Genomic DNA, 55513 nt, shown 5'->3' on the forward strand with positions numbered 1-55513 from the left:
CGACATCCGTGGCGTCGTGGGCACGACGCTGGACGAGACGCTGGCCGAGCACCTCGGCAAGGCCTTCGGCACGGAAGCCGTCCAGGCCGGCGAGAAGGCCGTGGCCGTGGGCCGTGACGGCCGCGTGTCCGGCCCCTCGCTGGTGGATGCGCTGATCCGCGGTCTGAAGTCGACCGGTCTGGACGTGGTCGACATCGGCGCCGTCACGACGCCCATGCTGTATTACGTCGCCGCCACGCGCGGCAAGCATGGCTGCAACTCCGGCATCCAGGTCACGGGCAGCCACAACCCCAAGGACTACAACGGCTTCAAGATGGTGCTGAAGGGCGCCGCCGTCTACGGCGAGCAGATCCAGGGCCTGAAGCGCCGCATCGAGGCCGAGGACTACGCCATCGGCGAGGGCCGCGTCGCCAAGATGGACATCGTGGCCGAGTACGCGCACCGCATCGTCTCCGACGCCAAGCTGGCGCGCCCGATGAAGGTCGTGGTCGACAGCGGCAACGGCATCCCGGGCGCGACCGCCCCGGCCATCCTGCGCGCGCTGGGCTGCGAGGTGGTGGACATCTTCTCCAAGGTCGACGGTGACTTCCCCAACCACCATCCGGATCCCTCGCGTCCCGAGAACCTGGAAGACCTCAAGCGCATCGTCCACGCGACCGACGCCGAGCTGGGTCTGGCCTTCGACGGCGACGGCGACCGCCTGGGCATCGTGACCAAGGACGGCACGATGATCATGCCGGACCGCCAGATCATGCTGATCGCCGCGGACATCCTCAAGCGCCTGCCGGGCTCGGAGATCATCTTCGACGTCAAGTGCACGCAACGACTGGCCCCGTGGATCGAGGAGCACGGCGGCAAGCCGCTGATGTGGATGACGGGCCACTCGCTGGCCAAGGCCAAGCTCAAGGAAACCGGCGCGCCGCTGGCGGGCGAGCTCTCGGGCCACATCTTCTTCGCCGAGCGCTGGTACGGCTTCGACGACGCGATGTACACCGCCGCCCGCATGCTGGAGATCCTGTCGCGCAGCGAGGACCCCAGCAAGGTGCTGAACGACCTGCCCAACAGCGTGAACACGCCCGAGCTGAACGTCCCCTGCAAGGAAGGCGAGCATCACGAAGTCGTGGCCAAGCTCAAGGAAATCGCCGAGTTCCCGAACGCCAAGGACATCATCACCATCGACGGCCTCCGCGTGGAGTACGACGACGGCTTCGGCCTGGTGCGCGCGTCCAACACGACGCCGGTGCTGGTGCTGCGCTTCGAGGGCCACACGCAAGAGGCGCTGGAGCGCATCCAGAAGGAAGTGCTGGCGCAGCTCAAGCGCGTCAAGCCGGACGTCACCTTCACCTCGGGCCATTGATGGCGGGCGCCTGGCCGCCGCCGGCCGATTCGATGAAGGAGCGTCTGGCGCGCTCTTTCTTCAGCACGGTGCTGCGGCTGGGATCACCGGCCTATCTGCTGCGGCTGTTCCTGCGCGGCCGCGTGGAGCCGCTTTACAAGGCTCGCATCGGCGAGCGCTTCGGCTTCGGGCCGGCGATCGCGCCGGGCTCGGTCTGGGTGCATGCGGTCTCGCTGGGCGAGACCCGGGCGGCCGTCGCGCTGATCGATCAGCTGCGACGTGACCGGCCCGGCATGCGGCTGCTGCTCACGCACACGACGGCGACCGGTCGCGAGGCCGGCCGCGCCTTGCTGCGCGAGGGCGACGAGCAGCGCTGGCTGCCCTTCGACACGCCCGGCGCGGTGCGCCGTTTCCTGCGTCGCACGAAGCCCGCCGTCGGCGTGCTGATGGAAACCGAGATCTGGCCCAACCTGCAGCACGAGGCCTTGAGGGCCGGCGTGCCCATGGTGCTGGCCAACGCGCGCCTGTCCGCGCGCAGCCTGCGCCGCGGGGAGAAGTTCAAGGCCTTGCTCGCCCCGGCGGTGCGGACCTTGCGGCTGGCGCTGGCGCAGTCCGCCGAGGACGCGGACCGCTTGCGCCAGGCCGGCGTGGCGGACGTGCGCGTCTGCGGCAACCTCAAGTTCGACTTGCAGCCCGATGAGGCGCTGATCGCGCGCGGCCGCGCGTGGCGCGCCGAGCTGAATCGACCGGTGCTGATGCTGGCGGTGTCTCGCGAGGGCGAGGAGGCCGCGATGCTCGCCGCTTGGAAGCGCGCGGCGGCGGAGCGCGCCGCGGCGGGCTCGCCGCTGCTGCTGATCGTGCCGCGTCACCCGCAGCGCTTCGACGAGATCGCCGCGATGGTGAGCGACGCCGGGCTGGTGCTCGCTCGCCGCAGCGCCTTCGGCAGCCAGGAACAGGCCACGCCGCCGCTGAGCGCGCGCGTCGTGGACGTGTGGCTGGGCGACTCGATGCGCGAGATGGCGCTGTACTACGGGCTGGCCGACGTCGCGCTGCTCGGGGGCTCGTTCGAGAAGCTGGGCGGACAGAACCTCATCGAGACGGCCGCATGCGGGGTGCCGCTCTTCATGGGACCGCACACCTTCAACTTCGCGGAAGCGGCCGAGCTGTCGCTCGCCGCGGGCGCGTCCAGGCGCGTGGACACGCTGCCGACGGCGTTGCGCGAGGCGCTCGCGCTGATCATGCGCCCGCAAGAACGCGATGCGATGGCGCGTGCCGCGACCGAGTTCGCCTCGGCGCATCGCGGCGCGGCGGCGCGGATGGCGGCTCCGATCCTGCACCTTGCCAACGCCTGATTCCTACTGGAGCCCTCTGAATCGATCGATGCGGGCGAAGTCGGCTGACAAAGGGAGTCGCCCGCCGGGGCGAAAACCCGGCGGGGTGTAGCGGAAGGCGACTACTGGTTGCTGGTGGACCTGACCTCGCCGAGGGTGGTGACGCCCTGCAGGACCTTGGCGATGCCGTCCTGACGCAGCGTCCGCATGCCCTCGGACATCGCCTGGTGCATCAGTTCCTCGGCTCGCGACCCGGTCTGGATGAGCCGCCGGATGGTCCGGCTCACGACCAGCAACTCATGCAAGCCGGCGCGTCCCTTGAAGCCGGTGTTGTCGCACTTCTCGCAGCCCGGGCTGTGATAGTGGAGCAGGTTGGGCTGGCCGAACTGGCCCTTCCATTCCGCGAGTACCGCGTCCCGCGAGGGCCGGTGCTCCGCCTGGAACACGTGCAGGTAGTCGTCGAGCAGTTCGTTGAGCATGGCCTCGGGCATGGGCTCGGACTTTCGGCAAGCCGGGCAGATCCGCCGCACCAGCCGCTGCGCGAGCACCGCCAGCAGCGAGTCCGCGAAGTTGAACGGGTCCATGCCCATGTCGAGCAGACGCGTCACGGTTTCCGGCGCGCTGTTGGTGTGCAGCGTCGACAGCACCAGGTGACCCGTCAGCGAGGCCTCAACCGCGATCTCGGCCGTCTCCTCGTCGCGGATCTCGCCGACCATGATCACGTCCGGGTCCGCACGCAAGAAAGCGCGCAGCGCCTTGGCGAAGGTCCAGTCGATCTTCGGATTGACCTGCACCTGCCGCAGCCCGGCTTGCGTGATTTCGACCGGATCCTCGGCCGTCCAGATCTTGCGTTCCGGCGTGTTGATGTGCGACAGCACCGAGTGCAGCGTGGTCGTCTTGCCCGAGCCCGTCGGCCCGACGCACAGCACCATCCCATAGGGCCGAGACGCCGCTTCCTTGAGCTGCTTCAGGTTGGACGGCGAGAAGCCCAGCTTCTCCATCGGGATGGGCCGCGCGGACGCCAGCAATCGCATCACCACGTCTTCCAGCCCGTTGTTGGTCGGGATGGTCGCGACCCGTAGCTCCAGCTGATGCTGGGGCGAGAAGCGCGCGAAGTTGATCTTGCCGTCCTGCGGCTTGCGGCGCTCGGAGATGTCCAGGTCGCACATGATCTTGATGCGGGCGATCATGGCGCTGCGATACGTGTGCGGCAGCTCCAGATGAGGCTGCATGACCCCGTCCTTGCGGAAACGGATCTTGAGCTTCTCCTTGCCCGGATGGGTCTCGATGTGGATGTCCGACGCGTTCTGGTTGTGGGCGTCGATGATCATGCTGTTGATCAGCCGCACCAGCGAGTTGTCGCTCTGCTCGATGGGCCGTTCTTCCTCGCGGGCGATCTCGCGGGCCTGCTGCTCCTGACCTTCGCGCTCGAGTGTCTCGATCAGCTTGTCGGAGCTGTCGAGCTCGAAGTCCATGGACAGCGCCGGCAGGCCGGTGTCGCGGCTGGCGATGGGCTGGCCGCCGAAGCGCTCGTACGCGGTCGGGATGGCGAACTGCAGGGAGCCCAGCCGCGCCAGCGCGGGCACGACCTTGAGCTGGGTGATGAACTCGACCTCGTCGATGCAATCGCGCCGCGTGGGATCCTCCATCGCGACGATGAGCTTGCCCTCGCGCAGCACCAGCGGCAGCACCTCCAGGCGTCGCGCCACGGAGAAGGGCAGCTTGCGCACCGCGTCCGGCTCGATCGCGAAGTTGTCCGCGTCGACCAGCGGATAGCCCATCTTGCGGGCCAACGCCGATTGCAGCTGCGCGCGCGTGACGATGCCCTTGCGCACCAACAGCTCGCCCAGCGGCACCGAGCGGTCCTGCTTCTGCTGCTCCAGCGCCTCGTCCAGCTGCGTCTGCGTGATCAGCTCCAGCGCCAGCAGCGCCTCGCCGATGCGCACCATGGGCATCTTGGCTTGCTGCTCGATGGCCAGCATCAGCTGCTCGGCGCTGACGATCTGCTGCGCCACCAGGATGTCGCCGACGCGGCGATCGCGCAGCTGACGCTGCTCGTCGACCGCGTCCTGAACCTGCGCGGCGGTGGCGACGTGCTGACGCACCAGCAGGTCGCCGATGCGCTCGCCGATCTCGAAGCTGGCCAGCACCTCGCGGGGCACGAACATGCAGCGCACCCAGTCGCTGGTCTCGCTCACCGGAGGGAAGAGGAAGAGACCGAGATCGCTCTCGTGATGACCGATGGTCGTGCCCTTCTGTTCCTCGCCGCCCTGATAGACCAGCCGGAACTCGCTGCGCGGGCGCTGGTCCAGCGTGAGCGGATCCTTGACCTGTTCGGGGCTTTGCGGGGGGACCTCGATCGCGTGCAGCAGCTTGAGCGTCTTGAACTGCGAGAACTTCAGCGGCATCGCGTTGCGCGCCGGCGGAACCACCACCTGCGCCAGGCGTTCGCTGGGCACCATGAGGATCACCTTGCCGACGGCGCGGCTGCCGTTCAGGCCGAGGATCTCGCAGGCCAGCGGCTCGCGCTGGGGCTTGGACTGGGGGTAGGCGGCGAAGGGCGGGGTCGGCCACTCGAACAAGGGCGGTTGCTCGGCCGGCGTGAGGCCGGGCTGGGCATACGGCCATTGGAGCGGCGCGGACGGGTCGGACATGTAGGCGGTCTCCGAAGGGGGCGCCGGGAACCGGGGCTGTCCCGGCGCGTCTGGACCGCGCGCCGTCTGCCCGCCTCCCGGGTTCTCATGGGGCGGGAGAGTAACACCTGCCCCGCTAGACTGCGGCGCATGAAGAAGATTCTGCTGACCGGCTTCGAACCCTTCGGCGGGGAGTCGATCAACCCGTCGTGGGAACTGGCACGCGCCCTGAGCGGCGAGATCATCGACGACGCCAAGGTCGTGGCGCTGCAACTGCCCTGCGTGTTCGGCGAGTCGCTGCGTCAGCTCGACGAGGCCTTGCAGCGGATCCGGCCGATCGCGGTGCTGGCCATCGGACAGGCCGGCGGGCGCTGCGATCTGTCGCTGGAGCGCGTGGCCATCAACGTCGACGACGCGCGCATCCCCGACAACGCGGGCGCGCAGCCGATCGACGAGCCGGTGATGCCGGGCGGTCCGGCGGCCTATTTCTCGACGCTGCCGATCAAGGCGATCGTGCAGGGCTTGAGAGCGGCGGGGTATCCCGCCTCGGTGTCGCAGACGGCGGGGACCTTCGTCTGCAATCACGTCTTCTACGGGCTGCAGCACCGGCTGAGCCAGTTGCGGCAGCTCCAGGGCTGTGCGATCCGCGGCGGCTTCATGCACATCCCTTATCTGCCGGAACAGGCCGCGCGCCATCCCGGCGCGCCCAGCCTGCCTCTGCCCACGTTGGTGGCGGCGACGCGGCTCGCGCTGGCGCTCGCCGTCGGCGCCGAGGAGATCCGCGCCGGAGGCGGGCAACTGGATTGAGCCGCCGCCCGCACCGATGCCTGGCATCGAGACGCAGCGGTTCTGCTCGTCCCGAAGAAGGCCGGGAACCACCTCGACTTGTCAATCGGATAGCAAGGACGAGTCATTTCGTTGGGAAACGAAAGCGGTAGCGGCGATTCGGAAGCCCTGAACAGCGCTTTTCGCGGGCTGCCAAAGCGGCTTGAGCTTTGTCAAGGATCCGGGCGGTGCGAAAGCACTCGACGCCCTGGCGGCGCAACTGAGGCGACTTGTGCTCGACGGAAGCCGGCCCCGCGCTGGCGGCGTCAAGCGCAAATCTCTCAACCCGCGGGTGCACCCCCCGCACATCGGAGCCCCCTTCTCATGAACTCTCGTCACGTCATCCTGGCCGCCCTGACCGCTGCGCTGTCCGCCGGTGCCGCCACTTCGGCCCTCGCCGCCGACAGCAAGGGCAAGGAGAAGTGCTACGGCATCGCCAAGGCCGGTCAGAACGACTGCGCCAACACCGCCGGTACCCATTCCTGCGCCGGCCAGTCCAAGGTCGACCACGCGCCCGACGAATGGAAGTACGTCGCCAAGGGCAGCTGCAAGGCGGCCGGCGGCAAGACCGCCGACGAAGTGAAGGCGGAAGCGAAGACCGCCAAGCCCGCCAAGGCCGGCCAGTGAGCCGCGGCGCCACGCTGTGGCCGGTCGCGGTCGGCATCGGCTGGCGCCAGCCCCATTACCGCCAGGTGATGGAGCAGGGAGCCGACGGGATCGACTTCCTGGAAGTCCACACCGAAAACTTCATCGCGCCCGGCGGCGCCGCCCGGCAAATGCTGCTGGACGCCGCCCGGCGCCATCCCATCAGCCTGCACGGCGTCGGCCTGGGTTTGGGCTCCGCCGCCGGCATTGACTGGCTGCATCTCAAGCGGGTGCGCGCGCTGACCGAGGCGGTCCGTCCGGCGGTGATCTCCGAGCACGCCAGCTTCAGTCGCGTGCAGCGTCATGACGAGGCCGTGCACGCGCACGAGCTGCTCCCGATTCCGTTCAGCGCGCGCAGCCTCGCACTGCTGGCGAGCCACGTCGACACTGCCCAGCAGGCGCTGGGCCGCAAGCTGCTGATCGAGAACCTCAGCGCCTACGTCGGCTGGGAAGAGAGCCATCTTGCCGAGCCGGAGTTCTTCAATGCGCTGGCGGTGAAGACGGGTTGCGGTCTGCTGGTGGACCTGAACAACCTGCTGGTCAACGCGCTCAACCGAGGCCTGGATGAATCGGCCGCCGTCGACGCCTGCCGGTCCTGGCTGGACGAGATCGACGCCGCTGCGGTGGGCCAGTTCCATCTGGCGGGTCATGCGCGGCTCGACGGGATCGTCATCGACGACCACGGCAGCCCGATCTGCGAGCCGGTCTGGACGATCTACCGCCATGCACTGTCCCGGATCGGCGCTCGTCCGACGCTGGTCGAATGGGACAACGAGGTGCCCCCCATGGCGGCGCTGGTCGCCGAGGTCGATCGCGCGCGTCAGGAACAGGAAGCGCTGGGCCGCGCCCTGATCGCGCCGCCGCCACAGCGTCCCAACGCTCGCAAGGCCCGCGCCGCGATGGCGCGTCGCTCGCCTTTGGAGAACCGTCATGCCGCTGAATGACTTCGAGGGACTGCGAGAGCGCTACGAACTCCTGACCGCGCAATCCCGGCTGGTGGACGCGGTGCTCGCGCCGCCCGGGAGCGAACTCGCGGCCATGGCGCCGGCAGGGGTGACGCCTCTGGCCGGCATCAAGGGGGGTCTGGACCGGGCACTGCAGGCGTATCGCACGCATGCCAGCGTGCTCGCCGACCGCGCGCTGACCGCCATCTATCCGAGACTGCGGGAGCGCATGGAAGCGCACGCCGAAGGCAGCTTCGCGGCCTTGGCCTGGTCGTGCTGGCGCGGCAACGCGCCGACGCAGAGCGATCTGGGCGATTGGGGCGAAGTGCTGATCGGGCGGCTCGAACGGTCTCGCCAAGAGGACGGCCTTCCGGCCGCATGGGTCGCCATCGCCCGCATGGAATGGGCGCTTCATCGCATCGAGCGGCAGCCCGACGCCGGGCCTGACCTGAGCAGCCTGGCCCTGTTGGGGCGGCTGCCTCCGGCCGCGCTGCGTCTCACGCTCTCCGATCTGGCGGTGCTGCAGCGCTGCGATGTGCCGGAGCTCGCCGAGGTGGCGGCGCTCCCGGAGGAGGCCTGTGGCGATGGGCCTCGCGTCGCGCTGATGGTCTGGCGTGAGGGTTGGAAGGGCGCCGTGATCGCGTTGGACCTTCCGACGCTGCGCTGGTGCGAGGCGCTCTGCGACGGCGTGGACCTGGAGCGGGCCTTGATGGCGGCGGGCCCGCATTTCGATTTCAGCGCCTGGCTACCGGCGGCGGTCCGTCGGGGCTGGCTGGCACGGGTGGAGAGCGTCGATCTGGCGCCCGTGCATCCCTTCAAGTCCGCACGATAAGCATGCGAGAGGAACGATGGTGTTGAGCAATGAACCGGGGCGCGCGGGTGTCGCCCCCACTCTGATGACGGCGGGTCGATCCGCCTGGGCGCGTTGGCGCGGCCGCGGCGGATTGCTGGTCTCCGCCCTCTGCGACCCGGGCGCGCGCGGCGTGACGCGCCCGCGCGGCCTGCCGGGCGCGCTGATCGAGGTGCTTCAGGATCTCGCCGCGCTCGGCGCGCGCGTGTTCGTCGCGATGGTCTTCCTGCGATCCGGGCTCACGAAGATCCAGGACTGGGAGACCACGCTCGCGCTGTTCCAGGACGAGTACCACGTCCCTGTGTTGCCGCCCGAACTGGCGGCGTATCTGGGCACCGGCGGCGAGCTGGTGCTTCCGGTTCTGCTGATGCTCGGGCTGGGCGGACGCTTCGCGGCGCTGGGCCTGAGCGTCGTCAACCTGGTCGCGGTGCTGAGCCTGGAAGAAATCGCGCCCGCCGCGCTGCTGGGACATCAGCTCTGGGGCGCGCTGCTGCTGGCGGTGGCACTGTTCGGACCCGGCCGCGTCGCCGTGGACGCCGCGGTCCGGGACTGGCTCACTCGCGCGGACGGAACGTGATGATCATCACCTGCGGGACGCGGCCATCCGTGTCCGGCGGGAACTTCTCGGTCTTGTCCAGCGCCCGCAGCACGGCGCTGTCGAAGTCCGGCAGGCCGCTGGACTTCACGACCTTGCGCGCGATGATGGTGCCGTCCGGCGCCGCGCGCACCTCGACTTCCGCTTCCGGATTCGACGGCCCGCCCGGGTCGCTGTAGATGATGTTGGGCCGCACGCGGGCCTTGATGCGCCCCGCGTAGTTGGCCGACGGCCCCGAGCTCTTGAGCGCCGTCCCCGTCGAGGTCGGCCCGCCGCTCGCGCCGGCCATCCCCTGAATGCGCCGCAGATTCTCCTGACGCTGCGCCTCCGCGCGAGCCTCGGCATCCTTGCGCGCCTTCTCCTGTTTGGCCTTCTCGGCCTTGTCCTTGGCCGCGTCGTCCTTCTTCGCCTGCTCTTCCTTGAGCTTGCGATCACGCTCCTTCTTGTCGGCCTCGTCCTTCTCGCGCTTCTGCTGCTCGAGCTTGCGCTGCTTCTCGTCCGCCTCGCGCTGCGCCTGCTCTTCCTTCTGCTTGCGCTCCTTGGCCTTGGCGATGGCGATCTCCGCGTCGCGCTGGGCCTGGACCTGCTCGGGCGGCGGCTGCTGCGGCTTGGGCGGCTCGGGCTTGGGTTCTTCCTTGGGAGGCTGGGGCTGCGTTTCGGTCGGGAGCTGCTCCTTGGGCGCGGCGGCCTTGGGCACGGCGGACCAGAGTTCCGCCTCCATGGCCGGCACCGGCGTAGATCGCCAGCTGACGCCGAAGCTCAGCGCCACCACCAGCAGCACGTGCGCGGCGACGGCGAGGCTGAAACCGCGCCCCATGCCCGGGGCGGGCGGCGGACGCAAGGGATCCCGTTCGGGATGGATTCGGGAGGACGTGCTCATCGCGTGCTGTCGGTCCTCGGGATCAGTTGTCGGCGGGCGCGCCGTTCTTGACCGACAGGCCCACGCGCTGGATGCCGGCGCGCTGCAGCACGTCCATGGCCTTGACCACCGCTTCGTACTTCACGTTGCGGTCGGCCGAGATGACGACCGGCGTCGCCGCGTCGCCGTTCTGCGCTTCCTTGACGCGGGTCGCCAGCGCCTTCAGCGGAACGGGCGAGGGATCCTGGTCGCCGTCCAGCTTGATCTTGAGCTGCTCATCCGTGCCCACGATCACCTGGATCACGTGCTGCGGCTGGGACTTGGCGCTGCCCACGCTGGGCAGGTCCACCACGCCGGTGGTGATGAGCGGCGCGCTGACCATGAAGATGATCAGCAGCACCAGCATGACGTCGATGAAGGGAACCATGTTGATCTCGTTCATCGTGCGGCGGCGCGAACCGCCGCGGGAGGACATCGCGGGCATGTCGTTCTCCGGTGGGCGCGTTCAGCGCTGCGCGGCCGTCGCGGGCTGGCTGGCGTTGCGCTGCAGGATGTTGGAGAACTCCTCGATGAAGGTCTCCAGCGTGATCGCGTTGCGGTCGATCTGGCGCGCGAAGCGGTTGTAGGCCAGCACCGCCGGGATGGCGGCGAACAGGCCGATGGCGGTCGCGACCAGCGCCTCGGCGATGCCGGGCGCCACGGTGGCCAGGGTCACCTGCGTCAGGTTGGACAGGCCCACGAAGGCATGCATGATCCCCCAGATGGTGCCGAACAGGCCCACGTACGGGGAGACCGAGCCCACCGACGCCAGGAAGGAGAGATGCGATTCCATCGCGTCCAGCTCGCGCTGGAAGCTGGCGCGCATCGCGCGGCGGGCGCCGTCCAGCAGCTGACCGGCGTCGACCACGCGCTTCTCGCGCAGCTTGAGGAACTCGCGCATGCCGGAAGCGAAGATGCGTTCCAGCGGGGCGGCCTCCTGGCGGTTGGAGACGCTGCCGTACAGGTCGTTGAGGTTCTTGCCCGACCAGAACTCTTGCTCGAAGCCCTCGTTGCGGGCCTTGATGCGGCCCAGCGCGATCAGCTTGCTGAAGATCACGCTCCAGCTGGCCAGCGACACCAGCAACAGCGCGGCGATCACCAGTTGCACCGTGAGGCTGGCATGGGCGATCAGGGAGACGATGGAGAGGTCTTGATTCATGGGGTCGACGGAAAGAGTCGCTGGGGTGCCGGTCCGGTCGCGCCAGGGCGGCGGGCAGGCGGTTTTGCGGTCAAGGGGTGAATTGTGACAAGGCTGGCGGCCACCTCGGCAAACGGCGGGCCGGCATCTGCAAAGAAGCGTGTCGGCGCGCTCAGCCGCGTGCGGATGGCGGCACGTCCGGCTGCTGCAGCGATCGCAGGATGCGTGCCGGGATGCGCGCCGGCTTCAGGCTGAGCGCATCCACGCAGCCGATGCGGATGCGGCCCTGCGTCAGCAGCTGATCGCCGCGCCACACCTGCTGGTCGATGATCATGCTGGCGCGGCCGATCTCGCTGGGCTGCACGCTGACGCGCAGCCAGTCGTCCAGCCGGGCCGGCGCCAGATAGCGCAGCGCCGTGTCGCTGACGACGAACATCAGGCCGTCCTCGCGCCGCATGGTTTCCTGCTCGAAGCCCAGCGCGCGCAGCCATTCGGTGCGGGCGCGCTCCATGAACTTCAGGTAATTCGCGTAGAAGACGACACCACCGGCATCGGTGTCTTCCCAATAGATGCGCAGCTCATGCTGGAACGCGGGAAGTCCTGCTGCGAGGCCCGTCAAGGCGATCGCACCGCCGAGGAGCGCGGGGACGGAGGACGTGGGGTCGGCGGCGTTGTTCGTGTCGGACGCGGTCATGCGGCGTGGGTGGTGCTGCTGGTCTTGAGTTGATCGAGGCGGACGCGGATGCGCGCCAGCGCCTCGCGGAGATCGTCCATGCCGCTGGCGAAAGACAGCCGCAGGAAGCGTTCGCCGAAGGCGGGGCCGAAGTCGCGACCGGGCGTCAGCGCGACCTGCGCCTGCTGCATCAGGTCCATGCACAGGTCCCAGCTGGACAGGCCGGTGCCCGACGCATCGGCCCAGGCGTAGAAGGCGCCGTCGGGCATCACGGGGACGGGCAGCCCCATCGCCTCGAGCGCGGGCACGACGAGGTCGCGGCGGCGCTGCAGCTCCTGGCGGCGGCGTTCGTACTCGTCGAGCGAGGGCCGCTCGAAGCAGGCCAGCGCGGCCTGCTGCGCGATCGTCGACGGGCAGATGTAGAGGTTCTGCGCGAGCTTCTCGACCGGCGTGATCATGGCCTCGGGCAGCACCAGCCAGCCCAGGCGCCAGCCCGTCATGCCGAAGTATTTGGAGAAGCTGTTGATCGAGACCACGTCGTCGCCCAGCGCCAGCGCGCTCCGGGCGAAGCGCCGGTCGTAGCCCAGGGACTGGTAGATCTCGTCGACGACGGTGACCCCGCCGCGCTCGCGCACGAAGGCGTGGATGCGGGCGAGCTCGTCGGGCTCGATGGAAGTACCGGTCGGGTTGCTGGGCGAGGCCAGCAGCACGCCGCGGCTGCGCGCGTTCCAGTGCTCGCGCAGGTGGCCGATGTCGAGCTGGAAGCGCTGCTCGGGCGTGGAGGGGATCAGCACCGGCGTCGCGTCGACGGCGGCGACGAAGTGCCGGTTGCAGGGATAGCTGGGGTCCGGCATCAGGACCTCGTCGCCGGCCTGGAACAGCGCCAGGCAGGCCAGCTGCAGCGCGGCGGAGGCGCCGGCGGTGATGACGATGCGCTCGGGCGCGATCGTGAGGTTCTGGGTGTTGCGGTACCAGTCGGACAGGCGCTGGCGCAGCGAGACCAGGCCGTTGGCCTGCGTATAGGGGATCCGGCCGGAGGAGGCGAAGCGGGCGGCGGCCTCGCGCACGGCGGGACTGGCGCCGAAATCGGGCTCGCCGATGTTCAGGTAGATCATGTGCCGGCCGCCTTGCGCCGGGTCGCACACGGCGGAGCGGGCGATCTCGTCGGCGCGCTTGGCGCATTCCATGACGTAGAAGGGATCGATGGCATCGACGCGGTTGGCGAGTCTCATGGCACGGGCAGAGCGGGGAGGGCGGCTGCCATTCTAGGTTTAGCGCGCCGCGCCGCGATCGGGCTGTCAGGCATCGCCCGACAGGCGCTGTCGTGATCGCTCGACTTGCCGTCGAACCGCCCAAGCGGGAACATCCGGGGACGACATTCCGCATCCGGAAGCCTAGGGGGAACTGGCCCATGAACACGCCCTTCGTCCTGCACGGCCATTGCGCCTGCGGTCGCGCGGAGTACGCCGCACACGCCGTCGATCTCACCGCGACCGTCTGCTACTGCGAGATCTGCCGGCGCATGTCCGGCGGCGCGGGCATGGCCTGGCTGCCCATCGACGCCGCCACCTTTCGATCCAGCGGCTCACTGACCGCTTGGCGCGGCGCGGACGGACTGGAGCGCCGCTTCTGCCCGCAATGCGGCGCGGCGATCATGAGCATCGAGTCGCCCCAGGCGGCGGTCGCGCACGTCGCGGTCGGGACGCTGGACAACCAGAGCCTGGTCAAGGGCACGCGCAGCGTGTCGGTGAACGGTCGACCGCGATGGGACGCGGCGCACACGCTCACCCGGCCGTGCGCCCAGACGCAGGAGCCGCTGGCCGCGGCGGCCTCGGCCCCGCATCGCAGCGCGAGCGAGGAAGCGCTGCACGAGGCCTTGGCCAACGCGCCCGACGGCTTCGTCAGCATCGACTCGCGCGGCTTGATCACGGAATGGAATCACCAGGCGGAGGCGACGCTGGGCTGGACCTATGCCGAGGCGATCCGCCGCCCGCTGCACGAGGTCATCATCCCGCCCGAGATGCGCAGCGCGCATCTGCGCGGCATGTCCCGGCTCCAGCACACCGGCGACGGGCCGATGATGCGCAAGCACTTCGAGGTCGACGCCTTGCACAAGGACGGCCATCGGGTGCCGGTGCACCTCTTCGTAAAGCCGGTGAAGATGGACGGCGGCGTCGGCGCCACGGCGTTCATCCGCGCGGCGGAAGTGCTCGCCGCGCCGACCGCGCCGGCCGTCGCTCCCGCGACGACCTGAGCGCGGGTCAGCGCGGGGCGCTCAATGCGCCGCGGCGGACTTCTCCGCGTCGGCGGGCTCCTGCGCCAGCGCCTTCCCGCGGATCTTGGCGACCTGGCGCTCCGTCACCGGCGAGGCCTGGTTCTCCCAGCCTTGACGCAGGAAAGTGGCCAGCGTCGCGACCTCGCTGTCGGACAGGCCATGCGCGCACCGGGTGTTGAGATCGACGAGGTCTACGGTGGCGTGGTTCAGCGCGTCGTGGCGGGGCAGGCCGTCGACGGCGACGCGGGAGATCCATGACGCTGGACGATCTGCTCGGCCATGCGGCGCTGACGTACCGCAGGCCCAACGCCATCATCAAGTGGCACGGGCGGGACGAGGATGGCTGGCGGGAGTTGCGGATGTCGCCGGCCTTCGTGACCAACGACGGCGCCAGCCTGACCGCGCTGGCGGCGGCGCTGCGGGATCGCCGGATGGTGCGCGTGGAGATGGCGGATCCGGCGCACACGGTCTCGGTGAGCCGGGAGGGCGAGTCGGGGATCTATCTGCTCTTCCTGCAACCGCGCTTCCGGATCCCGAAGATCAAGGTCGCGCTGGACTTTCTCGTGGAGCGGCTCGCCGACGCCGACCGCTAGCGCTGCGCGCGCGCCGCGCGATCCAGCGCTTGCAGCAGCGCCCACCACAGCGCCCCGGTCACCAGCGCCACGGCCGCCGAGCCGATCACCGCGGTCCGCAGGTTATGCAGCCACCACAGCCCGACGAAACCGAAGGGCAGGGTGGCGAGCCCGAGCAGCCCGGCGACCAGGAAGACCAGGCCGTTCGCGCCGTCAATGCGGCGGCGGATGGCGCCGAGCTCCATCGCCGCCGCGCCGCCGAACAGCAGCGCCACGGCGACGCCCCACAGGAGCGTGAAGATCATGAACGCGCTCACTTGGCGGAGGCCGGGCCGACGTCGCGCAACAGGCGGGACGGGATCGCGATCCGGGTCTGCGGCGGGAAGCGGCCCACGCAGTTGCCCGTCACCACCGGCACCTGAGCGGCCTCGCGGACCACGCCGTTGCGCTTGTCGTGGTCATGCCGGTTGGTCACGCGCGTGCCGGCGGGCAACACGCAGCTCTGGTTGCCCGGCATCGTGACCGTGTAGTTGGCGGTCAGCACGCCCTGGCGGCCCGGGTCCTGCGCGGCTTGCTTCTCGGCCTGCGCCTGCTGGAAGCGCGCGTTGTCCTGGATGCTGAAGTCCCGCAGCAGCCACAGCACCGGCGCGCTCAGCAGCCCGCCCAGCAGCACGATGAGGATCGTGCGGCCGCGCGCCGCGGAGGCGGTCTTGGCCGCGCCCGGCGTCGCACCGGTAGCGCCGGCGTTTTCATACGCGACCCACGGAGCGGCCAGACGCGTGTGCCGGCGCTGACGCACGATCAGCCAGATCGCCAGCACGAAAGCGGCCATCGCCGCGATCCAGCCCAGGCCCATCAGCTGCATGCCGTAGGCGTACGGGGTCTGAAGGAAGAAGCCCGCGCTCAGCGCGACGCCCGCCAAGCCCAGCAAGGCCGGCCAGGCGACCAGCAGCTTGATCCAGCCGCCAAAGCTGCGCAGCAGCGCCTTGAGCCCCTGTCCGGCGGGCGCCGCCGGGTGGGACAGCCCGAGCCGCATCGCCAACACCAGCGCCACCATCAGGCCCCAGGTCCCGAGCCCGAACGGCATGTTCGAATGGCCGCGAATCATCAGCAGCGCGGGCCACATCGTCCCCGTCGCGGCCAGCAGCACCATCATGACCAGCACCGCCTTCAGCGCACCGGTGACCAGTCGCCAGCGGCGGACCTTGCCCGCCCAGTGCGGGCCGGGCTGGAGCAGCGGCTCCAACGCCTGCGCGCGCTTCAGGCGCGCATAGGTGCCGGGCAGCATGTGGTCGTCGGCCACCTGATCGGTGGACGCGCCCAGCGCCAGCAACGCGCGGGCCAGCGGCTCGCTGCCCCAGGCCGCGGCCCAGTGCAGGCCGGCCTTGCCGCCGTAGACGGCGTCGACGCGCGCGCCCGCCTTGACGAGCGCCTCCAGCACCGGCAAGTAGTCGGCGTGATGGCCGTGGACGTATTGGCTCGCGAAGAGCGCGGCGGCCCAGGCGTCCATCGGCGGCATGTTGGCGACGAAGCCGTTGGGGCTGGTCAGCGCGGGATCCGCGCCGGCCTGCAGCAGCTTGCCCACCAGCGCGGGCACCTGCGCGGCCTCTGCGTTCTGAAGGGCCAGGTGCAGCGGCAGCTGGCCGGTCGAGCCTGGCCGGTTGGGATCCGCGCCGGCGGCGAGCAGTTGCTCGACGACCTGGGGCACCACCGGCTGCTTGGCGCCGTCCGCGTTGACCTTCAGAAGGGCGAGCTCCAGCAGCGTGCGCTGTTGCTCATCGGTCGCGTGCAGGTCCGCGCCGCGCGACAGCAGCAGCGCGATCGCCTCCGGACGCCGGAAGCTGACCGCGCCGCCCAGCGGCAGCAGGCCGAAGCCGTCGATCACGTCCAGGCGCGCCCCGCGATCCAGCATGAAGCGGATCGCGTCCAGCATGCCGTTGCAGGCGGCCATGACCAGCGGGCGCAGCTTGCCGGCGGAGGCGTTGAAATCCAGGCCGAGGCGCGCGAAGGTCGGCAGCAGGTCCTCGCGCTTGCGACGCAGCAGCGCGGTCGCGATGCCGCCTTGGCGATCGGCCCAGTCCGGCACGAGCTCCTTGAAGCTCAGCCAGGGCAGGGCGTGCATCAGGCCCATCTGGTCGACGGGCTCGGCGCCGCGCAGGCCTTCGATCTTTTCGACATGGCCCAGCCGCTGCAGCCAGATCAGCAGCAGCGAGGCCGACTGCGTCACTTGCTGCGCCGCCTCGTCCCGCACGGCCTGCGGCGCCTGCGCGAGCTCCTCGGGCGTGAAGAAGTCCTGCCCGCCCAGCCGCAGCCGGTTGCGGCCGCCGCTGTGCAGGTTGAAGACCACGGTGTTGAAGCTGAGCTCCGCCGGGTCCTTGGACATGAAGCGGCCCAGGGTCTCGGTCGCGAACTCCTGCTCGCCTCGCGCCTGGAGGTAGAGGTAGAAGGGCTCGTTGGGCTTGGCCAGCGCGCTCAGGTAATGGGCCTTCTCGGCCAGCAGCAGCTCGGCGAAGCCTTCCTCGGTCGTGGCCTGCCGCCCCGCGTGGGAAACGAAGGGGCGGTCGATGTCCAGCGTGTAGATCGCGCGCAGCAGACCGGCTTTGCGCGACGCGGGATCGCGGTCGAACTGGCGCACGATCTTCTGCATCTCGGTGGACAGGTCCATGTCCTCGCAGGCGTCCAGCCACTTCTGGATGCTGCCCATGAACAGGTGGTCCTCGCCCTTGTCGGGGTACTTCTCCAGCAGCGCCGCCAGTTGCGCGGGGGTCTCGAAGTACTCGTCGCCCAGGAAGGCGCGGCGCTGATAGCTGCGGCGGCTGGAGGCGTAGTCGACCTGCAGCGATTGCTGGTCGATCCAGCGCCGCACTTCCCCGCGGCCGAAACGGTCCTTCACGCCCGGGTGCACCAGGCCCTTGATGAGCGTCTCCAGCGACTTGTCGATACCCAGCGGGAAGGGCACTTCCTTGTCCTGGATCTGCTGGATGCGGCGGCCGTCGGGCACGCCCTCGAAGGGCGTGGTGCCTTGCCAGCAGCCCAGCAGCGTGATGCCCAGGGCGAAGTAGTCGACCTTCTCGGTGACGAAGGCCACCGTCTGGTTGCCGAAGCGGGAGAGCTCGGGCGCGGCGTACTCGCGGGTGCCGTTGGCGGTGACCTGCACGTCGGGGCTGCCCGCCGCGCGCAGCGTGGAGATGCCGAAATCGGCCAGCACCACCCGCTCGAAGTCGGGGCCGGAGAGCAGCACGTTGGCCGGCTTGAGGTCCTGATAGATCAGGCCCACGGTGCCGTGCAGATGATCCAGGCCGTCGGCGATGCCGGCGGCCAGGCGGCGCAGCAGCGCCAGGTCGCGGATCGGGCCGTGGTGGCGCAGATGCTGCTCGAGGGTGCCGCCGGCCACGTACTCCATCACCTCGACATCGCGGCCGTCGACCGTGCCCAGATCCAGGATGGTGACGACGTTGCGATGCGGCAGCTCGCGCAGCTTGCGCAGCACCGGCTGCTTGGCGCGGATGCCCGGCCGGTAATGCTTGAGCACGACCTGGCGGCCGTCCGGCGTCTGGGCGACGCAGGTCCGGGCCTCGGTCGTGTGCTGGGTCAGCTCGGTGACCACGAGATAGGTCTGGCCGTTGAGCGACAGCGATTGGCCGGCATGCAGCCAGGTCACCGCTTCGCCGCCACCGGTGCCCGCGCCGGTGGCCGGCGAGGTGGCCGGTGTCGTGCTCGCGGCGTCCACGCGCGCGGTGCCGGTGGGGCCGGCGGTCGGCGTGTCGATGCGCGCCGTGCCGGCGGGTCCGACCGCAGCGGCGTCAATGCGGGCCGTGCCTGCCGGGCCGATGTCCGATCCGGCCGATGCCGCTTGCGCCGCGGCCTGTGGCGCGTCAATGCGGGCGGTGCCCGCGGGGCCGACGGGCGGCGCATCGATGCGCGCCGTGCCTTCGGGGCCGATGAGGGTGGGGTCGGAAGCTTGGCTCATGCGTGGATTCAGGTGAAGGCCTGGAATGCTCGAAAGGGTCAGTTCGGGGCCGGGGCGAAGCCGGCGGCGGCCTGCTCGGCGCGGGCGATGTCGACGATGAGCACGGAGATGTTGTCCGTGCCGCCGGCCCCATGGGCCAGCCGCACCAGCGTGCGCACCGCCGTCTCGCGGTCCGCTTGCAGCGCGAGTTGCAGGGTGGGCGCATCGATCAGGTCATGCAGGCCGTCGCTGCTCAGCAGGAAGCGGTCGCCGACGCGCAGCTCCCCGTCCAGCCGCTCGACCTCCAGCCAGCTGCGATCGCCGCCGCCCAGGGAGTTGGCCAGCAGCTGCTTGGGCGTCGCCGCGCCGCTGTGCAGCGCGGGCGCGACGTGGTCCTGGGTCAGCTGTTCGAGTTGACCGTCGCGCAGCCGGTACAGGCGGCTGTCGCCGGCATGAAAGCGCCAGGCGCGTCCGTGCCGCAGCAGCAGACCGACGGCGGTGGTGCCCATGCCGCGGCAGGCCGGATCGGCGATCCCTTGATCGAGCAGCTCGACATGCGTGCGCGTCGCCCAGATTTCCAGCAGCTCGGTCAATTCGTCGTCGTCCAGATCGGCCGGCGCTTGGCGCAGCAGCGCGGCGAGCCGCGTCATCGCGTGCTCGCTGGCGCGCTCACCCGCTGCGGCGCCGCCCATGCCGTCGGCCACCGCGACGACCAGCCGGCCCTGCGCGGGTTCCACCGTCAGGCGGGCGCCGAAGGCGCGATCGCGCAGCAGCGTGTCGCCGACGAGGATCATGTCCTCGTTGTTCGTGCGCACCCGGCCCAGATCGCAGCAGGCATCGAGGTCGACGATCATTCCAGCACCACCTGCAGCGCGACGTCGCCCAGCGACAGCACGCTGCCGGCCGACAGCGGGTGCTCGACGCCAGGCGCGATGCGCCGTCCGTCGATGAAGCTGTGGTTGTAGGAGTCCAGGTCCTTCACGAACCAGGCGCCGGCGGCGTCCTGGCGCAGCTCGACATGCTGGCTGGAGATCTGCGCGAAGCGCGACAGCACGTCCGCATGCGGGCCCAGGCGACGGCCCAGCACCGCGCCCGAGGCGGGCGTCAGGTCGATGCCTTGCGAGGCGGCGCGCAGGCGCAGCCGGGTCGGGAGGGCGCCGGAGGACGAAGTGGCCGTGAAAGTCGCAGCGGGCGAAGCAGTGCCGGGGACGGCCGGCGACACCCAAGCCGTTGGCGGCGCCGACGGCGTCGCTGCCGAAACAGCTGCTGCGTTGGCGGAGTCGACCGCGCCGGCCTTGCGCGACACGAGCGCCGTGCCGTCGGCCGGGCAGCGCTTGCCCTTGCCGAGGTGGCCGCAGCGCGGGCATTGCATCAGCTCGGCGCCGCATTGGTCGCAGTGCAGGCTGTCATCGTCGATCGACTGTTTGCAGGAGGGGCAGTGCATGGCGCTCTAGATCGGAACGAGGTGGGGTCAGGTCGCGGACAGCGTCGAGGTGTCGGTCCTTGCGTCGGCGCTGGCGGCAGCGTCAGCGGAGGGGGCCGCCGCGCCCGTCCGGTCGATGCCGAGCGCCTCGATGTCGGCGGGCAGGATGGTGCGCAGGGCCTGCGCGTAGGCCGCCGGATCGCCGACGAGCGCCTCGGCGCGGCGTCCGGTGATCTTGCCCACGCGCTCATACAGCTGGCGCACCGTGCGGCCGTTGGCGAAGCCGCGATCGCGCCGCGCGAAGACCGCTTCCAGGTGACGCAGCAGCAGCGGCTGCGCGTCCTCGTCGAGCGCCACGCCGTCGGCGGCCGCCAGCGACTGGAAGATGCGCCGCATCTCGTCCGGCGTGTAGTCCGGGAAGAAGACCGTGTCGGTGAAGCGCGAGCGCAGGCCCGAGTTGCTGTCCAGGAAGACCTGCATCTCGCGGTCGTAGCCGGCGGCGATCACGATGAACTTGCCGCGGTCGTCCTCCATGCGCTTGAGCAGCGTGTCCACCGCCTCCTGGCCGAAGCTGTCGTGACCGCCCGCGCTGTTGCACAGCGCGTAGGCTTCGTCGATGAAGAGGATGCCGCCCAGCGCCTGATCGCAGGCGTCATGCACCCGCGGCGCGGTCTGGCCTTGGTACTGGCCGATCAGCTTGCCGCGATCGACCTCGATCACGCGGTCCGTGGGCAGCAGGCCCAGCGCGTGGAAGATGCGCGCCATGATGCGGGCCACCGTCGTCTTGCCGGTGCCCGGCGCGCCGGTGAACAGGAAGTGCTGGGCCAGCGGCCGCGTCTGATTCAGCGCGCGGGCCCGCGACAGCGCCGCTTGCAGATCACGCACCGTCTCCTTGACCGCGGAGAGCCCGATCATCCCGTCCAGCTCGGCCAGGATCTCGTCAATGGACTGGCCGCTGCCGGCGCTGGCCGGACCGGGGATGTCCTCGGCGCGCAGCTCGGCCAGCTGCGCGGCGTCAGGGATCTCGGGCAGGCGTCGTAGCCGCTCGGACTGGGCCCGCTTGATCGTGGTCAACAGGTTGCGGGCTTCGCGGCCGTTGGCGAAGTCCTTGGACTTGCGCGCGCAGCGATCCGCGAAGAAGGCGCGCACCTTGGCGCGCGAGGCCGCGTCGAGCACCAGCTTCTCCTTGCCCGCGAGGCGCGCCAGGATCTCGGTGAGCTCGTCCGGCGTGTAGTCGTCGAGGTGGAAGCTGCGCTGGAAGCGCGACTGCAGGCCGGGATTGGTGCCTAGGAAATCGGCGATCTGGTCGCGGTAGCCGGCGGCGATGACGATGTACTTGCCGCGGTCGTCCTCCATGCGCTTGAGCAGCGTGTCCACGGCCTCTTGGCCGAAGCTGTCGTTGCCCGAGGCGCCGCACAACGCGTAGGCCTCGTCGATGAAGAGGATGCCGCCGATGGCCTGATCGCAGGCCGCGTTCACGCGTGTGGCGGTGTGGCCCTGCCACTGGCCGACCAGCTTGCCGCGATCGACCTCGACCACATGGCCGGAGGGCAGCACGCCCAGGGCCTCGAAGACGTCGCCCAGCACCCTCGCCACCGTGGTCTTGCCGGTGCCAGGGTTGCCGGTCAAGGTGAAGTGGAAGGCGTGCTGGCTGTCGTCGCCCGAGCCCATGCCCAGCGCCTGGCGGCGCCGCGCGGTCTCGATGTCCTTGTGCAGCAGCGCGACTTCCTCCTTCAGCGCCGTCATGCCGACGAAGCCGTTGAGCTCGACCAGGATCTCGTCGATGGACTTGCGCTGCTCGACCTCGCCCTGGATGTCCTCGGGCAGCAGCTGGCGGTCCGGCCCCTTGCGGCGGTAGTAGCTGCGCTCGATGGCGGCCGCCTCGTCCAACGCCAGCCGACCATTGACCGAGCGGATCGAGGTGTCGCCGCTCTTGAGCCGGCGCTGCAGCCAGCGCATGCGCATGGCCAGCCGATCGCGGGTGGCGTCAGACAGCGCGAAGCCCTTGTCGCTCAAATCACGCTCGGCGATGGCGGTCAGCTGCGGCGGGTCGTAATCGGCGATGCGGAAGATGTTGCGCAGGCGGCCGACCAAGTTGCGGTGCTCGGTCTTGTCCAGCAGCTCCTTCAGGCCGTAGGGCAGGCCGGCCATGATCAGTACCGGATCCAGCGGGGACTGCTCGGCGCGCTGCATCAGCAGGTGCAGCGCGGGCTGCGGGTCGCCCTCGTCGCTGACCAGCTTGTGGGCGTTGTCGACGAAGAGCACGCCGCCCTTGGCCGCGTCGAACTGCGCGGCCAGTGACTTGGGCTCCAGCTCCTCGGGCTGCAGCGCGTCGACCAGCACGGGCGTGGGCTTGTCGGTCAGCTTGAGGCCGACCAGGGTCTCGGCGATCAGATAGCCCAGGCGGGTCTTGGCGGTGCCCGAGTCACCGACGATCAGCGTCGCGAACGGGGAGCGCGGATCGCGTCCGGCCAGGCGCATGCCTTCCACGGTTTCGGTCAGCTCGGTGAGCGCCTGCCGGATGGGCGCCAGCCCGATCAGCCGGCCCAGCAGCGCATCGCCGCCCTGGGGGGGCAGGGCCTCGCCGCAGCGCTTGCAGAACCGGGCGATGGCGCGGTTGTCCGCGGCGCAAGCCTGGCATCGAATCATGGAATCCCTCCTGAATATCGTTGTTCCGCATCCTTGCCGGCGCTCTTCAGGGCGCGCGTGCAAGGCTCAAGGCCGCCGTCAAAAGATCCACACGCCGCCGTCCTCCGGTTTGGCGCAGTCGTTGGGCGTGGGGTGCTCGGCGTGGAACGCGTTGCAGCGCCAGAGCTTGGGGACCAGCCCCTCCGCGGCCAGTTGCTGACGCACGGCCATCATGTGGCAGCGCGCCTGTTGCCCATCCGAGAAACGCAGCGCCTCCGAGGCGGCGGCGATCGCCTGCGCCCGCTCGCGCGCGGCGCGCAGGCGGGCGGACAAGGTGAGCCGGCGGCCCTGAAGGCTTTGGACTTCGCCGGCGCGAAGTGTCTGCTGCCGGGCGTCCTCGCGGGCTTGCTCGGCCCGGACGCGGGCGGCGGCCTCGGTGGCCGCGCGGGCCGCCTCGGCTTGTTGGCCGGCCTCGCGCGATTGGTCCTCGCCGCGCTGCAGGCTGGCGACCGTGTCGCGCAGGCCGTCCAGCGTCTGGCGGGAGATCAGCCGGCTCGCCGGCCCCGGCGGGGCCGCCTCGTGATCGGATGTTTCATCCGCCAGCGCTTCCAGCTCTGCCTGCAATGCGTGGATCTCGACGAGTTCGGCGCTCAAGGCGGCGGTCGGAGGCGCCTGCACGGCGGCCTGGGCGCGCTCGGTGACCGCGTCGCCGCAGCCGGTGCAGAAGTCGAAGAAGCTGGTGCGGCCGCAGCCGGCGCAGGCCATGCCGGACTGGTTGCAGCCGCATTCCTCGCAGAACTGGGCGCCCTTGTCCAAGGCCGTATAGCAGAAGCGGCACTGGCCTTCGCGCAGCCAATGGCCGCAGGCTTCGCAGAAGTCGCCATGGACGGCGCTGGCGCAGGCGGGGCACTGGGTCAGCGAAAACCCGCAGTCCACGCAATAGCGCGCGTCGGGCGCGTTGATCGTTCCGCAGACCGCGCAGCCGTGGGGGGAGGGGGCGATCCGCGACTCGATTCGACTCGCGGAAGCGACAGCGCCAGGGGCCTGAGCGCCCGGCGCGGACAGCGTCGCGGCGGCGGCGGCCGGACGATCCGGGGTTCGGGAATCAGTCATGAGCGGGCTCCCGCGAGAGAGCGGCAGGCGCGCGGGCGACCGGGGCGGCACGGCAAGGAGCAGGCATTGACAGGTGTTTGACGCTGACCGCGCCTCCAGCGCGGGTCCTCTTCGTGACGCCGCAGATCACGGATCGTCGATGAGCAATTGCCGGCTTGGGACGCTTGGAGTTCTTTTACTTCTCTGACGAAATGGATGATAGCGGCGCGCTGTTGACACCTGACCCCTGGACCGGTGACTCGGCCGGGTGTTCGTGACGGGCGTCACTGCCGCTCAGCGATCCAGGTGGACGTCTTCGGGTGTCAAGCGATAGCCGCTGGTCGCCAGCACGGAGCTGGTCGCCTGCGCCTGGATGCGGCCGGTCACGGTGACCACCGACATCGAGCGGACGCCGACGATCTTCGCGGGCGCCTTCACATGGACGATCTGGTTGGGCGGCGGCGGCGGGCTGTGGATGCAGGCGCCGTAATAGGGGACGAGCAGGAACTCGTCGGTGCCGCCCCAGCCCACGCCCAGCGGCACCACGTAGCCGCGCAGGCGCACGCGCTGGCCATCGAGCTCCGGGCGGACGGGCGCGTTGGCGAATGCGTCCTGGAGCTCAGCCATCATCTGGCGCGCGGCGGGGTCGTCATCGGCGAGCGAGGCCAGCGCCTGCGGGTCCGGGCGCGTCGCGGTGGCGGACGCCGAGGGGTGCCGCGGATCCCAGCCGGGCGGCATCAGCGCCGACCAGGCGAGCTCCCGCACGCCGTCTGGCAAGGGGGACGAGGCGGCGCCGGCGCGCGGCTGGCCGGCACCGGATGCACGGGTCGTGTCGGTCGTGTCGGCCGCGCTGGTCGCATCCATCGCGCCGAGCGACCTCAGCGTCATCGCGACGGGCACGCCGGTGGCGATGGCCGCGACCAGTCCCAGCTTCAGCCACCAGGGCGCTTTGGCGATGCGGATCAACGTGGCGGACTCCGGTAGGCCTCGACGCGCGCCGCATCGAGCCGGTAGCCGCTGACGCCCATGTCGCTGGGCTGGCGGTCCAGCCGCAGCACGCCGCTGGCCCAGACGGTGTCCATCGCGCGCAGCTGCTTGGCCGGCTGCGCCAGCTTGACCAGCACGATCTGGTTGGCCGGCGGCGGAGGCATGTGGATGCAGGCGCCGAAGTAGGGCACGAGCAGGAACTCGCGCACGCCGTCCTTGTCGGTCTGCAGCGGCACGACGTAGCCGGGCAGGCGCACGGCGTCGTCCTGCAGCGCCTCGACGAGCGGCGCGTTGTCCAGCTCGTCGCGCAGGTCGGCCATCAGCGCGGCCATGCGCGGGCTGTTGTCGCTCATGCGGCCCAGGTTGAGATCGCGGAAACGCTTCATCGGATCCCAGCCCGGCGGCACCAGCTGACTCCAAGTGAGCTCGCGATAGCTCAAGGCCGGTGTGCCGGCAGTGACGCCGGCAGTGGCGCCGGATGACGCGCTGGCGGCGGCGCCGGTCGCGGTGGCCGATGCGGGCTTGGCCGCGAAGGCGCTGGAGGGCGCGAGCGATCCCAAGACCAGCCCGGCACAGGCGACCAAGCGCGACGCCATGGCGGCGAGGGCGCTGAGACCTCGCTGAGGATGACGCATGCTCAGACTTTCGGAGAGAGGCCGTCGCCGAGCGACAGCGCATAGGCGCGCAGTCCGGGCAGCAGGCTCGCCGCCCAGCCCATCGCGGTGATGACGGCCAGCAGTTGCCACTCGGCCAGGGACGGCAAGCCTGCGCTCAGGCCGATGCCGAAGCGCAGCTGCACCCAGGGGCCGAGGCCCGCGATGAGCAGCAGGCACAGCGCGGCGCCGAGCACCACGCCGCAGACGGTGACCAGCATCCCTTCCGCCGCCAGCAGGCCGAAGATGCGCGCGGGATTGGCGCCGACGGCGCGCAGGATGGCGAGCTCCCGACGTCGCTCGTTGAGGCCGGCCAGGATCACCGCCACCAGACCGCACAGGCTCACCGCGGCGACCAGCGCGCTCATCAGCGTCAGGCTGCGCTCGCCCAGCGCGACCACGTCCCAGAGCTCATCCAACGCCACGCCCGGCAGCACCGCCATCAGCGGCTCGCCGGCGAAGTCGTTGATGCGGCGCTGGGACGAGAACACCGCCGTTCGCCGCTTCAGCCCGACCAGCGCGGCGGTGACCTGACGCGGTGTCAGGTCTTGCCCGCGCAGCGCCTCGACGGACACGGCGGCGCCGGGCAAGGGCGCGCCGGCGACCCAGTCCAGGTGAATCGCCTCCATCGCCGCCAGGCCGATGTGGATGGAGCGGTCGACCGGCGTGCCGGTGCGCGCCAGAACGCCGATGACGTGGAAGGGCTTGTCCGCATGGTCGTTGGCGGCGAGCGCCCCGTCGCCGTGGCTCAGCACCAGCTGGTCGCCGAGTCGGTAGCCGAGCGATGCCGCCACGTCCGCGCCGAGCACCGCGCCGAAGAGGTCGCGGGGCAGCTCGCCCTCACGGGCGGTGTCGTCGAAGGGCCGACCCTGGGCGAGGCTCAGCGGCTGGGCGTCGCCGTACCGGAAGCGCTGGAAGTAGTCGCTGCTGGTCGCGACCACCGGGAAGCCGCGATGCGAGTCCCCCAGCGAGATCGGCACCACCCAGTCCACCGCCGGCAGCTTGGCCAGCGCCTGGACGCTGGACCACTGGATGTTGTTGGTCGCGCCGCCGATGCGGAAGACCGAGTACAGCAGCAGCTGGACCGAGCCGGTGCGGGCGCCGACGATGAGGTCGGTCCCGGACACGGACTGGGCGAAGTTCTTGCGGACGTCGTCGCGGATGCGGGCCATGCCCAGCAATAACAGCGTCGACAGCGCGATCGAGACCACCACCAGCGACAGCACGAAGCGCCGGTTCCACGCGCTCTGCGCGGCGAGTCGGATCAAGGCCTTCATGGGGCGCGCCCCTGCTCGCTGAGGCTCCTGTCCTCGGCGCCAGCGAAGGTCGCCGCCGTGCCGCGCTGCATCGCCGACAGGTCCAGCACGCGATGGAAGCGCGCCGCCAAGCGCGCGTCGTGGCTGACGAAGAGCAGGGCGCTGCCGGATTCCAGGCAGGCCTCGCGCAGCGTGAGCATGAAGGCGTCGCGATGCGCGTCGTCGAGCGCCGAGGTGGGCTCGTCCGCGATCACCAGGTCCGGATGACCGATCAGCGCGCGCGCCGCGGCCACCCGTTGCTGCTGGCCGACCGAGAGCTCACTCGCGCGGCGCTCGATCAGCGCAGGGCCCAGGCCCATGCGGCGCAGCAGCTCGCGGGCGCGCTCTCGCGGCTCACCGGCGAGCGCCGCGCGGCGGCGCGAGAACTCGCAGGCCAGCAGCACGTTGTCCAGCGCCGAGCGGTAAGGGAGCAGATTGAATTGCTGGAAGACGTAGCCGACATGATCGGCGCGCAGCCGGTCGCGCTCGCGGCCCGAGCAGGCCGCCAGATCGTGGCCCAGCAAGCGGACCGAGCCGGCGCTTGGCAGCAGCACGCCCGCGATCAGCGACAGCAGCGTGCTCTTGCCCGAGCCGCTGGGGCCTCGCAGGAAGACGGCCTCGCCGGCTTCCATGCGCAGTCCGGAGATGTCCAGGCAGTCGCGCGCGGCGCGCGGCCAGCGCAAGCGCAGGGCCTCCACGTCGAGCACGGGCACCAGCGCGGGAGCGGGGCGGCCCATGCTCACACGCCCAGCGAGAGCGTGGCCGTCGGACGCTTCAGGACCTGACGGTGCTGGCCCTTGGGTGTGGCCACCTGCGCCTCGATGCGCTGGATGCGCGGGAAGGTCGCGAAGAGTTGATGCGTCAGCTGGCCGAGCGCCGGCGTGGCGGTGCAGCGAAATCGATAGGTGGCGTCGACGTCGAGGTGTTCGGCCTTGTCGGACTTGTCGGAGGCTGGGGTTCCGGGTGCGGCGATCAACGCCGACTCGATCTCCGCGCCTTCGAAGCGGCAGCCGCCTTGCGCGTTCGGCGAGAACAGCGCCGCGCCATCGCGCAGCCGCTTGAGCATCTGCTCGACGGCTTGGCGCTGCTCCGGCGTCCGCGGCTGGTGCTCGAAGCCGAGCACGCTGTCGAGCGGCGATTCCAGCTGCAGCACCAGCGTCGCGCCCTCGACCGCGACGTCGAGGTGCACGACGCCATGCTCATGCTTGTCGCCATGGGCCTGGGCCGATCCGGCCAGCGCGAGACCGGCGATCAGCAGCGCGGCGGCTGGGGCTGCGGCGGCGGAGAACATCTTGTGCGGAACGATCACGACGGGCTTCCTTCTTCAATGAGATCGAGGTCCCAGGCCGGCCACGGATCGGGCCGTGGCGCGCGGGGGACGGTGAGGCTGGACGGACTCAGGCAGGCGTCCAGCGCGAGGCGCAACGCGACGACGTCCAGGTGCTGGCCGATGAGCACGAGCTCCTGACCGCGCTCGGTGAGGGGCACGCTCCAGCGGCCGACCGGATCGAGCTGCAGGCCGCGTCCGGCGCCGGAGACGCAAGCGAGCCAGGAGGGGCGACTTGCCAGCCAGACATAGCCCTTGAAGCGCAGCAGCCCTGGCCGGGGGCGGGAGAGCAGGGCGTGCAGCTTCGCCGCGTCGAAGGGGCGGGTGGCGCGGTAGACGAAGCTGGAGAGGCCGTATTCATCGGCCTCGGAATGGTCGTGACCTTCCAGCGCCTGGATCCATCGGGGTTGCGCCTCGGCCTGCTCAGGATCGAAGAGGCCGGTGCCGAGCAGCTGATCGATGGGGACGTCGCCATGTCGCGCGTCGACGATGCGCGCGCCGGGATTGAGCGCCTTGATCACCGCATGCACCTGCGCGAGCCGCTGCGCATCGACCAGATCGGTCTTGCTCACCACGACGACGTTGGCGAACTCGATCTGCTCCACGAGGAGCTCGACCAGACGCCGGCCGTCCTGCGGGTCGACGCCGGCATCGCGCTGCGCGAGAAAGTCCTCGCTGCGGTAGTCCTTCAGCAGATTGAGCGCGTCGACGACGGTGACCATGGTGTCGATGCATGCCAGATCGCGCAGCCCCTGTCCGGCCTCGTCGACGAAGTCGAAGGTGGCGGCGATGGGCATGGGCTCGGAGATGCCGGTGGACTCGATCAGCAGATAGTCGAAGCGACCTTCGCGCGCGAGCCGCGCCACCTCCTTCAGCAGGTCCTCGCGCAGCGTGCAGCAGATGCAGCCGTTGCTCATCTCGACCATGGCCTCCTCGGTGCGGGACAGCCCGACGCCCGCGCGCTCGGCGCCGTCGCGCACCAGGCTCGCGTCGATGTTGAGCTCGCTCATGTCGTTGACGATCACCGCGACGCGCAGGTCCTGGCGCTGGCGCAGCAGCTGGTTCAGCAGCGTGGTCTTGCCGGCGCCGAGGAAGCCGGAAAGCACGGTGGTGGGCAGAGGCGTGTGGGTGGTCATGTCCGGCATTCTTGCTAATGCGAAAGCGTTCGCAATATAGCAGCATGACAGAATGCGGCGCTTCGATTCCCCTGCCCACGCGATCCTTGGATCGCCCACCGATTCAGCCCTCATGGAACGTTCGACCCGACAGCGCAGCGCCATCCGGACCGTCATCGACGACGCGGGACGGCCGCTCTCGCCGCAGGAAGTGCTGGACGCGGCGCAGGCCGAGGTGCCGGCGCTGTCGCTGGCCACCGTCTATCGCAACCTCAAGCAGCTGCTGGAGGCGGGCGAGATCCAGGCCGTGTCACTGCCCGGCGACAGCCCGCGCTACGAGTCTGCGCATCACGACCACCACCATCACTTCCAGTGCAGCGAATGCCAGCGGGTCTTCGACATCCACGCCTGTCCGGGCGACATGGCGGCGCTGGCGCCGCGCGGCTTCAGCGTGGAGAGCCATGAGCTGACGCTCTACGGGCGTTGCGCGGACTGCGCCGCGCCCAAGAAGAAGGCGGCGCCCAAGCGCGCCGCCGGACGGGCTGGCTGAGGCCCGGCTGGCCGGTGATGCTGCGCCGCAGAGCACCTGGCTCTTCAAGCCCGAGGCCTGGGACGCGTTGAATCTGCACTGGCGCGCGGGCGTCAGCGCCGTACGCATCGATCGCGACGCGCTGCGGCTCGTTCTACGAGGCGCTTCGGCGCGGGTGACGCCCCGACCTTGGCCGACGTCTACCTGGCGCCCCAGATCAGAACGCGCTCTTGACCACCCCACCGTCCACGCGCAAGGCCGCGCCCGTGGTCGCCGAGGCCAGCGGGCTGGCCACGTAGGCGACCAGCGAAGCGACCTCCTGCGGCGAGGCGAAGCGCTTGATCAACGAGGTCGGGCGCACATGCTCGAAGAACTCGGCCTCGACCTGTTCGAAGGGCTTGTCGCTGGCGCGGGCCATGTCCTCGACGAAATCGCCGACGCCGCGCGACTTGGTCGGGCCGGGCAGCACGCTGTTGACCGTGATGCCGGTGCCCGCCACCGATTCCGCCAGGCCGCGCGAGACCGCCAACTGCGCGGTCTTGGTCATGCCGTAATGGACCATCTCGGTGGGGATCTGCACTGCGCTCTCGCTGGAGATGAAGATGATCCGACCCCAGTTGGCGCGCTTCATCGCCGGAAGGACCAGACGCGACAGGCGCACGCCGCTGAGCACGTTGACGTCGAAGAAGCGCAGCCAGTCCTCGTCGGGAATCTCCTCGAAGGGCTTGGGCTCGAAGATGCCCAGGTTGTTGACCAGGATGTCGATGGCGGGGAAGCGCTGCAGCAGCGCCTCGGCCGCTTCGGCGCGGCTCAGGTCGCCGGCGTAGGCCTCGACCGTGCCGCCGGTCTCCGAGTGGATGCGGGCCGCGGCTTCCTCGGTGGTCGAGGCGGTGCGTCCGTTGACGATGACGCGCGCGCCCTCCTGGGCCAGCGTGCGCGCGATGGCGTAGCCGATGCCCGCCGTGCTGCCGCTGACCAGAGCGACTTTCCCCGTGAGTTGCAGATCCATGTCGTTGCTCCAAGCGTGGGCTAACCAAAGATGGAGGCTAGCTTAGGACCCGACGCGGTGGGCCGGTAACCACAACATGGCAAGGCCCGGCCTATGCCGAAAGAGCAGGTCGATCGAATCGGCGCCGCCCGGACAGGGGGCGAGGACGGCCCCAAAATGCGACGAGGGCCCGCGGACGTCAGTCCGGGGCCCTCGTGAGTCCGGCGCGAAGCCGGAGATCTCAGCGTCGGATCAGGCGCCGCGCACGGCCTTGACTTCCACCGGTCGCAGGTCGATCGCCGCGCGGTCGAGCACGCCGTTGACGTACTTGTGGCCGTCCGTGCCGCCGAAGGACTTGGCCAGCTCGACTGCCTCGTTGATCGCGACCTTGTACGGGATGTCGATGCAGTTCTTCAGCTCGTACGCGCCGATCATGAGGATCGCGTGTTCGATCGGGGATAGCTCGGTGGTCTTGCGGTCCGCGTGGCGCGCCAGCACGACGTCCAGATTGGCCGCTTCTTCGATTGCGCCGTAGAAGATCTTGTCGAAGTGGCCGCGGTCCGCCTTGTCGAAGCCGTCCTGCTCTCGCGTGTGCGCGTCCACGACGGCCGGCTCCTCGCCGGTCACCAGCCATTGGTAGATGCCTTGCAGCGCGTGCTCGCGCGAGCGGCGACGGGCCGACTTCGCAGGGGCGCGCTTGGCGCCCGGCTTGGCGTTGGACTTGGCCGCGGGCTTGCCGGCGGATGTGTTCTTGTCGTTCTCGGTCACTTCAGTTCTTTCAGCAGCAGCGCCATTTCCACGGCGACGGTCCCGGCATCGCGGCCTTTTTCCTGGGCGCGAGCCCAGGCTTGCGGCTCGTCTTCCACGGTGAGGATGGCGTTGGCGATCGGGAGCTTGTGGTCCAGCGTCAGGCGGGTCACGCCGGCGCCGCTTTCATTGGCGACCAGCTCGAAATGGTAGGTCTCGCCGCGGATGATGCAGCCCAGCGCTACCAGCGCGTCGTAACGGCCGCTCACGGCCATCGCCTGCAGCGCCACCGGCACTTCCAGCGCGCCGGGCACGGTCACATGGCGAATATCGGAGGACTGCACGCCCAGCCGTTCCAGCTCGGCCAGGCAGGCCTTGGCCAGTGTCGAGGTCAGCGTTTCATTGAAACGCGCCTGGACGATGCCGACGCGCAGTCCGCGTCCGTCCAGCGCGGCCGTCTGGCCCTTGTCGGATCCTTGCATGCGGTCCTCGCGTCAGCAGTTGGAAGAATGGCCGGCCGGTCGCTCGGAGGCCTGGAAGCCGGTGACCTCCAGCCCGTAGCCGGTCATGCTGGGCATGCGGCGCGGGCTGCCCAGCAGCTTCATCTTCTGCACGCCCAGCTCACGCAGGATCTGCGCGCCCACGCCGTAGGTGCGCAGGTCCATGGTCTGGCGGGGTTCCGTCGATGCGGTCGGCTGCAGGCGGGTCAGCAGCGATTCCGCATCCTCGCCGCAGTTCAGCAGCACGGCGACACCGGAACCCTCGCGCTGGATCGCGGCCAGCGCGTCGGGCAGCGGCCAGCTGTGGCCGCAGCGGCCGGCATCCAGCAGGTCCATCGCGGAGAAGGGCTCGTGCACGCGCACCAGCACTTCCTCGTCCGGCGTCCACTGGCCCAGCGTCAGGGCCATGTGCAGGTTCTCGGAGCGGTCACGGAAGACGTGGCACTCGAAGAGGCCCTCGCGCGTCTCCAGCGGACGCTGGGCGATGCGCTGGACGATGGACTCGTTGCGGCTGCGGTACTCGATCAGGTCGGCGATGGTGCCGATCTTCAGGCCGTGTTCCTTGGCGAAGATCTCCAGATCTGGCAGACGGGCCATGGTGCCGTCGTCGTTCATGATCTCGCAGATCACGCCGGCGGGCGTCAGGCCGGCCATGCGCGACAGGTCGCAGCCGGCTTCGGTATGGCCGGCGCGCATCAGCACGCCGCCGTCCTGGGCCTGCAGCGGGAAGATGTGTCCCGGTTGGACCAGATCCGCGGCCACCGCGTTCTTCGCGACTGCGGCTTGCACGGTGCGGGCGCGGTCAGCGGCGGAGATGCCCGTCGTGACACCGGTGGCGGCCTCGATCGACACGGTGAACGCCGTGCCGTGTTTGGTGCCGTTGCGGGTCGCCATGGGGGGGAGTTGCAACTGCTCGCAGCGGTCGCGCGTGAGCGTCAGGCAGATCAGTCCGCGGCCATACTTCGCCATGAAATTGATGGCTTCGGGCGTGACGTGATCGGCGGCGAGAACAAGGTCGCCCTCGTTCTCGCGGTCTTCCTCGTCGACGAGGATGACCATGCGGCCGGCCGCCAGTTCGGCGACCAGCTCGGGAATCGGAGATATTGGCATAGGGCGGGATTGTAGGCGGGCGGGCCGTTCGTCAGGGTGGCCGGGGTTACACCGCGCCCGGCCGCAGGCGCAGGCGCAGATCGCCGCCGAGCAGCGCGGTGTCGACGATCCGATAGCGGGGCGCCTGCTCCAGCGCCGTCAGCGTGCCCAGGTCGGCCATGCCGCCGCCTTCGCCCATCAGCACAGGTGCCAGATAGACGAGCAGCTCGTTCACCAGTCCTGTCCGGAGCAGCGAGCCGTTGAGCTTGTAGCCGGCCTCGATGTGCAGCTCGTTGACGCCGCGGGCGCCGAGGTCGCGCAGGGCGGCGCTCAGGTCCACCTTGCCGCGCGGGTCGGCGATCGAGACCAACTCGGCACCGCGATCCTGGAGCGCGCGACCTCGCTCGCCCGGTTCGGGCAGCGCGTGATAGATCAGCAGCTGACCCGGGGGATCGAGCAGCCGCGCCTCGGGCGAGAGCTCCAGGCGGGAATCGATCAGCACCCGGCGAGGCTGGATCGCCGTCGGCACCTCGCGGACGTCCAAACGAGGGTTGTCCTCGCGCGCGGTACCGATGCCGGTCAGCACCGCGCCGGCACGGCGGCGCCAGGCGTGGCCGTCGCGGCGGGCATCCGGGCCGGTGATCCATTGGCTGACGCCGTTGGACAGCGCCGTGCGGCCGTCCAGAGAAGCAGCAACCTTCATCCGGACGAAGGGCAGGCCGGTCCGCATGCGTGACAGGAAGCCGATGTTGAGCTCGGCCGCGCCGACGGCCAAGGGGTGGTCGGGCGGGATGAGCTCCGCGACGACGCCGGCAGCCCGAAGACGCGCGGTGCCCTGGCCACCGACCAGCGGGTTCGGATCGCCCAGAGCGATGACGACGCGACCGACGCCGGCCGCGGCGAGCGCGTCGCAGCAGGGCGGCGTGCGACCGTGGTGGGCGCAGGGCTCGAGCGTCACGTAGACGGTGGCGCCGCGGACGTCACGGCCCTGTGCCTGGGCGTCGCGCAGCGCCATGACCTCGGCGTGGGCCTGACCCGCGGCTTGGGTGTGGCCTTGACCGAGCAACTGGCCGTCGGCGCCGACGATCACGCAACCGACGCGCGGGTTGGGATCGGTGAGGCCGATCGCCTGCTCGGCGAGCGCGAGCGCCCGGGCCATCCAGGCCTGGTCTGCGGGCGAGGGCGGTGTGACGTCGGCGGCCGCGGCCTGTCCCGCCGAGGCGTGGATCGTGGAAGCGGAGGGGGGCGGCGACGGAGACGGCGCCGGAGACGGCGACGGAGAGGGCAAAGAGGAGGGCGAAGGGGAGGGCGAGGGCGTGGTCGCCCCAGTGCCAGGAACTTGCATGGGGCGCAGTCTAGCGGTCGCCTCCGGCGCGAGCAGCAACAGGGCCGAGAGCGCGGGGTCGAGGGTCGACACCAGACTGTCCAGCGTCAGGCTGCGCGGACGCCCCGCCCGGTCGGTCCAGGCGACCCGAAGATGGACGGGACGGGCGGGCAGAGGGGCCTCGAACGCGGCGCCCGCCGAGCCGGCGTCGTTCCCGTCGCTCTCTTCGCCTGTCCCGTGCATCGCCTCCAGAGCCGTCGATCGGGTGGCGAGCTCGTACATCGCGGAGGGGCCCTCCCAGGTCAGCGAGGGATCGCCTTGGAGCGGTCGAGCACGCCAGCGTTCCAGCTCATTTCGCGCCAGGCGCAGTGCGACGTCCTGCTGGCGCGCGTCGTCCGCGGCCAAGCGCATGTGGAACTGCAGCGTCAGCAACGACGCCATGCCGATGGCAAGGATCGCCAGGGCCATCAGCGCCTCCACCAGCACGAAACCGGGCTTGGACCGGCGTGGCGAGATGGGCTGAGCCAACGCGTTCAGACGCCCGAAGGCGCGACCGAGCTGCCGGCCGAACAGGCGCACGAGTACGCGGACAGGTCGGCGGATATTGAGCGGCATCGGTCGTCCTCAAAGGGGTCAACGGGTCGGCGTCCAACCGCCGGGGACGGGGAGGTAGCTGCCCATTCGGCGGCTGATCTGCTGGAGCACCTCGGTGTCGTGGGCGACGTTGACCTGCGGTGCGCGGTCGATGACGCCATCGCTCGCAAGCGCACCTTGTAGTGATGCCGCCATGCCGGCCGACGGGTGCCAGCGCACCCCGTCGCGGGCATAGAGCAGCCCCCGAAGCGACCCTGAGGTGCTCATGTCCAGTCGACCCGTGGCGATCAGCACCAGGGCCGGACCCTCGAAAGCTGAAGCGGGAAGCGAAGAGATCCGGGCATCACCGTCGATCCAAAGAAGTCTTCGTCCACGAGCGAGTGCCTGAGCGAGCACCGGCCCGCAGTCGGCGTCGCAGCGCAGGCGCGTGACCGCGGGCTGGCTCCGATAGCGCGCGGGCGGCATGCCGAAGAGTTGCATGAAGGTGCCGGGGCCCTCGAGGGTCGACGCTTGCGGCGGACGCCGGAGCGCGCTGAGCAAGGCCAGTTGCTGCGAGACCTCCGCCGCGCCGCGAGGGCCGTCGCTCAGGTCCTCGCAGTCGCGAGCGTGATCGCTGCAAGCGCGCACCAGGAGCTTCAACACCCCAGCGGTGCCACCGTCGGCGAAGCGGATCCAGAACATGGGCTGCGCGGAGGTGGGTTCGCTGCCGGAGCTGGCGTTGACGCGCTCGCCGCCGCATCGACAGAGCCATCGAAGCGGCCCGGTGTTGACGCAATGGGCGAGCCAGTCCGCCGGCCGCTCTCCGCCTGCGGAAGATGCATCCGTCCCTGTGCTCGCGCCGGAACTGCTACTCGCACTGGCACTGCCACTGGCACTGGCGCTTCCTGTCGCACTCGCGGATCGGGGCCGGAAGTAACCGTCCGCCGCGACCTGGAGAAAGCGCTCGCGGAAGTCGCCCGGGCCGCGCTCGGGCGCGATGGCGCCGGGGATCGAATCGCCCGGGGCGTCGACCGCAGGACGGCAGCGATCGTCGACGCGGCCGGTGTTCAGCATCGCGATCGTCCACGCGATGCCCGCTTCCGCCGCCTCAGCGGCGGCCGCGCCCCGCACGTCATTGGCGGCCACGCGTTGGGCGCTGGCGAGTTGGCGGGCTGCCCAAGTGGCGCCCAGTCCAAGAACGGTGAGCAGCACCAGACACATGCCGAGCGTGCCCAGCCCGTGCTGACGTCGGCAGGAGGCGGACGCCACGCGCCGGGAGATCGCGCGGGTCATGAGCAGCTCTCCAGTAGGCGGTCGTTGCGCAGCCGCGTGAGCGTCTCCACCCGATGCCGGACGCGCGGATCGTGCAGCGCTTCAGCTTCGATGACGATGCGCAGCGACTGCAAGCTGAGCCGGGCGCAGCCGGGGTTGGCCGGTGCGCCGATCGGAACCTCGATGGGAAGCAGCGAGGCCTGGAAGCTGCGCACCCGCAGCAGGGCCGGATCGGTCAGCGGCTGGTGCCTGCCGCCGAGCACCTGATCGATGCGGCCCTCGGCGAATCGGAAGCCGGTGGACTCGCTCGCCGCTGCGCGGTAGCTCAGGCGTTGGCCGCCACCGTCCACGACCAGGGCGTCGAACGGATTGCGTGACGGGGCGGGGTTGTCCCCGCGCCACAGCCCGTCTTCCGCGCGCTCCCAGTAGCCGGCGCGACGGATGTCCCGCTGCATCAGCTCGACGGTCGCTCGCAGTTCCTGCTGTACCTGGAGCTCCAGCATCAGCCGGTGGTGCTCGCCCACCTGGATCCCCGCAGTGGCGAGCGCGCCGGCCATCAGCGCGAGGCTCACGGCCATCCCCACCATGAGCTCAATGAGCGTGATGCCGAGCGCCGTGCTGCGCGCCGGTGCGCGTCGGGCGCTCATTGCGGCCAACAGGCGGATGCCTGCTCCGTGCCGCGATCGTCCAAGGCGGTGGAATGAATCTGGCCGCCCTCCAGCCGCAGCACCAGCGTTCGGCAGGAGCGGTCGGCGGCCTGGCTGCCTTGGGCCTGTGCGTCGATCACGTAGCGTGTCGCATCGGCTTGCGTGACGCGCAAGCGGTAGAGCCCGTTGCGCGTGATCTCCGGCAGCCCGAGTGCGTCGAGCCGGTCCGCGTAGCGCGGATGCTGTGAGCGGTAGCGCTCCTGCGCGAGTTGAGCGACCAGCAGCTGCTCCCGCGCCTCCGCGCGGCGGGACTGCAACACCTGCTGGCGAAAGCTCGGGAGCGCCACGGCGGTGAGCACGGCCGCGATGGCGATCACGGCCATCAGCTCGATCAGCGTGAAGCCGAGTCGGCTCGCCGGCCTCGGGCGAAGGATCAGGGCGGCGTTCATGCGCACCTCGGCAGGCGGCTCATGGCACCGTCGGGCGAGCAACTGCGCATGCGGCCGGTCAGGCTGACGACGTGTCGCACGGCGCCGATGCCGGTCAGCGTCACCTCGATGGAGCCGGCCACGGACACCGTGCCTTGCCGTCCGCTGAACAGCATGGACGGCACGTTCGACCGCACCGCCGGACGGCCTCGCGAGGTCGGCCAGCTCATCTGGCGGATGGCCTGCGCCGTGCCTTCGCAGGTGGGCGGCTCCTGCATGCGGCAGGTGCATCCGCCCAGTGGGCCGGTGTGCAGCACGTAGCAGGTCGAGCCCGCGCCGTCGTCGATGAAGCGCACGGTGACGTTGCGGCCGCCCTGGAGCGCCTCGCTGCGCGCCAGCTGAAGATCGGAGAGCACCGTCTGCGCCGCGTTGGACAGGCGGACGCGCCAGACCCAGTCGCGCAGGTCCGGCGCCGCCAGCATCGCCACCAGCGCGATGAGGGCGATGGTGACGAGGGACTCGATGAGGCTCAGGCCTCGCCCGCGATCCCGGCGGGGTGAGGGTGAGAGGCAGGGCAAGACGGAAGACGAAGCGGAGGCGGACGGCACGGCGGAACTCCCGAAATCGATCGACGCGATGGTCGAGTGGCGATGACGAGAACTCTAGGGAGCCGGGCGATGTCTCGCGTCGCCTCGAAGGGGGAAAGGGCCGGCCGACTGAAGAGGGGCCGCTTATGGGGGAGCGGTGGAGATGGAACCGGGGCCAGGTCTTGCCGCCGGTGTCGCCTCAGCAGTAGCCGGCGCCGTCTGGCGCGCCATGGGGCGCGCAACGAGGCGACACTCGGTGCGCAATGAAAAACGCGCCCGAAAGGGCGCGTGCGTGAGCGGGTGCGGAGGAGCCGCCCGTCCGTGCGGCGAGATGAGCTCGCCTCAGATGTCCCGGATCAGCTGCCGGAACTCGTCGACGTCCTCGAAGCTCCGATACACCGACGCGAAACGCACGTAGGCGACCTTGTCGATGCGCTTGAGCTCGCGCATCACGTGCTCGCCCAGCTTGGTCGACGGGATCTCGCGCACGCCGCTGGTCAGCAGCTTCTCCTGGATGCGCTCCAGCGCGGCGTCGATCTGCTCGATGCTCACCGGGCGCTTGCGCAGCGCCAGCGACATGGACGCACGCAGCTTGCTCACGTCCAGGTCGGCCCGCGTGCCGTCCTTCTTCACCACCATGGGCAGCGCGATCTCGGCGCGCTCATAGGTCGTGAAGCGCTTGTCGCAGGACTGGCAGCGCCGGCGGCGGCGCACCACGTCGCCCTCGTCGGACTCGCGGGTCTCCGACACTTGCGTGTCGCCGTGGCCGCAGAAGGGGCAACGCATGCGCCGCGATCCTCGATCAGCGGTAGACCGGGAACTGACGCGTCAGCTCGGCCACCTTCGCGCGGACATTGGCCAGATTGGCTTCGTCATGCGGGTTGTCCAGCACGTCGGCGATCAGGTGCGCCGTGGCGCGGACCTGGTCTTCCTTGAAGCCGCGCGTGGTCATCGCGGGCGTGCCCAGACGGATGCCGCTGGTGATCATCGGCTTCTGCGGGTCGTTCGGGATGCCGTTCTTGTTGCAGGTCATGTGGGCCGCGCCCAGGATGGCTTCGGCTTCCTTGCCCGTCAGGTTCTTGGGGCGCAGGTCGACCAGCATCACATGGCTCTCGGTGCGGCCCGAGACGATGCGCAGACCGCGCTCGATCAGCGTGTCGGCCAGGACCTTGGCGTTGGCCACGACCTGCTGCTGGTAGGCCTTGAACTCGGGCGACAGCGCTTCCTTGAAGGCCACGGCCTTGCCGGCGATGACGTGCATCAGCGGACCGCCCTGGATGCCGGGGAAGATCGCCGAGTTGATCTTCTTGGCGATCGCTTCGTCGTTGGTCAGGATGATGCCGCCGCGCGGGCCGCGCAGGCTCTTGTGGGTCGTGGAGGTGACGACGTCCGCATGCGGCAGCGGGTTCGGGTAGACGCCCGCGGCGATCAGGCCGGCGTAGTGGGCCATGTCGACCATGAAGAAGGCGCCGATCTCCTTGGCGATCTTGCCGAAGCGCTCGAAGTCGATGCGCAGCGCGTAGGCCGAGGCGCCCGCGATGATCAGCTTGGGCTTCTTCTCACGCGCCAGGGCTTCCATCGCGTCGTAGTCGATCTCTTCCTTGTCGTTCAGACCGTAAGAGATGACGTTGAACCACTTGCCGCTCATGTTCAGCGACATGCCGTGGGTCAAGTGGCCGCCTTCGGCCAGGCTCATGCCCATGATGGTGTCGCCGGGCTGCAGCAGCGCGAAGAACACGCCCTGGTTGGCCTGCGAGCCGCTGTTGGCCTGCACGTTGGCGAATTCGGCGCCGTAGAGCTGCTTCAGGCGGTCGATGGCCAGCTGCTCGACGATGTCCACGTACTCGCAGCCGCCGTAGTAACGCTTGCCGGGATAGCCCTCGGCGTACTTGTTGGTCAGCTGGCTGCCTTGCGCCTCCATCACGGCGGGGGAGGTGTAGTTCTCCGAGGCGATCAGCTCGATGTGCTCTTCCTGGCGGCGGGTTTCCTGCTGGATGGCCTGGAAGACTTCGGCGTCGACGTTGGCGAGGGTCTGTTGGGTGCGGTCAAACATGATGATGTCGTCTCAAGGGTTGGCGCCATCTGCCGGATCGCGAGCCGCGCGGTCGCCTGTGCGACCCGAGGTCGGTTCCGGAACGATGGAGGCCCAGGCGAACGGCACGACGGCCGGAGGACATCCCCAGCCGCTCGCGCTTCCCGGTGGTGACCCACCTCGGGCGACGCCGATCTCGTGCGGATCACGAGTCCGGGCGCCCTGATCGCCAGTTGCGCGAAGCGTGCAGTGTAGCCGCACCGATGCGGGGCGCCGACCGAGGACGGCGCATTCACGCGTCGCGCGAGCGGGTGACGGGCGGGCGAGGTTTCGCCAATGCAAAACAGGCTCCTGGGAGCCTGTTGATCGGGAGCCGCGCGGGCTCAGTGCATCACGGTCATCGCGACCTGCTCGCCGCCGGTGGACGGGGCGGACGCGGGCTCGCGGACGGGACGTGGCGCCGACGGGCTGATGTTGCGGCCCGAGACCACGGCCTTGAGCAACTCCTGCTCGGCCAGCACGCGGCCGGCGTAGCCGGTGTCGTCAGGCAGGTTGGCGGCGCCGACGTAGCGGCGCAGGCCTTCCTCGAGACCGCCGGCGCGCTGGATGCATTCCTTCAGCACCTGCACGCCGACGCGCAGATTGGTGATCGGGTCGAAGGCGGCCAGATTGCCGCCGAAGGCCTCGTACTTGTCGTCGTGCACGCGGGTCATCACCTGCATCAGACCCTGGGCGCCGACGGCGCTCTGGGCGAAGGGGTTGAAGCCGGACTCGATGGCCATCACCGACAGGATCAGCGTGGGATCGACGCGGGCGCGCTGGCCGACGTCCCAGGCTTCCTTGACCAGGCGGCTCACCGGCTCCGGCGCGACCTTGTAGCGGCGCGCCAGATAGTTGGCCACGGCGGCCTGCTGGCGGGTCAGCTCCTTGGGATCGACCGCGGTGGCGCGGGTGATCGCGTCAGGCTCGGCCATCAGCGCGAGCACGTCGCCGGAGGCTTCCACACGGGCTTCATGCCGCGCATTGAGCCAGCCCAGCACCTGACCTTCCAGTTGCTGGCGCATGTCCGGCTGGCTGGCGAAGACCAGGCCGATGGCGACCACGGTGAAGCCCAGCAGGGCGAGGGTGTTGTGGCTGACGACCAGCAGGCCCTGGCCGATGTCCTTGACGAAAAGCACCAGGGCCGTGCGGGCCTGGCGGGGGAGGGATAGCAGGTCTGAACGCGCTGTCATGCGACTCCTTTCTCCGTTCACGCCCATCGCAAGTCGTCCGGTGCGCGGATGCGGTTCACCGGGCGGACAGCTCTGGGGCGTGGCGATAATGGGCCGGGTCGGGCGCCGTCGGCGTCCTGGAGGGCTCTCAGAGGGCTCCAGGCTTCTGGTGCGACGGACGGGCGATCCAGCGTCCATTGGCAGCGTTCCGGTCTCGCTTCCCAAGCAGGGACCGGGATAACCCTGGGGGCCAGGGCAGGCCGCGATTCTATGGATCATCAATAACCCGTCAACCGCATGGGGCTTGTTCTTAAATACTTTTGGTTATGAAGTACCGAGATCTGCGTGACTTTCTAGGCGCTTTGGAGGGCATGGGCGAGTTGCGCCGCGTGTCCGATCCGGTGTCCCCGAATCTGGAAATGACGGCGCTGAGCGACCTCGTTCTCAGGGCGGAAGGCCCGGCCTTGCTGTTCGAGCAGCCCACCGGGCACCGCATGCCGGTGCTGGCGAATCTGTTCGGCACGCCGCGCCGGGTGGCGTTGGGCATGGGCGCCGAGTCGACCACCCAATTGAGGGAGGTCGGTCAGCTGCTCGCCAGCCTGAAGGAGCCCGAGCCGCCCCGCGGCCTGCGCGATGTCGGCAAGCTGGCGCAGATGGCCAAGGCGCTCTGGGACATGAAACCGGCCCATGTGAAACGGCCGGTCTGCCAGGAGCAGGTGTTCGAGGGCCCCGACGTGGACCTGAAGCGGCTACCCATTCAGACCTGCTGGCCGGGCGACATCGGCCCGCTGCTGACCTGGGGGCTGGTGGTGACGCGCGGTCCGCAGGGCATTCCGAATCCGCGCCAGCGTCAGAACCTGGGCATCTACCGCCAGCAGCTGATCGGCAAGCGGCAATTGATCATGCGCTGGCTGGCGCATCGGGGTGGCGCCCTTGATTTCCGCGACTTCGCGATCGCGAATCCGGGACAGCCTTTCCCGATCGCGGTGGCGCTGGGCGCCGATCCGGCGACCACGCTGGGCGCGGTGACGCCGGTGCCGGACTCGCTGTCCGAGTACCAGTTCGCCGGCCTGCTGCGCGGCTCCCGGACCGAGGTCGCCGACACGGCGGTGGGCGAGGGCGGCCGGATGCTGCAGGTGCCGGCCTCGTCGGAGATCGTGCTCGAGGGCCACATCCCGCCCGCGCCGGCCGGCTTCACCGGCCACAGCGAGGACGGCGTCCCGCTCAAGGAGAAGGGCGGCTATCTGCACGCGCTGGAGGGGCCCTATGGGGACCACACCGGCTATTACAACGAGCAGGACTGGTTCCCCGTCTTCGAGGTCAGCCGCCTGACCCAGCGCAACGACGCCATTTATCACTCGACCTACACCGGCAAGCCGCCGGACGAGCCGGCGGTGCTGGGCGTCGCGCTGAACGAGGTCTTCGTTCCCATCCTCCAGAAGCAATTCCCCGAGATCGTCGACTTCTATCTGCCGCCGGAGGGCTGCAGCTACCGGATGGCGGTGATCTCGATCAAGAAGGCGTATCCGGGGCACGCGAAGCGGCTGATGTTCGGGTTGTGGAGCTTCCTGCGCCAGTTCATGTACACGAAGTTCATCGTGGTCGTGGACGAGGATGTGGACATCCGCAGCTGGCAGGACGTGATCTGGGCGATCACGACCCGCATGGATCCGGTCCGCGACACCACGCTGGTGGAGAACACGCCGATCGACTATCTGGACTTCGCCTCGCCGGTGAGCGGGCTGGGCGGGAAGATGGGCTTGGACGCGACCAACAAGTGGCCGGGCGAGACCAGCCGCGAGTGGGGCCGCGTGATCGAGATGCCTGATGAGCAAAAGACCCGCGCCGCTGATTTATATAGGCGTTTGTTCGGGGGCTGAGAAAGGCCGTTTCCTAGGGGGAATGGCTTGAAAGAGCCATGACCGCCGCATAAGGTTGTCAGGCCTTTACGGCACTTCCTCTGGCGCAGTCTCTGCGCGCCAGGAGCCCCTCGGCAGATGGCCCTGGAGCCCCAAAGGCGGCTGGTCCGCCCACCCCTCCCTGACCGGGTCGCCCGGCTCGGAGGGGTTTCTGTTTGAGGGGCTCAACGCGCGCTCCATGCGCGCTCCTGGAGACCTCAATGATCGGCGAGGTAGCCCAGCCATTCGTAGCCGAGATAGCGGGCGCGGATCGCGCCCTCCTGCGACGGGACGAAGTCGCGCCACTCCCAGCCGGGGACCGGCACGCCGATGGGCGCGGCGATGATCTCCACCTCCGGCGGCAGCGCCTCGCGGAAGGCGCGCAGCGCGCGGCGCATGTGCACGTCGTGGGTCACGAGGATGACCCGGCGGACCGGCGTGTCGCGTAGCAGCGCGGCGGTGTAGCCGGCGTTCTCGCGGGTGTCGCGGGCCTGGTTCTCCAGCCAGCGGATGTCGAAGCCGAACTCCTGCTTGGCGGTGAGCTGCGCCAGCGAGGCCTCGGTCGTGCCCTGATGTTTGGCGGTGGGCGGCGCGCCGCCGGTGAACAGCAAGGGGATGCCGGTCTGGCGCGACAGCCAGATCCCATAGCGCAGCCGGTCGATGGACAGCGGCTTGAGCTGCGAGGAGGCGTACTCCGGCATCAGCTTGCGCGCGCCCGCGCCGAGGACGACGATGGCACTCTGCCGCGGCGGCAGGTGCTGGAGCGCCGGGATGCTCAGCGCCTGTTGCGGGCCCAGCAGACGTTCCTGCAGCGAGATGGCGCCGAACTCGGTGCTGCCGACCCAGACGGCCAGCAGTCCCAGCACGAACAGCGCGCGCGCCGGCCATTGGCGGCGCTGCCGCAGCCACCAGGCCAGCAGCAGGAGCGGGATCGCGCCGGTGGGCGGGAGCAGCAGCGATGCGCCCACGTGTGTCAGTTCGTTCATCAGGTGCCAGGTGTTGAGCCCGCCAGCATAATCACCTTCCTTGACGACTTGTGGGCATGCCCGTGCTGTTCTCCGCTCTTCCTGTCTGGCCCCGTCGCATCGCTCGTGGCGTGCTCGGGCTGGTGCTGTTCCTGGTCGCGGTCCTGCTGGTCGCGTGGATCGCGCTGCCGACGTGGATCAAGGGACCGGGTCTGCGACTGGCCTCCGAGCAGCTCGGACGCGCGGTGACGCTGACCGACGCGAGCTTCAAGCCCTGGCGCCTCGCGCTGGAACTGGACGGACTGGGCATCGCCGGCCCGACGCCGGATGCACCGCCGCTGCTGGCGGTCCGGCGCATCGAGACCTCGTTGTCGCCGCGCTCGATCTGGCATCTGGCGCCGGTGCTGTCGGCGCTGAAGGTCGAGTCGCCCCGCGTGCGCGTCGCGCTGCTGCCCGATGGCGGCACCGACCTGGACGACATCGTCAAGCGCCTGGCCTCCGCGCCGGAGAAGACACCCAAGACCGACGAGGGTCCCGCCGAGGTCGCGCTCTACAACATCGAGCTGACCGACGGCGAGCTGCGTCTGGACGACAAGACCGCCGGCATGGTGCACGAGCTCAAGGCGCTGCATCTGGGCATTCCCTTTCTCTCGACGCTGGATGCGGACGTCGAGGTGCATGTGCAGCCGCGGCTGTCGGGGCAGCTCAACGGCGTCGGCTTCCAAAGCGAGGGCCAGGCCCAGCCCTTCGCCGAGACCCGCAGCGCCAGCCTGACCGTCAAGCTGGACGCGTTGGACCTGTCGGCCTATCGCGCCTACTGGCCGAAGACGTTGCCGATGCGGCTGGCCAAGGGCTTGGTGGAGGCGCAACTGAGCTTGGACTTCACGCAGCCGCGCCAACAGGCGCCGGCGGTGAAGATCAGCGGCAAGACGTCGGTGCGTGATCTCTCGCTGCAGCGCCGGGACGGCGAGGGCTGGGAGGACTGGTTGCGCTGGCAGGCGCTGTCCTTGGAGCTGGCCGATGTGCAGCCGCTGAAGAAGCAGATTCAGCTGGGCGCGGTGACGCTGGCCAAGCCCGAGCTGCTGATGGGACGCGACCCGAATGGGCGGCTGTGGCTGCCGGTGGCGGATGCGGCGCCGGCGGGTGCGCAACCCATCAAGGTGGCGGTGGCCACCGTACCTGCGCCGGCTCCGGCGCCGGCGCCGGCGTCTGCCGCGAGCGCCACCGCGACAAGCGCCGCCAAGCCTTCGCCCTGGCGCGTCGGCGTTGAGCAGTTCGCGCTGACCGGCGGTCACGTGGGCTGGGACGACCAGGCCACGCGGCCCGCGAGTCGGTGGGGCGTCGATGAACTTGAGCTCAAGGGCTCCGGCCTGAGCTGGCCGCTGCCGACGAAGCCGGCGCCGATCACGATCGCGGCGACGCTGGCGCCGGAGGGCTCCAAGAACTCCGCCAATCTGAGCGGCAAGGGCGAGCTCGGCGCCAGCGGCGTCACGCTGGACTGGGCGCTGAAGGATCTCGCGCTCACCGGCTTGTCGCCCTATTTGAAAGCGGCCACGCCGCTGCTGATCGACGGCAGCTTCGCAACCCAGGGCGCGCTGCGCGCGGGGCCGAATGGCGAGGATCTCAAGCTGTCGCTCAGGGGCCTGTCGCTGGACGGGCTGAAGGTCGCCGACGGCCGCACGCCGGTGCTGGCGATGAAACAGCTGAGCCTGGATCAGGCGGAGCTTGCGCTCGACGCGCGCAAGCTGACTGCGGGCCGGCTGGCGCTGGTCGCCCCGGATGTGCGGCTGGGCCGCGACAAGGCCGGCCGCTGGAGCTGGGACGCCTGGATGCCGACGTCGACGACGGTCGGAAAGGGCGCGAGTACAGGCGCCGCGCGGCGCAATGGCGCCGGCCGTGATCGGCTGACGCTGGGCCCGCCCGAGGCGGTCGCCGCGGCGAAGCCGGCCGCGACCGGCGACGCGGGCGCCCCCTGGTCCGCCCAGATCGGCGAGGTCGCCATCGAAGGCGGTCAGGCGACGCTGCTCGACCTGGCCACCCATGTGCTCGAGGATGAGCCCGCTCGGCCGATCGGCGTCCAGGACCTGGCCGTCAAGGTCAGCGGCATCGACTGGGATGGCCGCCAACTGCGCAAGCCGCTGCCGGTGATCGTCGCCGCCACCTTGCGGCGCCCGGACGCGACACGCCGCAATCAGCGCGACGTGCCCAAGCTGCGCTGGGACGGCCAGGCGGCGCTGGAGCCGCTCAAGCTCAGCGGGCGCCTGAGCGCGGAGCATCTGCCGTTGCATTGGGCCGATCCCTATCTTGATCCTTCCATCGGCATCCATCTGCAGCGGGCCGAAGGCTCGGTGCGGGCCGGCTTCAGCATGACGCAGACGGCCAAGGGACCTGACGTGCAGGCCGACGGCGAGTTGCTGATCTCGGATCTGCGCCTGCGGCAGGCGCGTCTGCAGGACGGGAAGCGGCGTTCGGCGGAGGACTTGCTGAGCTGGTCAGGGCTGAAGCTCTCCGGCCTCAAGCTGAAGCTGGCGCCCGGCGGCGCGCCGGACGTGAGCATCCAGCAGGCGGTGCTGGACGAGCTCTATGCGCGGCTGATCATCAACGAGCAGGGCCGGCTGAATCTGCGCGACCTGCGCCAGACCGAGCAAGGTCAGGCGGTCGCCGCCGTGGCGGGGACGCCGGCGGCCTCGGCGCCGGTGGCGGCCACGGTCGCGAGCGCCACGGCGGCGCCCGGCGGCGCGGCCAGCGCGGCCCAGGCCGCCGCGACCGCGCCGGCCGGCGATCCGCCGCTGCGCCTGAGCATCGCCTCGACGCGCCTGAACGGCGGCCGCGTCGACTTCAACGACCGCTTCATCAAGCCCAACTACAGCGCCAACCTGAGCGAGCTGACCGGCACGCTGGGCGCGTTCTCCGCAGGCTCGGAGGCGATGGCGCCGCTGCAGCTCAAGGGCAAGGTCGAGGGCACCGGGTTGCTGGACATCAGCGGCCAGCTCAATCCCAGCGGCGCGCCGCTGGCGCTGGACATCACGGCCAGCGCCACCGACATCGAGCTCGCGCCGCTGTCGCCCTATGCGGGCAAGTACGCCGGCTACGCGATCGAGCGGGGCAAGCTGTCGACGCGGGTCCATTACCAGATCGAGCCCGGCGGCCGGCTGGTGGCGGACAACAAGATCGTGCTCAACCAGCTGAGTTTCGGCGAGCGCATCGACAGCCCGACGGCGACCAAGCTGCCGGTCCGGCTCGCGGTGGCGCTGCTCAAGGACAGCAACGGCGTCATTGACGTCAACCTGCCGGTGAGCGGCTCGCTCAACGATCCGGAGTTCAGCGTCGGCGGGCTGGTGGTCAAGCTGATCATCAACCTGCTGACCAAGGCGCTGACGGCGCCGTTCTCGCTGCTCTCGGGCGGCGGCGGCGCGGACATGAGCCAGCTCGAGTTCCAGCCCGGCACCGCGGTGCTGGCGCCCTCGGCGGCGCAGCGGCTGGACCCGGTGGCCAAGGCACTGACGGACAAGCCTTCGCTGCAGCTGAGCATCACCGGCTGGGTCGATCCCGAGGGCGAGCGCCGCGCGGCCCAGGCGGCGCGGCTGGAGGAGGCGATGGTGACCGAGCGCCGCCGTGAGCTCCGCCGCTCGCAGGCGACGCAGGTGGTGAATGCGGCGCCGGGCGCCTCGGCGGCGGCCGCGGACCCGGCGACCGCGCCGGTGACACTGGACGATGCCCAGCGGGCGCGGCTGCTCAAGCTTGTCTACGAGGGGGCGAAGCTGCCCAACAAGCCGCGCAACTTCATCGGCCTGGCCAAGGACATTCCGGCCGAGCAGATGCGGCAGCTGCTGATGGACAGCTACGTCGTCACCGACGAGCAGCTGCGCGAACTGGCCTTGCAGCGATCGGTGGTGGTGCGGGACGCGCTGATCGCGCGCGGCGTGCCCAATGCGCGCATGTTCCTGGCCTCTCCGAAGCAGCATGCGAAGGGTGAGGGGCGCGACGCCGACAAGGACAAGCCCTGGCAGCCGCACGTCGATCTGGCGCTGAGCGCACAGTGACGAGCGCGGGCTGGCCTATGCTCGCCAGCCGCCGGACTTGAACCGGCGACGCGCGGCCCGATGTGGGTCTGTCGCCCAACTCTCGAGGACACCGCCATGACGACCACTCCCAATCCCGCCACGCTCGGCCCCGGCGAAGACCTGATCACCCTGGGCGGCGGCTGCTTCTGGTGCACCGAGGCCGTCTTCCTGCGCGTCAAGGGGGTGTTGTCGGTCGAGTCGGGCTACACCAACGGCGAGATCGAACGGCCCAACTACGAGCAGGTCTGCGGCGGCCGCACCGGCCACGCGGAGGTCGTGCGGGTGCGCTTCGACCCGAAACGGGTGAGCCTGACGGATCTGCTGCAGGTCTTCTTCACCATCCATGATCCGACGACGCTGAACCGGCAGGGCGCGGACGTGGGGACGCAATACCGCTCGGGCATCTATTACTCGCGGCCGGAGCAGTTGGCAGAGATCCGTCAAGTCGTCGACGAGGCGCAGCGCGCGCACGGCGGCAAGGTGGTGACGGAGATCCAGCCCGAGCAGAACTATTGGCCGGCCGAGGCGTATCACCAGGACTACTTCGCGAATCATCCGGAGCAGGGCTACTGCGCCTTCGTCGTCGCGCCCAAGGTCGACAAGTTCCTGCTGAAGTTCCGGGAGCTGGTGAAGGACGAGGCCGGCGCGTGAGCAGGCTGGCAGACGCGCCAGCTGGTGAAACGCCGGCGAACGGACTCTCTCTCCCGCTTGCGGGAGAGGGCGGGGGAGAGGGTCTTCGACTTCCAGAGCGCCCCGACGCTGCTTCCCTGATCACCCTCGAATCCCTGCGCATGCGCTACGGCGCCACCGAGCTCCGCTTCCCCGATTTCGCGCTCCGCCCGGGCGGCCACCTGCTGCTGCGCGGCGCCTCCGGCAGCGGCAAGAGCACGCTCCTCGCACTGATGGCCGGTCTGCTGACGCCCACCTCCGGCTGCCTCACGATGGACGGCCAGGAGCTCGCCTTGCTCGCCCCTGCCGCCCGCGATGCCTGGCGCGGCGCCAAGCTGGGCTTCGTCCCCCAACGCCTGCACCTGAGCGCCTCGCTCACCGTCCGGGACAACCTCTCGCTCCCCTACGTCGCTGCCGGCCTGTCCCCGGACCTCGCCCGCATCGACGCGGTTCTCGGCGAGCTCGGCGTCGGCGCCTTGCTCAACCGCCGCCCCCATCAGCTCAGCCAGGGCCAAGCCCAACGTGTCGCGCTCGCCCGCGCGCTGCTGCGCGCCCCGCGCTTCATCCTTGCCGACGAGCCCACCGCCAACCTCGACGATGAGTCCTGCGACGCCACCCTGACCCTGCTGCGCCGTGCCTCCGACCAGCACGGGCTCTGCCTGGTGATCGCCTCTCACGACGCGCGCATCGAGGCCGCCTGGGGCGGCTGGTCCGCGCTGCATCGTCTGCGCCTCGCCTCGGCGCCCGCTCCCGCTGCCGCATGAGCCGTTCCCCCTTGAACCTGCCGCGCCTGGCCTGGCGCTATCTCTGGGCGCGTCCGATGCTCACGGCGCTCAACCTGATGCTGCTGAGCCTGGGGCTTGCGGCGATCGGCTTCGTCGTGCTTGTCAGCGAGCAACTGGAGCACGGCCTCAAGCGCGACCTCGCCGGCATCGATCTCGTGGTCGGGGCCAAGGGCAGCCCGATGCAGATCCTGCTCGCCGGTGTGTTCCACCTGGACCAGTCCACCGGCAACATCCCGCTCGCGACGGTGCGGCAGCTTCGCCAGCAGCCGCTGGTGGCGCAGGCGGTGCCGATCTCGCTGGGAGACTCCTACCGCGGGCATCGCATCGTCGGCACGACGGCGGATTACCTGGCGCTCTACCGGCTCGAGCTCGCGCAAGGGCAGGGCTGGACGAAACCGATGCAGGCGGTGCTCGGCGCCGAGGTGGCGCGGCAGGCCGGCCTCAAACCCGGCGATCACTTTCACGGGACCCATGGCCTCGCGTCGGGCGGCGACGAGCACGAGCACGCCTATGAGGTCACCGGCGTGCTGGCGCCCACCGGCGGCGTGGCCGATCGGCTGGTGCTGACGGATCTGGCCTCGGTCTGGGAGGCGCATGCGGCGCATGGGCATGGGGCGTCCGATCGGCAGAGCGATCACGAGGGCCATGGGGACCATGCGGAGCACGACGCCCATGAGCATCAAGACGATGCCGGTCTCGAAGTCAGCATGGTGCTCGTGCGTTATCGAAGTCCGCTGGCGGCGGTCATGCTGCCCCGCTGGGTCAACGCGCAGCCGGGCTTGCAGGCCTCGGTACCCGCGCTGGAGACGGCTCGGCTGCTGAGCATGGTCGGCGTCGGTGTGGAGGTGCTGCGCGGCTTTGGGCTGGTGCTGCTGCTGGCGGCGGCGCTGTCGGTGCTGGTGGCGCTGCTGCACGCGGTGCGTGAGCGTCAGGGCGATCTGGCCATGCTGCGCATGCTCGGCGCGACGCCGGCTCGCGTGGCCGGGCTCATCGCGCTGGAGGCGGTGATGCTGGCAGCGTTGGCCACGGTGCTGGCGCTGGGGCTGGCCCATGCGCTCACGGGCGGGCTTGGCGCGGTGCTGGACGCGCAGCAGTCGATGCGGATCTCCGGGTCTTGGCTGTCGGTGTGGGAGCTGCTGGTGCCGGCGCTCGCGCTGGGGTTGGCGCTGCTGGCTGCGGCGTGGCCGGCTTGGCGTGGCTATCGCCTCGACGTGACGGAGCTGCTGCAGACGCCGCGGTGATGAAGACCCTCTCCCCAGCCCTCTCCCGCAAGCGGGCGAGGGGGGCAAGGCCAGCCGTCTTCCGCAAGCGGGGAGGGGGCAAGGCCAGCCGTCTTCCGCAAGTGGGCGAGGAGGCAGGCCAGCCCTCTTACGCAAGCGGGCGAGAGGCTTAGGCCGTGGCCTCACGTTCGCTCAGCGCGCTTGATGCGAATGGCCTCGCAACAATTGACGGGCACAATGTCGCCCTTCATGTCCGCCATCCCCATGAACACCGCCAACCCCCGCGACGCCGTGTCCGCCTCCGCACCTGCCATTCCAGCCATGGCCGCCGTGCTGCTGAGCGCTTCGGCCTTGCTGAGCGCCGCGCCCGCTCACGCCCAGGCGGCGGGCGGCGCAATGCCGATGGGCTCCGGTCCCGGCTATCACGACCCCCGCAGCCCCTTCGCGCCGCTGAAGGAGATCGACGGCGTCGTCAGCTGGAAGCTGCTGTCCTCGGTCACGGTCAAGGCGGACAAGAGCAAGGTCATCCCGAGCTTCCCGTCCGGCGTGCTCGCGCTGGACAAGCGCACCGTCAAGGTCCAGGGCTTCATGATGCCGCTGGAGCCGGGCGACAAGCAGAGCCACTTCCTGCTGTCGTCGGTCCCCACGAGCTGCTCCTTCTGCGTCCCCGCCGGTCCCGAGGGTCTGGTCGAGGTGCGCAGCAAGACGCCGGTCCGCTACACGCTGGACGTGGTCACCGTCGAGGGCCAGATGACGGTGCTCAACGACGATCCCTACGGCATGTTCTATCGCGTCACGCAGGCGGTGCAGGCCGCCACGCCGGCGCGCTGAGCGCCGGGACGATGCCCGCCCTCGAATTCATCCGATGACCCGGTCCGCCACGTCCCGTCTCACTCGCCAGCAACGCTGGTGGGTGTGGCTGTGCCTGGTCGGCGTGCTGGGCTTCCAGGCCATGGGGCTGGTGCACCGGACGATGCATGGCGGCGCGGTCGCGCAGCCGGTGCGGATCGCGATGGCTGTCGCGGCGGTGAGCGCCGAGCTGGCCGAGGCGCAGGACGCCGGCGCGCTGGACATGGACCTCGCCGAGGCCAGCGTCGACGCGATCAAGCTCTCCTTCGGTCACGCGGCCGGCAGCGCCGACTGCCAACTGCTGGACCAACTCAGCCAGGCGCTGAGCCCCACCGTCCAGGCGCTCGCCTGGACCGCGCTGCTGCCGGACTTCCCGGTCAGCGGACCGCAGCCGCACGACGCCTCGCTGGCGCAGGTATGGCGCAAGGCCGCCCGCGCGCCGCCGCTGGCTTGACACCTCCCGTCCTTCTCGTCCCTTGATCGAGCCGGTCGCACGTCCGCGTGCGCGGTGACGGTCCGCGACCGAGCGCCTTGGCTGCGCGTCGCCATGGGACTTCCAAAGAATCAGACGGCGCCGCCGCGATCTCCGTTCGATCCGGACCGGCCTTGCACCTTCGATGGTCCAGGGCCGACGTCGGGGGATCGACGATCGTGGATCGGCACGCGGCGCTCAGAGAGTGTGTTCATGGCTTCCAACTCCAACTCCAGCTTCAACTCCAATTCCAACTTCGTTTCCATCGCGGGCTCCGCGCCTTTCCGCACCACGTTGCTGATCCAGGCGGTCGGCCTGGCGTTGAGCCTCGGTTCGAGCACTGCCTGGGCGCAGCAGGCACCCGGCGTCGGCGGCGCCGACGTGTCAGACGCGAGCGCTACGGCCGACGCCGGCACCGCTTCGGGCGGCGGCGCCAAGCGCAAGCAGCAGCTGCAATCGGTGGTCGTCACCGGCAACCCGCTGAAGCTGAGCGAGGTCATCGCCCCGGTCCAGACGCTCAGCGGCGATGCGCTGACGCTCAAGCGCGGCGCCAGCCTGGGTGACACGCTGGACGGCATGTCCGGCGTCAGCTCCACCTACTTCGGTCCCAACAGCAACCGCCCGACGATCCGCGGCCTCGACGGCGACCGGGTGCGGATGCTGAGCAACTCCGGTGCCTCGGTGGACGCCTCCAGCCTGAGCTTCGACCACGCGCTGCCCATCGACCCGCTGGTGCTGACCCGCATCGAGGTGCTACGCGGCGCCGCGGCGCTGCAGTACGGCGGCAACGCGATCGGCGGCGTGGTCAACGCCATCGACAACCGCATCCCGTGCCTGGCCCAGCCCGGCCTGAACGGCGCGGCGGAAGTGCGCCTGGGCGGCGCCTCCAAGGAACGCGGCGGTGCGGTGGTGCTGGACGGCGGCACGAATCAATTCGCCTGGCATGTGGACGCCGCCGACCGCCGCACCGACGACCAGCGCGTGCCGCGCTTCGAGACCGAGGACGGCGCCAGCACCCATGTCCGCAACTCCGCGGGCCACGGCCGCAGCGGAGCGGTGGGCGGCTCCTTCCTGTTCTCGCAGGGCTATGCCGGCGTGTCGGTGGAGGACTATCACAACGAGTACGGCGTGACCGTCGAGCCCGACGTCCGTATCCAGATGCAGCGCCAGCGCATCGCTACCGCCGGCGAGTGGCGCGAGCCGTTGCCGGGCTTGGCGCGCGTGAACTGGCAATTTGCCAGCAGCCGCTACAAGCATCAGGAAGTGGAGGGCAGCGGCGAGGTCGGCACCGTCTTCCAGTCCACCGGCAAGGACAGCCGCATCGAGGCGCAGCACGCCACGATCCAGACTGGCGCGGGCACGCTGTCGGGCGTGCTGGGCTGGCAGTGGGAGCTGAGCGATTTCTCCGCGCTCGGCGAGGAGGCGCTGGTGCCCAACACGACGACGCGAAACAACGCGTTGTTCCTGATCGAGCAGTTCAAGTCCGGTCCGTGGAGCTTGCAGGCTGGTGCGCGTAGCGAGAAGGTGTCCATCGCTTCCACCGGCGGTGACGAGGAACGTTTCGGTGCGCCGGTGACCAAGCGCTTCAGTCCGAACAGCTTCTCGCTGAGCGGCGCGGTCGAGGTCGGCGGCGGCTTCAGCCTGTCGGCCAGCGCGAGCAGCAGCCAGCGCGCGCCGACCTTCTATGAGCTCTTCGCGAACGGGGTGCACGTCGCGTCGGGCGCGTACGAGGTCGGTGATCAGAACCTGCGGATGGAGCGCGCCAAGGCGGTCGATCTGGGGCTGCACTGGAAGCAGGGCGAGTCCAAATGGAGCCTGCAGGTCTATCAGACGCGCTTCTCCAACTATCTGGCGCTGGACGCCAGCGGACGTGACATCACGCAGCCGGGCGAGGACGGTGGGGTCGAGACCTTCCCCGAGTACGTCTATCGCGGCGTGCGCGCACGGATGCACGGGGTGGAGCTGGAAGGGCATCAGCCGCTGCCGTCGGTCGCGGGCTGGAATCTGACGCTGGGCACCACGCTGGATCTGGTGCGAGGGACCAACCTCGACACGCATGAGGCGCTGCCGCGACTGGCGCCGGCCAGGGTGTCGCTGTCCTTGCAGGCAGAGCAGGGACCTTGGCTGCTGCAGGCCACGGTGATCGGCGCGGCGCGCCAGGACAAGGTGCCGGCGCTGGATACGCCGACGGCGGGTTATGGATTGCTGCGGCTGCACATCGCGCGCCATTTCGAGCTCGGCGGGCTGGATGCGATGTGGTACTTGAAGCTGGATAACCTGGCCAACAAGCTGGCTTACAGCGCGAGCAGTGTGCAGACGATCCGGGAGCTGACGCCGTTGCCGGGGCGGAGTGTGTTTGCGGGGATGCAAGTGCGGTTCTGAGGGTCCTCTCGCCCGTTTCGCGGAGGAGAAGCACCGCTGCGCTTGGGGCCCCTCTCCCGCTGCGCGGGAGAGGGGTTGGGGTGAGGGCCGTCGCACCCCAGAGCGCTGGTCGAAGCGAGGACTTGAGCGATGGGGCTCGCTGCCCGCACCGGCCCTCACCCCAACCCCTCTCCCACTTCGTGGGCGAGGGGCAAGGCGCTCAGGGGGCGAGTCGTTCTCTGATCCACACCCCATCCTCCAACCGATAAACCAACCGGTCATGCAGCCGCGACTTGCGCCCCTGCCAGAACTCCCACCGCTCCGGCACCAGCCGGAACCCGCCCCAATGCGGCGGTCGCGCCGGATTCAACCCATGCTGTGCCGCGGCCTTCGCCGCATTCGCCACCAGCACCGCGCGCGACGAGATCACCTGACTCTGCGGCGAGGCCCACGCCCCCAGCCGCGAATCCAGCGGCCGCGACTGGTAATACGCATCCGACTGCGCGCTATCCACCTTCTCGACGCGCCCCTCGATCCGCACCACCCGCTCCATCTCGACCCAATGGAACTGCAGGGCCGCAAACGGATGCCGCGCCAGCTCCTGTCCCTTGCGGCTGTCGTAATTCGTGTACCAGACCAGCCCCCGGTCCTCGATGTCCTTGACCAGCACGATCCGGGTCGACGGCCGCCCGTCGGCACCCACCGTGGCCAGCGTCATCGCGTTGGGCTCGGGGACTTTGGCGTCCAGGGCTTCCTGGAACCAGAGGCGGAACTGGCGCAGCGGCTCGGGCGCGGCTTGTTGCTCGTCGAGCTCGTCGCGCTCGTAGCTCTTGCGGAGGTCGGAGAGTTTGTCCATCACCGCAGTATCGGGCGAATCCTTAAGTAAAGCTCCCACTCGTGAAACTCCGGGTGCGGGCCTCGCGCCGGGGCAGGCATGCTTGGCCCCATCGAAGCCGCGCCCCAGAAGCCGGCCCCAGGGGGATCGGGACCACACCAGAAGGAAGTACGCATGAATCAGCGACGACCCGTCGTCGTCGTGCTTGCGGCAGGGCGCGGACAGCGCTTTCGCGGCGAGGGGCACAAGCTGGAGCAGGTCTTGGGTACCGACACCGTGCTGGC

51 protein-coding genes, 1 pseudogene and 1 riboswitch (2 of these 53 cut by a window edge) are annotated in these 55513 nt (G+C 69.9%); of the genes and pseudogenes, 19 read left to right on the top strand and 33 right to left on the bottom strand.

What is annotated here, in order from left to right; genetic code table 11:
* Nucleotides 1-1357, top strand: partial view of a phosphomannomutase/phosphoglucomutase gene (locus ABDW59_RS04555; protein ID WP_343628307.1) — the 3' portion only. It extends 32 nt beyond the left edge of the window; 1357 of the gene's 1389 nt are visible here — the last part of the coding sequence; its start codon lies beyond the left edge, outside the window; the stop codon is at nucleotides 1355-1357.
* Nucleotides 1357-2688 carry a 3-deoxy-D-manno-octulosonic acid transferase gene (locus ABDW59_RS04560; RefSeq protein ID WP_343628308.1) on the top strand — a complete coding sequence of 444 codons (1332 nt, stop codon included), beginning with the start codon at nucleotides 1357-1359 and terminating at the stop codon, nucleotides 2686-2688. The genes ABDW59_RS04555 and ABDW59_RS04560 overlap by 1 nt, the downstream gene beginning before the upstream one ends.
* Before the next feature lie 101 nt (nucleotides 2689-2789).
* Here the strand turns inward: ABDW59_RS04560 and ABDW59_RS04565 are convergent, their stop codons facing one another.
* Complete coding sequence (locus ABDW59_RS04565; RefSeq protein ID WP_343628480.1) at nucleotides 2790-4685, bottom strand: ATPase, T2SS/T4P/T4SS family; 1896 nt, start codon at nucleotides 4683-4685, stop codon at nucleotides 2790-2792.
* Nucleotides 4686-5450: 765 nt separating this feature from the next.
* Here ABDW59_RS04565 and pcp point away from each other — a divergent pair.
* The 5 genes from pcp (at nucleotide 5451) to ABDW59_RS04590 (ending at nucleotide 9141) form a co-directional block, all read left to right on the top strand.
* Nucleotides 5451-6107: a pyroglutamyl-peptidase I gene (gene pcp, locus ABDW59_RS04570; RefSeq protein ID WP_343628309.1), complete on the top strand. Its 657-nt coding sequence runs from the start codon at nucleotides 5451-5453 to the stop codon at nucleotides 6105-6107.
* A gap of 342 nt (nucleotides 6108-6449) precedes the next feature.
* Nucleotides 6450-6752: a DUF2282 domain-containing protein gene (locus ABDW59_RS04575; protein ID WP_343628310.1), complete on the top strand. Its 303-nt coding sequence runs from the start codon at nucleotides 6450-6452 to the stop codon at nucleotides 6750-6752.
* Nucleotides 6749-7714: a DUF692 domain-containing protein gene (locus ABDW59_RS04580; protein ID WP_343628311.1), complete on the top strand. Its 966-nt coding sequence runs from the start codon at nucleotides 6749-6751 to the stop codon at nucleotides 7712-7714. Before ABDW59_RS04575 ends, ABDW59_RS04580 begins: the two co-directional genes overlap by 4 nt.
* Entirely contained in the window at nucleotides 7701-8546 is an 846-nt protein-coding gene (locus ABDW59_RS04585) for a hypothetical protein (protein WP_343628312.1), read from the top strand. Before ABDW59_RS04580 ends, ABDW59_RS04585 begins: the two co-directional genes overlap by 14 nt.
* A gap of 64 nt (nucleotides 8547-8610) precedes the next feature.
* Nucleotides 8611-9141, top strand: coding sequence for a DoxX family protein (locus ABDW59_RS04590; RefSeq protein ID WP_343628314.1), 531 nt, complete (start codon nucleotides 8611-8613; stop codon nucleotides 9139-9141).
* On the opposite strand, the gene tolA is transcribed toward ABDW59_RS04590, so the two are convergent.
* The 5 genes from tolA to ABDW59_RS04615 all read right to left on the bottom strand — a co-directional run bounded on the left by tolA (nucleotide 9119) and on the right by ABDW59_RS04615 (nucleotide 13100).
* On the bottom strand, nucleotides 9119-10039 hold the full coding sequence (gene tolA / locus ABDW59_RS04595) for a cell envelope integrity protein TolA (protein WP_343628315.1): 921 nt from the start codon (nucleotides 10037-10039) through the stop codon (nucleotides 9119-9121). The genes ABDW59_RS04590 and tolA overlap by 23 nt on opposite strands.
* A 22-nt stretch (nucleotides 10040-10061) precedes the next feature.
* Nucleotides 10062-10502: a protein TolR gene (tolR, locus tag ABDW59_RS04600; protein ID WP_343628316.1), complete on the bottom strand. Its 441-nt coding sequence runs from the start codon at nucleotides 10500-10502 to the stop codon at nucleotides 10062-10064.
* A gap of 21 nt (nucleotides 10503-10523) precedes the next feature.
* Nucleotides 10524-11216, bottom strand: coding sequence for a protein TolQ (gene tolQ / locus ABDW59_RS04605; RefSeq protein ID WP_343628317.1), 693 nt, complete (start codon nucleotides 11214-11216; stop codon nucleotides 10524-10526).
* Between the two features lie 151 nt (nucleotides 11217-11367).
* The gene (gene ybgC, locus ABDW59_RS04610) at nucleotides 11368-11889 is read right to left on the bottom strand and encodes a tol-pal system-associated acyl-CoA thioesterase (protein WP_343628319.1); all 522 of its coding nucleotides are present in this window, start codon (nucleotides 11887-11889) and stop codon (nucleotides 11368-11370) included.
* Nucleotides 11886-13100, bottom strand: coding sequence for a pyridoxal phosphate-dependent aminotransferase (locus tag ABDW59_RS04615; RefSeq protein ID WP_343628320.1), 1215 nt, complete (start codon nucleotides 13098-13100; stop codon nucleotides 11886-11888). The genes ybgC and ABDW59_RS04615 overlap by 4 nt, the downstream gene beginning before the upstream one ends.
* Nucleotides 13101-13279: 179 nt before the next feature.
* On the opposite strand from ABDW59_RS04615, the gene ABDW59_RS04620 reads away from it, so the two are divergent.
* Nucleotides 13280-14122: a PAS domain S-box protein gene (locus ABDW59_RS04620; RefSeq protein ID WP_343628321.1), complete on the top strand. Its 843-nt coding sequence runs from the start codon at nucleotides 13280-13282 to the stop codon at nucleotides 14120-14122.
* Nucleotides 14123-14143: 21 nt separating this feature from the next.
* Here ABDW59_RS04620 and ABDW59_RS04625 read toward each other — a convergent pair.
* Nucleotides 14144-14299, bottom strand: a pseudogene (locus ABDW59_RS04625) (alcohol dehydrogenase); the annotation flags it as partial.
* 98 nt (nucleotides 14300-14397) lie between these two features.
* Between ABDW59_RS04625 and ABDW59_RS04630 the strand changes: the two are divergent.
* The gene (locus ABDW59_RS04630) at nucleotides 14398-14736 is read left to right on the top strand and encodes a hypothetical protein (RefSeq protein ID WP_343628322.1); all 339 of its coding nucleotides are present in this window, start codon (nucleotides 14398-14400) and stop codon (nucleotides 14734-14736) included.
* On the opposite strand, the gene ABDW59_RS04635 is transcribed toward ABDW59_RS04630, so the two are convergent.
* The 12 genes from ABDW59_RS04635 to ABDW59_RS04690 all read right to left on the bottom strand — a co-directional run bounded on the left by ABDW59_RS04635 (nucleotide 14733) and on the right by ABDW59_RS04690 (nucleotide 29205).
* Nucleotides 14733-15020 (bottom strand): hypothetical protein, encoded by a 288-nt coding sequence (locus tag ABDW59_RS04635; protein WP_343628324.1) that lies wholly within the window; start codon nucleotides 15018-15020, stop codon nucleotides 14733-14735. The two genes, ABDW59_RS04630 and ABDW59_RS04635, sit on opposite strands and share 4 nt — an antisense overlap.
* Before the next feature lie 8 nt (nucleotides 15021-15028).
* Nucleotides 15029-18685, bottom strand: coding sequence for a protein kinase (locus ABDW59_RS04640; protein ID WP_343628325.1), 3657 nt, complete (start codon nucleotides 18683-18685; stop codon nucleotides 15029-15031).
* A 38-nt stretch (nucleotides 18686-18723) separates the two neighbouring features.
* Nucleotides 18724-19518, bottom strand: coding sequence for a PP2C family serine/threonine-protein phosphatase (locus tag ABDW59_RS04645; protein ID WP_343628326.1), 795 nt, complete (start codon nucleotides 19516-19518; stop codon nucleotides 18724-18726).
* A complete protein-coding gene (locus tag ABDW59_RS04650; protein WP_343628327.1) occupies nucleotides 19515-20108 on the bottom strand; it encodes an FHA domain-containing protein in 594 nt (197 codons plus the stop codon). Before ABDW59_RS04650 ends, ABDW59_RS04645 begins: the two co-directional genes overlap by 4 nt.
* Nucleotides 20109-20135: 27 nt before the next feature.
* Nucleotides 20136-22736, bottom strand: a complete 2601-nt coding sequence (locus ABDW59_RS04655; RefSeq protein ID WP_343628328.1) for an AAA family ATPase — start codon at nucleotides 22734-22736, stop codon at nucleotides 20136-20138.
* A 78-nt stretch (nucleotides 22737-22814) separates the two neighbouring features.
* Nucleotides 22815-23828 (bottom strand): zinc ribbon domain-containing protein, encoded by a 1014-nt coding sequence (locus tag ABDW59_RS04660; protein ID WP_343628329.1) that lies wholly within the window; start codon nucleotides 23826-23828, stop codon nucleotides 22815-22817.
* Between the two features lie 273 nt (nucleotides 23829-24101).
* Nucleotides 24102-24773 (bottom strand): DUF3299 domain-containing protein, encoded by a 672-nt coding sequence (locus ABDW59_RS04665; protein ID WP_343628330.1) that lies wholly within the window; start codon nucleotides 24771-24773, stop codon nucleotides 24102-24104.
* A complete protein-coding gene (locus ABDW59_RS04670; RefSeq protein WP_343628331.1) occupies nucleotides 24770-25429 on the bottom strand; it encodes a DUF3299 domain-containing protein in 660 nt (219 codons plus the stop codon). The genes ABDW59_RS04665 and ABDW59_RS04670 overlap by 4 nt, the downstream gene beginning before the upstream one ends.
* Nucleotides 25430-25431: 2 nt before the next feature.
* Complete coding sequence (locus ABDW59_RS04675) at nucleotides 25432-26724, bottom strand: ABC transporter permease (protein ID WP_343628333.1); 1293 nt, start codon at nucleotides 26722-26724, stop codon at nucleotides 25432-25434.
* The gene (locus tag ABDW59_RS04680; protein ID WP_343628335.1) at nucleotides 26721-27479 is read right to left on the bottom strand and encodes an ABC transporter ATP-binding protein; all 759 of its coding nucleotides are present in this window, start codon (nucleotides 27477-27479) and stop codon (nucleotides 26721-26723) included. The genes ABDW59_RS04675 and ABDW59_RS04680 overlap by 4 nt, the downstream gene beginning before the upstream one ends.
* A gap of 2 nt (nucleotides 27480-27481) precedes the next feature.
* Entirely contained in the window at nucleotides 27482-28051 is a 570-nt protein-coding gene (locus ABDW59_RS04685) for a DUF2796 domain-containing protein (protein ID WP_343628336.1), read from the bottom strand.
* Entirely contained in the window at nucleotides 28048-29205 is a 1158-nt protein-coding gene (locus ABDW59_RS04690) for a GTP-binding protein (protein WP_343628337.1), read from the bottom strand. The genes ABDW59_RS04685 and ABDW59_RS04690 overlap by 4 nt, the downstream gene beginning before the upstream one ends.
* A gap of 112 nt (nucleotides 29206-29317) precedes the next feature.
* Between ABDW59_RS04690 and ABDW59_RS04695 the strand changes: the two genes are divergently transcribed.
* Nucleotides 29318-29734, top strand: coding sequence for a transcriptional repressor (locus tag ABDW59_RS04695; RefSeq protein WP_343628339.1), 417 nt, complete (start codon nucleotides 29318-29320; stop codon nucleotides 29732-29734).
* Nucleotides 29735-29930: 196 nt separating this feature from the next.
* On the opposite strand, the gene ABDW59_RS04700 is transcribed toward ABDW59_RS04695, so the two are convergent.
* The 12 genes from ABDW59_RS04700 to ABDW59_RS04755 all read right to left on the bottom strand — a co-directional run bounded on the left by ABDW59_RS04700 (nucleotide 29931) and on the right by ABDW59_RS04755 (nucleotide 41132).
* Nucleotides 29931-30722 (bottom strand): SDR family oxidoreductase, encoded by a 792-nt coding sequence (locus ABDW59_RS04700; RefSeq protein ID WP_343628340.1) that lies wholly within the window; start codon nucleotides 30720-30722, stop codon nucleotides 29931-29933.
* Nucleotides 30723-30953: 231 nt separating this feature from the next.
* On the bottom strand, nucleotides 30954-31469 hold the full coding sequence (gene nusB / locus ABDW59_RS04705; protein ID WP_343628341.1) for a transcription antitermination factor NusB: 516 nt from the start codon (nucleotides 31467-31469) through the stop codon (nucleotides 30954-30956).
* Complete coding sequence (ribH, locus tag ABDW59_RS04710; RefSeq protein ID WP_343628342.1) at nucleotides 31466-31930, bottom strand: 6,7-dimethyl-8-ribityllumazine synthase; 465 nt, start codon at nucleotides 31928-31930, stop codon at nucleotides 31466-31468. Before ribH ends, nusB begins: the two co-directional genes overlap by 4 nt.
* A 12-nt stretch (nucleotides 31931-31942) precedes the next feature.
* Nucleotides 31943-33058, bottom strand: coding sequence for a bifunctional 3,4-dihydroxy-2-butanone-4-phosphate synthase/GTP cyclohydrolase II (gene ribBA / locus ABDW59_RS04715; RefSeq protein WP_343628343.1), 1116 nt, complete (start codon nucleotides 33056-33058; stop codon nucleotides 31943-31945).
* Nucleotides 33059-33104: 46 nt separating this feature from the next.
* Nucleotides 33105-34196 (bottom strand): bifunctional diaminohydroxyphosphoribosylaminopyrimidine deaminase/5-amino-6-(5-phosphoribosylamino)uracil reductase RibD, encoded by a 1092-nt coding sequence (gene ribD / locus ABDW59_RS04720; RefSeq protein WP_343628481.1) that lies wholly within the window; start codon nucleotides 34194-34196, stop codon nucleotides 33105-33107.
* Between the two features lie 798 nt (nucleotides 34197-34994).
* Complete coding sequence (locus ABDW59_RS04725; protein WP_343628344.1) at nucleotides 34995-36227, bottom strand: hypothetical protein; 1233 nt, start codon at nucleotides 36225-36227, stop codon at nucleotides 34995-34997.
* Nucleotides 36224-36853, bottom strand: a complete 630-nt coding sequence (locus ABDW59_RS04730) for a hypothetical protein (RefSeq protein WP_343628345.1) — start codon at nucleotides 36851-36853, stop codon at nucleotides 36224-36226. Before ABDW59_RS04730 ends, ABDW59_RS04725 begins: the two co-directional genes overlap by 4 nt.
* The gene (locus ABDW59_RS04735) at nucleotides 36850-37302 is read right to left on the bottom strand and encodes a type IV pilin protein (protein ID WP_343628346.1); all 453 of its coding nucleotides are present in this window, start codon (nucleotides 37300-37302) and stop codon (nucleotides 36850-36852) included. The genes ABDW59_RS04730 and ABDW59_RS04735 overlap by 4 nt, the downstream gene beginning before the upstream one ends.
* Nucleotides 37299-37889, bottom strand: a complete 591-nt coding sequence (locus tag ABDW59_RS04740) for a GspH/FimT family pseudopilin (RefSeq protein ID WP_343628348.1) — start codon at nucleotides 37887-37889, stop codon at nucleotides 37299-37301. The genes ABDW59_RS04735 and ABDW59_RS04740 overlap by 4 nt, the downstream gene beginning before the upstream one ends.
* A gap of 321 nt (nucleotides 37890-38210) precedes the next feature.
* Nucleotides 38211-38654: a transcriptional regulator NrdR gene (gene nrdR, locus ABDW59_RS04745; protein ID WP_067067404.1), complete on the bottom strand. Its 444-nt coding sequence runs from the start codon at nucleotides 38652-38654 to the stop codon at nucleotides 38211-38213.
* 16 nt (nucleotides 38655-38670) lie between these two features.
* Complete coding sequence (gene glyA, locus ABDW59_RS04750; RefSeq protein WP_343628349.1) at nucleotides 38671-39921, bottom strand: serine hydroxymethyltransferase; 1251 nt, start codon at nucleotides 39919-39921, stop codon at nucleotides 38671-38673.
* 84 nt (nucleotides 39922-40005) lie between these two features.
* Nucleotides 40006-40147, bottom strand: a riboswitch (ZMP/ZTP riboswitch).
* Nucleotides 40148-40283: 136 nt separating this feature from the next.
* Nucleotides 40284-41132 (bottom strand): transglycosylase SLT domain-containing protein, encoded by an 849-nt coding sequence (locus tag ABDW59_RS04755; RefSeq protein ID WP_343628350.1) that lies wholly within the window; start codon nucleotides 41130-41132, stop codon nucleotides 40284-40286.
* A 305-nt stretch (nucleotides 41133-41437) separates the two neighbouring features.
* Here ABDW59_RS04755 and ABDW59_RS04760 point away from each other — a divergent pair, with 305 nt between their 5' ends.
* Complete coding sequence (locus ABDW59_RS04760) at nucleotides 41438-42991, top strand: UbiD family decarboxylase (RefSeq protein WP_343628351.1); 1554 nt, start codon at nucleotides 41438-41440, stop codon at nucleotides 42989-42991.
* Nucleotides 42992-43227: 236 nt separating this feature from the next.
* Here ABDW59_RS04760 and ABDW59_RS04765 read toward each other — a convergent pair whose 3' ends face one another.
* On the bottom strand, nucleotides 43228-43995 hold the full coding sequence (locus ABDW59_RS04765) for a YdcF family protein (RefSeq protein ID WP_343628352.1): 768 nt from the start codon (nucleotides 43993-43995) through the stop codon (nucleotides 43228-43230).
* Nucleotides 43996-44051: 56 nt separating this feature from the next.
* On the opposite strand from ABDW59_RS04765, the gene ABDW59_RS04770 reads away from it, so the two are divergent.
* The 7 genes from ABDW59_RS04770 to ABDW59_RS04800 all read left to right on the top strand — a co-directional run bounded on the left by ABDW59_RS04770 (nucleotide 44052) and on the right by ABDW59_RS04800 (nucleotide 54415).
* The gene (locus ABDW59_RS04770; protein WP_343628353.1) at nucleotides 44052-48017 is read left to right on the top strand and encodes a DUF748 domain-containing protein; all 3966 of its coding nucleotides are present in this window, start codon (nucleotides 44052-44054) and stop codon (nucleotides 48015-48017) included.
* Between the two features lie 96 nt (nucleotides 48018-48113).
* Nucleotides 48114-48689 (top strand): peptide-methionine (S)-S-oxide reductase MsrA, encoded by a 576-nt coding sequence (gene msrA, locus ABDW59_RS04775; RefSeq protein ID WP_343628354.1) that lies wholly within the window; start codon nucleotides 48114-48116, stop codon nucleotides 48687-48689.
* A 140-nt stretch (nucleotides 48690-48829) separates the two neighbouring features.
* Nucleotides 48830-49471 (top strand): ATP-binding cassette domain-containing protein, encoded by a 642-nt coding sequence (locus ABDW59_RS04780; RefSeq protein ID WP_343628355.1) that lies wholly within the window; start codon nucleotides 48830-48832, stop codon nucleotides 49469-49471.
* Nucleotides 49468-50733 (top strand): ABC transporter permease, encoded by a 1266-nt coding sequence (locus ABDW59_RS04785; protein WP_343628356.1) that lies wholly within the window; start codon nucleotides 49468-49470, stop codon nucleotides 50731-50733. Before ABDW59_RS04780 ends, ABDW59_RS04785 begins: the two co-directional genes overlap by 4 nt.
* A 228-nt stretch (nucleotides 50734-50961) precedes the next feature.
* The gene (locus ABDW59_RS04790; RefSeq protein WP_343628357.1) at nucleotides 50962-51543 is read left to right on the top strand and encodes a DUF3299 domain-containing protein; all 582 of its coding nucleotides are present in this window, start codon (nucleotides 50962-50964) and stop codon (nucleotides 51541-51543) included.
* Between the two features lie 34 nt (nucleotides 51544-51577).
* A complete protein-coding gene (locus ABDW59_RS04795) occupies nucleotides 51578-52015 on the top strand; it encodes a hypothetical protein (RefSeq protein WP_343628358.1) in 438 nt (145 codons plus the stop codon).
* Between the two features lie 231 nt (nucleotides 52016-52246).
* Nucleotides 52247-54415 (top strand): TonB-dependent receptor, encoded by a 2169-nt coding sequence (locus ABDW59_RS04800; protein ID WP_343628359.1) that lies wholly within the window; start codon nucleotides 52247-52249, stop codon nucleotides 54413-54415.
* Nucleotides 54416-54614: 199 nt separating this feature from the next.
* Here the strand turns inward: ABDW59_RS04800 and pdxH are convergent, their stop codons facing one another.
* Nucleotides 54615-55250, bottom strand: coding sequence for a pyridoxamine 5'-phosphate oxidase (pdxH, locus tag ABDW59_RS04805; RefSeq protein ID WP_343628360.1), 636 nt, complete (start codon nucleotides 55248-55250; stop codon nucleotides 54615-54617).
* Between the two features lie 153 nt (nucleotides 55251-55403).
* On the opposite strand from pdxH, the gene ABDW59_RS04810 reads away from it, so the two are divergent.
* Nucleotides 55404-55513: the beginning of a nucleotidyltransferase family protein gene (locus tag ABDW59_RS04810; protein ID WP_343628361.1), read on the top strand. It continues 535 nt past the right edge of the window; only the first 110 of its 645 coding nucleotides appear in the window; the start codon lies at nucleotides 55404-55406; the stop codon falls past the right edge of the window.

Origin of the sequence: Roseateles sp. (assembly GCF_039595295.1) — a bacterium.
In the GTDB taxonomy this organism is placed as follows: domain Bacteria; phylum Pseudomonadota; class Gammaproteobacteria; order Burkholderiales; family Burkholderiaceae_C; genus Roseateles.

Bases quoted from the DNA above. Each gene is read 5' to 3' on its own strand.
- ABDW59_RS04660 (WP_343628329.1), bottom strand. From the start codon at position 23,828: ATGACTGATTCCCGAACCCCGGATCGTCCGGCCGCCGCCGCCGCGACG.
- pcp (WP_343628309.1), top strand. From the start codon at position 5,451: ATGAAGAAGATTCTGCTGACCGGCTTCGAACCCTTCGGCGGGGAGTCG.
- ABDW59_RS04645 (WP_343628326.1), bottom strand. From the start codon at position 19,518: ATGATCGTCGACCTCGATGCCTGCTGCGATCTGGGCCGGGTGCGCACG.
- tolQ (WP_343628317.1), bottom strand. From the start codon at position 11,216: ATGAATCAAGACCTCTCCATCGTCTCCCTGATCGCCCATGCCAGCCTC.
- ABDW59_RS04630 (WP_343628322.1), top strand. From the start codon at position 14,398: ATGACGCTGGACGATCTGCTCGGCCATGCGGCGCTGACGTACCGCAGG.
- ABDW59_RS04800 (WP_343628359.1), top strand. From the start codon at position 52,247: ATGGCTTCCAACTCCAACTCCAGCTTCAACTCCAATTCCAACTTCGTT.
- ribH (WP_343628342.1), bottom strand. From the start codon at position 31,930: ATGCAAGGATCCGACAAGGGCCAGACGGCCGCGCTGGACGGACGCGGA.
- ABDW59_RS04790 (WP_343628357.1), top strand. From the start codon at position 50,962: ATGTCCGCCATCCCCATGAACACCGCCAACCCCCGCGACGCCGTGTCC.
- tolA (WP_343628315.1), bottom strand. From the start codon at position 10,039: ATGAGCACGTCCTCCCGAATCCATCCCGAACGGGATCCCTTGCGTCCG.
- ABDW59_RS04760 (WP_343628351.1), top strand. From the start codon at position 41,438: ATGAAGTACCGAGATCTGCGTGACTTTCTAGGCGCTTTGGAGGGCATG.
- ABDW59_RS04560 (WP_343628308.1), top strand. From the start codon at position 1,357: ATGGCGGGCGCCTGGCCGCCGCCGGCCGATTCGATGAAGGAGCGTCTG.
- glyA (WP_343628349.1), bottom strand. From the start codon at position 39,921: ATGTTTGACCGCACCCAACAGACCCTCGCCAACGTCGACGCCGAAGTC.
- msrA (WP_343628354.1), top strand. From the start codon at position 48,114: ATGACGACCACTCCCAATCCCGCCACGCTCGGCCCCGGCGAAGACCTG.
- ABDW59_RS04785 (WP_343628356.1), top strand. From the start codon at position 49,468: ATGAGCCGTTCCCCCTTGAACCTGCCGCGCCTGGCCTGGCGCTATCTC.
- ABDW59_RS04700 (WP_343628340.1), bottom strand. From the start codon at position 30,722: ATGGATCTGCAACTCACGGGGAAAGTCGCTCTGGTCAGCGGCAGCACG.
- ABDW59_RS04575 (WP_343628310.1), top strand. From the start codon at position 6,450: ATGAACTCTCGTCACGTCATCCTGGCCGCCCTGACCGCTGCGCTGTCC.
- ABDW59_RS04725 (WP_343628344.1), bottom strand. From the start codon at position 36,227: ATGACCCGCGCGATCTCCCGGCGCGTGGCGTCCGCCTCCTGCCGACGT.
- ribD (WP_343628481.1), bottom strand. From the start codon at position 34,196: ATGGCCCGGGCGCTCGCGCTCGCCGAGCAGGCGATCGGCCTCACCGAT.
- pdxH (WP_343628360.1), bottom strand. From the start codon at position 55,250: ATGGACAAACTCTCCGACCTCCGCAAGAGCTACGAGCGCGACGAGCTC.
- ABDW59_RS04755 (WP_343628350.1), bottom strand. From the start codon at position 41,132: ATGACAGCGCGTTCAGACCTGCTATCCCTCCCCCGCCAGGCCCGCACG.
- ABDW59_RS04670 (WP_343628331.1), bottom strand. From the start codon at position 25,429: ATGCGTCATCCTCAGCGAGGTCTCAGCGCCCTCGCCGCCATGGCGTCG.
- ABDW59_RS04770 (WP_343628353.1), top strand. From the start codon at position 44,052: ATGCCCGTGCTGTTCTCCGCTCTTCCTGTCTGGCCCCGTCGCATCGCT.
- ABDW59_RS04590 (WP_343628314.1), top strand. From the start codon at position 8,611: ATGACGGCGGGTCGATCCGCCTGGGCGCGTTGGCGCGGCCGCGGCGGA.
- ybgC (WP_343628319.1), bottom strand. From the start codon at position 11,889: ATGACCGCGTCCGACACGAACAACGCCGCCGACCCCACGTCCTCCGTC.
- ABDW59_RS04675 (WP_343628333.1), bottom strand. From the start codon at position 26,724: ATGAAGGCCTTGATCCGACTCGCCGCGCAGAGCGCGTGGAACCGGCGC.
- ABDW59_RS04695 (WP_343628339.1), top strand. From the start codon at position 29,318: ATGGAACGTTCGACCCGACAGCGCAGCGCCATCCGGACCGTCATCGAC.
- ABDW59_RS04650 (WP_343628327.1), bottom strand. From the start codon at position 20,108: ATGCACTGCCCCTCCTGCAAACAGTCGATCGACGATGACAGCCTGCAC.
- ABDW59_RS04585 (WP_343628312.1), top strand. From the start codon at position 7,701: ATGCCGCTGAATGACTTCGAGGGACTGCGAGAGCGCTACGAACTCCTG.
- ABDW59_RS04620 (WP_343628321.1), top strand. From the start codon at position 13,280: ATGAACACGCCCTTCGTCCTGCACGGCCATTGCGCCTGCGGTCGCGCG.
- nrdR (WP_067067404.1), bottom strand. From the start codon at position 38,654: ATGCGTTGCCCCTTCTGCGGCCACGGCGACACGCAAGTGTCGGAGACC.
- ABDW59_RS04615 (WP_343628320.1), bottom strand. From the start codon at position 13,100: ATGAGACTCGCCAACCGCGTCGATGCCATCGATCCCTTCTACGTCATG.
- ABDW59_RS04795 (WP_343628358.1), top strand. From the start codon at position 51,578: ATGACCCGGTCCGCCACGTCCCGTCTCACTCGCCAGCAACGCTGGTGG.
- ABDW59_RS04635 (WP_343628324.1), bottom strand. From the start codon at position 15,020: ATGATCTTCACGCTCCTGTGGGGCGTCGCCGTGGCGCTGCTGTTCGGC.
- ABDW59_RS04655 (WP_343628328.1), bottom strand. From the start codon at position 22,736: ATGATTCGATGCCAGGCTTGCGCCGCGGACAACCGCGCCATCGCCCGG.
- ABDW59_RS04780 (WP_343628355.1), top strand. From the start codon at position 48,830: ATGCGCTACGGCGCCACCGAGCTCCGCTTCCCCGATTTCGCGCTCCGC.
- tolR (WP_343628316.1), bottom strand. From the start codon at position 10,502: ATGCCCGCGATGTCCTCCCGCGGCGGTTCGCGCCGCCGCACGATGAAC.
- ribBA (WP_343628343.1), bottom strand. From the start codon at position 33,058: ATGCCAATATCTCCGATTCCCGAGCTGGTCGCCGAACTGGCGGCCGGC.
- ABDW59_RS04735 (WP_343628346.1), bottom strand. From the start codon at position 37,302: ATGAACGCCGCCCTGATCCTTCGCCCGAGGCCGGCGAGCCGACTCGGC.
- ABDW59_RS04640 (WP_343628325.1), bottom strand. From the start codon at position 18,685: ATGAGCCAAGCTTCCGACCCCACCCTCATCGGCCCCGAAGGCACGGCG.
- ABDW59_RS04690 (WP_343628337.1), bottom strand. From the start codon at position 29,205: ATGACCACCCACACGCCTCTGCCCACCACCGTGCTTTCCGGCTTCCTC.
- ABDW59_RS04680 (WP_343628335.1), bottom strand. From the start codon at position 27,479: ATGGGCCGCCCCGCTCCCGCGCTGGTGCCCGTGCTCGACGTGGAGGCC.
- ABDW59_RS04730 (WP_343628345.1), bottom strand. From the start codon at position 36,853: ATGAGCGCCCGACGCGCACCGGCGCGCAGCACGGCGCTCGGCATCACG.
- ABDW59_RS04765 (WP_343628352.1), bottom strand. From the start codon at position 43,995: ATGAACGAACTGACACACGTGGGCGCATCGCTGCTGCTCCCGCCCACC.